Source organism: Catalinimonas locisalis, from assembly GCF_038039535.1.
Classification (GTDB): Bacteria; Bacteroidota; Bacteroidia; order Cytophagales; family Cyclobacteriaceae; genus Catalinimonas.
In genome coordinates this window covers 1-57,671 of the sequence record NZ_JBBPHP010000034.1, presented here as the reverse complement: position 1 = coordinate 57,671, position 57,671 = coordinate 1, and the positions used below count along the sequence as shown (strand labels likewise).

44 protein-coding genes (1 of these 44 running past the window's edge) are annotated in these 57,671 nt (G+C 41.3%); 4 read left to right on the top strand and 40 right to left on the bottom strand.

What is annotated here, in order from left to right; genetic code table 11:
• The 4 genes from WJR50_RS26265 to WJR50_RS26250 all read left to right on the top strand — a co-directional run.
• A protein-coding gene (locus tag WJR50_RS26265) for a SusC/RagA family TonB-linked outer membrane protein (RefSeq protein ID WP_341296287.1) crosses the window boundary here: on the top strand, positions 1–1,850 show its 3' portion. Its footprint begins 1,345 nt before the window's first position; the window shows 1,850 of its 3,195 coding nt (coding positions 1,346–3,195); its start codon lies off the left edge, out of view; the stop codon is at positions 1,848–1,850.
• Positions 1,851–1,880: 30 nt separating this feature from the next.
• A complete protein-coding gene (locus WJR50_RS26260) occupies positions 1,881–3,611 on the top strand; it encodes a RagB/SusD family nutrient uptake outer membrane protein (protein WP_341296286.1) in 1,731 nt (576 codons plus the stop codon).
• 85 nt (positions 3,612–3,696) lie between these two features.
• Positions 3,697–5,277 (top strand): glycoside hydrolase family 32 protein, encoded by a 1,581-nt coding sequence (locus tag WJR50_RS26255; RefSeq protein WP_341296285.1) that lies wholly within the window; start codon positions 3,697–3,699, stop codon positions 5,275–5,277.
• A gap of 219 nt (positions 5,278–5,496) precedes the next feature.
• A complete protein-coding gene (locus WJR50_RS26250) occupies positions 5,497–5,676 on the top strand; it encodes a recombinase family protein (protein WP_341296284.1) in 180 nt (59 codons plus the stop codon).
• A gap of 324 nt (positions 5,677–6,000) precedes the next feature.
• Here WJR50_RS26250 and tamL read toward each other — a convergent pair whose 3' ends face one another.
• From tamL to WJR50_RS26050, 40 genes are all read right to left on the bottom strand, one after another.
• Positions 6,001–8,304 (bottom strand): translocation and assembly module lipoprotein TamL, encoded by a 2,304-nt coding sequence (gene tamL, locus WJR50_RS26245; RefSeq protein ID WP_341296283.1) that lies wholly within the window; start codon positions 8,302–8,304, stop codon positions 6,001–6,003.
• Positions 8,297–13,027, bottom strand: a complete 4,731-nt coding sequence (locus tag WJR50_RS26240) for a translocation/assembly module TamB domain-containing protein (protein ID WP_341296282.1) — start codon at positions 13,025–13,027, stop codon at positions 8,297–8,299. Before WJR50_RS26240 ends, tamL begins: the two co-directional genes overlap by 8 nt.
• 410 nt (positions 13,028–13,437) lie before the next feature.
• On the bottom strand, positions 13,438–13,941 hold the full coding sequence (locus tag WJR50_RS26235) for a hypothetical protein (protein WP_341296281.1): 504 nt from the start codon (positions 13,939–13,941) through the stop codon (positions 13,438–13,440).
• 128 nt (positions 13,942–14,069) lie between these two features.
• The gene (locus WJR50_RS26230) at positions 14,070–14,492 is read right to left on the bottom strand and encodes a hypothetical protein (RefSeq protein ID WP_341296280.1); all 423 of its coding nucleotides are present in this window, start codon (positions 14,490–14,492) and stop codon (positions 14,070–14,072) included.
• A 40-nt stretch (positions 14,493–14,532) separates the two neighbouring features.
• Entirely contained in the window at positions 14,533–15,180 is a 648-nt protein-coding gene (locus WJR50_RS26225) for a hypothetical protein (RefSeq protein ID WP_341296279.1), read from the bottom strand.
• Between the two features lie 108 nt (positions 15,181–15,288).
• Positions 15,289–15,723, bottom strand: a complete 435-nt coding sequence (locus tag WJR50_RS26220) for an HdeD family acid-resistance protein (RefSeq protein WP_341296278.1) — start codon at positions 15,721–15,723, stop codon at positions 15,289–15,291.
• A gap of 48 nt (positions 15,724–15,771) precedes the next feature.
• Positions 15,772–16,755 (bottom strand): DUF481 domain-containing protein, encoded by a 984-nt coding sequence (locus WJR50_RS26215; RefSeq protein ID WP_341296277.1) that lies wholly within the window; start codon positions 16,753–16,755, stop codon positions 15,772–15,774.
• Positions 16,756–16,818: 63 nt separating this feature from the next.
• Entirely contained in the window at positions 16,819–17,724 is a 906-nt protein-coding gene (locus WJR50_RS26210; protein WP_341296276.1) for a DUF6515 family protein, read from the bottom strand.
• An 11-nt stretch (positions 17,725–17,735) separates the two neighbouring features.
• Positions 17,736–18,518, bottom strand: a complete 783-nt coding sequence (locus WJR50_RS26205) for a DUF2092 domain-containing protein (RefSeq protein WP_341296275.1) — start codon at positions 18,516–18,518, stop codon at positions 17,736–17,738.
• 21 nt (positions 18,519–18,539) lie between these two features.
• Positions 18,540–19,178 carry a DUF4377 domain-containing protein gene (locus tag WJR50_RS26200; protein WP_341296274.1) on the bottom strand — a complete coding sequence of 213 codons (639 nt, stop codon included), beginning with the start codon at positions 19,176–19,178 and terminating at the stop codon, positions 18,540–18,542.
• 231 nt (positions 19,179–19,409) lie between these two features.
• Positions 19,410–20,126: a porin family protein gene (locus tag WJR50_RS26195; RefSeq protein WP_341296273.1), complete on the bottom strand. Its 717-nt coding sequence runs from the start codon at positions 20,124–20,126 to the stop codon at positions 19,410–19,412.
• 37 nt (positions 20,127–20,163) lie between these two features.
• Entirely contained in the window at positions 20,164–20,958 is a 795-nt protein-coding gene (locus tag WJR50_RS26190) for a hypothetical protein (protein ID WP_341296272.1), read from the bottom strand.
• An 84-nt stretch (positions 20,959–21,042) separates the two neighbouring features.
• A complete protein-coding gene (locus WJR50_RS26185) occupies positions 21,043–22,467 on the bottom strand; it encodes a DUF1254 domain-containing protein (protein ID WP_341296271.1) in 1,425 nt (474 codons plus the stop codon).
• A 7-nt stretch (positions 22,468–22,474) separates the two neighbouring features.
• A complete protein-coding gene (locus WJR50_RS26180; RefSeq protein ID WP_341296270.1) occupies positions 22,475–23,515 on the bottom strand; it encodes a DUF1254 domain-containing protein in 1,041 nt (346 codons plus the stop codon).
• Positions 23,516–23,773: 258 nt separating this feature from the next.
• On the bottom strand, positions 23,774–24,334 hold the full coding sequence (locus tag WJR50_RS26175) for a DUF4136 domain-containing protein (protein WP_341296269.1): 561 nt from the start codon (positions 24,332–24,334) through the stop codon (positions 23,774–23,776).
• Positions 24,335–24,369: 35 nt separating this feature from the next.
• Positions 24,370–24,999: a hypothetical protein gene (locus WJR50_RS26170; RefSeq protein ID WP_341296268.1), complete on the bottom strand. Its 630-nt coding sequence runs from the start codon at positions 24,997–24,999 to the stop codon at positions 24,370–24,372.
• Between the two features lie 102 nt (positions 25,000–25,101).
• The gene (locus WJR50_RS26165) at positions 25,102–26,130 is read right to left on the bottom strand and encodes an HAD family hydrolase (RefSeq protein WP_341296267.1); all 1,029 of its coding nucleotides are present in this window, start codon (positions 26,128–26,130) and stop codon (positions 25,102–25,104) included.
• A gap of 139 nt (positions 26,131–26,269) precedes the next feature.
• Positions 26,270–27,760: an arylsulfatase gene (locus tag WJR50_RS26160; protein WP_341296266.1), complete on the bottom strand. Its 1,491-nt coding sequence runs from the start codon at positions 27,758–27,760 to the stop codon at positions 26,270–26,272.
• 16 nt (positions 27,761–27,776) lie between these two features.
• Complete coding sequence (locus WJR50_RS26155) at positions 27,777–28,373, bottom strand: outer membrane beta-barrel protein (protein WP_341296265.1); 597 nt, start codon at positions 28,371–28,373, stop codon at positions 27,777–27,779.
• Positions 28,374–28,382: 9 nt separating this feature from the next.
• Positions 28,383–29,015: a DUF4136 domain-containing protein gene (locus tag WJR50_RS26150; RefSeq protein ID WP_341296264.1), complete on the bottom strand. Its 633-nt coding sequence runs from the start codon at positions 29,013–29,015 to the stop codon at positions 28,383–28,385.
• An 11-nt stretch (positions 29,016–29,026) separates the two neighbouring features.
• On the bottom strand, positions 29,027–29,596 hold the full coding sequence (locus tag WJR50_RS26145) for a hypothetical protein (RefSeq protein ID WP_341296263.1): 570 nt from the start codon (positions 29,594–29,596) through the stop codon (positions 29,027–29,029).
• Between the two features lie 578 nt (positions 29,597–30,174).
• A complete protein-coding gene (locus WJR50_RS26140) occupies positions 30,175–31,335 on the bottom strand; it encodes a helix-turn-helix domain-containing protein (RefSeq protein WP_341296262.1) in 1,161 nt (386 codons plus the stop codon).
• A gap of 608 nt (positions 31,336–31,943) precedes the next feature.
• Complete coding sequence (locus tag WJR50_RS26135; protein WP_341296261.1) at positions 31,944–32,822, bottom strand: pirin family protein; 879 nt, start codon at positions 32,820–32,822, stop codon at positions 31,944–31,946.
• Positions 32,823–32,959: 137 nt separating this feature from the next.
• Positions 32,960–35,335 carry an arylsulfatase gene (locus tag WJR50_RS26130; protein ID WP_341296260.1) on the bottom strand — a complete coding sequence of 792 codons (2,376 nt, stop codon included), beginning with the start codon at positions 35,333–35,335 and terminating at the stop codon, positions 32,960–32,962.
• A gap of 136 nt (positions 35,336–35,471) precedes the next feature.
• Positions 35,472–36,005 carry a hypothetical protein gene (locus WJR50_RS26125; RefSeq protein ID WP_341296259.1) on the bottom strand — a complete coding sequence of 178 codons (534 nt, stop codon included), beginning with the start codon at positions 36,003–36,005 and terminating at the stop codon, positions 35,472–35,474.
• A 203-nt stretch (positions 36,006–36,208) separates the two neighbouring features.
• A complete protein-coding gene (locus WJR50_RS26120) occupies positions 36,209–37,408 on the bottom strand; it encodes a helix-turn-helix domain-containing protein (protein ID WP_341296258.1) in 1,200 nt (399 codons plus the stop codon).
• A gap of 690 nt (positions 37,409–38,098) precedes the next feature.
• A complete protein-coding gene (locus WJR50_RS26115) occupies positions 38,099–39,217 on the bottom strand; it encodes an amidohydrolase family protein (RefSeq protein ID WP_341296257.1) in 1,119 nt (372 codons plus the stop codon).
• Positions 39,218–39,319: 102 nt separating this feature from the next.
• Positions 39,320–40,390 carry a glutaminase A gene (glsA, locus tag WJR50_RS26110; protein WP_341296256.1) on the bottom strand — a complete coding sequence of 357 codons (1,071 nt, stop codon included), beginning with the start codon at positions 40,388–40,390 and terminating at the stop codon, positions 39,320–39,322.
• A 22-nt stretch (positions 40,391–40,412) separates the two neighbouring features.
• Positions 40,413–41,624 carry a DcaP family trimeric outer membrane transporter gene (locus WJR50_RS26105; protein WP_341296255.1) on the bottom strand — a complete coding sequence of 404 codons (1,212 nt, stop codon included), beginning with the start codon at positions 41,622–41,624 and terminating at the stop codon, positions 40,413–40,415.
• A 75-nt stretch (positions 41,625–41,699) separates the two neighbouring features.
• Positions 41,700–42,995, bottom strand: a complete 1,296-nt coding sequence (locus WJR50_RS26100; RefSeq protein WP_341296254.1) for a hypothetical protein — start codon at positions 42,993–42,995, stop codon at positions 41,700–41,702.
• 103 nt (positions 42,996–43,098) lie between these two features.
• Complete coding sequence (locus WJR50_RS26095) at positions 43,099–44,583, bottom strand: GH1 family beta-glucosidase (RefSeq protein ID WP_341296253.1); 1,485 nt, start codon at positions 44,581–44,583, stop codon at positions 43,099–43,101.
• Positions 44,584–44,928: 345 nt separating this feature from the next.
• Positions 44,929–45,588: an HdeD family acid-resistance protein gene (locus WJR50_RS26090; RefSeq protein ID WP_341296252.1), complete on the bottom strand. Its 660-nt coding sequence runs from the start codon at positions 45,586–45,588 to the stop codon at positions 44,929–44,931.
• A 49-nt stretch (positions 45,589–45,637) separates the two neighbouring features.
• On the bottom strand, positions 45,638–46,645 hold the full coding sequence (locus tag WJR50_RS26085) for an alpha/beta hydrolase (protein WP_341296251.1): 1,008 nt from the start codon (positions 46,643–46,645) through the stop codon (positions 45,638–45,640).
• Positions 46,646–47,178: 533 nt separating this feature from the next.
• Entirely contained in the window at positions 47,179–48,135 is a 957-nt protein-coding gene (locus WJR50_RS26080; protein WP_341296250.1) for a helix-turn-helix domain-containing protein, read from the bottom strand.
• Between the two features lie 682 nt (positions 48,136–48,817).
• Positions 48,818–50,155, bottom strand: a complete 1,338-nt coding sequence (locus WJR50_RS26075; protein WP_341296249.1) for a Gfo/Idh/MocA family protein — start codon at positions 50,153–50,155, stop codon at positions 48,818–48,820.
• Between the two features lie 396 nt (positions 50,156–50,551).
• Positions 50,552–50,695, bottom strand: coding sequence for a hypothetical protein (locus tag WJR50_RS26070; RefSeq protein WP_341296248.1), 144 nt, complete (start codon positions 50,693–50,695; stop codon positions 50,552–50,554).
• A 30-nt stretch (positions 50,696–50,725) separates the two neighbouring features.
• Entirely contained in the window at positions 50,726–50,857 is a 132-nt protein-coding gene (locus tag WJR50_RS26065) for a hypothetical protein (RefSeq protein WP_341296247.1), read from the bottom strand.
• A 987-nt stretch (positions 50,858–51,844) separates the two neighbouring features.
• Complete coding sequence (locus WJR50_RS26060; RefSeq protein ID WP_341296246.1) at positions 51,845–53,476, bottom strand: C45 family autoproteolytic acyltransferase/hydrolase; 1,632 nt, start codon at positions 53,474–53,476, stop codon at positions 51,845–51,847.
• A 215-nt stretch (positions 53,477–53,691) separates the two neighbouring features.
• Positions 53,692–56,160, bottom strand: a complete 2,469-nt coding sequence (locus tag WJR50_RS26055) for an alpha/beta fold hydrolase (RefSeq protein ID WP_341296245.1) — start codon at positions 56,158–56,160, stop codon at positions 53,692–53,694.
• A 29-nt stretch (positions 56,161–56,189) separates the two neighbouring features.
• On the bottom strand, positions 56,190–57,458 hold the full coding sequence (locus WJR50_RS26050) for a BamA/TamA family outer membrane protein (protein ID WP_341296244.1): 1,269 nt from the start codon (positions 57,456–57,458) through the stop codon (positions 56,190–56,192).
• Positions 57,459–57,671 lie beyond the last annotated feature (213 nt).

The following is a 57,671-nucleotide window of genomic DNA, read 5'->3' as shown; positions in this document are numbered from 1 at the left end:
ATTCTGACCGCAATAATCCTTTACTCATGCAATACATCAACCGCTGGGACAATACCCATCGCAATTCTTTTCTGGGAAATGTATTCGCGCAGATCGGTATCGCCGAAGGGCTAAACTTCAGAAGCAGCCTGGGTGTGGATTATAATGAAGTAAGTGTAAAAAATATTGAGCCAAGGGTATCCAATGGATTTATCTCCAGAACGATCAACAGTTTACAGCATCGGGACAACACTTACCTCAGCCTTACTTTCTCCAATACCATTACTTATCACCTGGAACTGGGGGAGCACAACTTCGATTTTCTGGCAGGAGTAGAAGCGGTCAGAACAGATCTGACATTCCTTACTGCCAGTGCCCAGGAGTTTGCCATAGAAACAGAAGATTTCTTTGTGCTGGATGCTGCTACTGGTTTAAGAAACAATACCGGAGATCGTACCGGAAGCCGTCTGCTTTCACAATTTGGTAAAATCAGCTACCGCTTTCAGGACAAATACTTAGCCTCAGCTACCATCAGAAGAGACGGATCTTCCAGGTTTGGAGCCAACAACCGCTATGGTATTTTTCCGGCGGCTACAGTAGGTTGGAGAATTGATCAGGAAGGTTTTATGGATGACATAGAAATACTTACACAACTTAAGCTTAGAGCAGGTTACGGTCAGGTAGGCAACCAATCCATTGGCGACTTATCCCGCTTTGGTCTGTTTGCCCCTCGCTACGGCCTTACCCAGGAGCAGGTACGCCAGACGGGCTTTTTCTTTGATCAGTTTTATAATGTAGGCACTGCCTACGACCTGGCAGGAAATAATACCGGTACGCTACCTTCCGGCTTTGTCTCCATACAGGGAGCCAACCCTGACTTGCAGTGGGAAACCACTACCGAGTTTAACGTCGGAGTGGACTTCGGATTCTTTACACAAAAGCTACAAGGTTCATTTGACTATTTTACCAGAGAAACGACCAATATCCTGATTACTCCTCCGGTGGCATCAGCGGCTGGTGAAGGAGTGCTGAGAACGCTCAATGGAGCTACGGTAGAAAACCAGGGATGGGAGCTCGCTTTAGGCTATACCGATGACCTGGAAAGTGGGCTGAGCTACACTATCTCTACTAACTTCAGCAGCTTCCGCGATGAAATCACTGTACTGCCGGAAGAGGTACGCACCGGATTTGCCGGAAATGCCGAACAGGATATACTTGGTGAGTCTCAGTTTGCCATATTTGGCTTTCGTACAGATGGCTTATTTCAGAATGAGGCAGAAGTAGATGCCCACGCTACTCAGGTAGGCGCCGCTCCCGGCAGAATCCGTTATATAGATCTGAATGAAGATGGAGTAGTAAATGCGCTGGACCAGGAGTATTTTGGTACTACGCTACCCAAACTGGAATATGGGCTGAGCATCAACATGGCTTATCGCGGTTTTGACCTTTCTCTGTTTGGCTCAGGCGTATCCGGCCGCAGAGGCTTTGACAATTATATCTTTCTCAACGAGTTTATCCGGGGTAGAGACAATGTAGGACCGGGTACGCTGAATGCCTGGACGCCTGATAACCCTAACGCTACGATTCCGGCACTAACGCTTTCTGACGGAAATAATGAGACCAGAACTTCTGACTATCTGTTTGTCAACAACTCTTATTTTAAGCTCAGAAACTTATCAATAGGCTATAGCTTATCCGATGGAACCTTAGAAAACCTGGGGCCGGTAAGCAACCTAAGATTTTATGTACAAGCTGAAAATCTGTTCTGGCTTAAGAGCAGCGAGTTTGGCGGACCTGACCCCGAACGCAGAGATATTAATGCTATCCCTGTGCCTTCTGTGTATTCTATAGGCCTCAACCTAAGTTTGTAAACCCTAGTGTTCAATCCAAATGAATTAATCATGAAACTCAATATTCTATATACATTCGCAGTAGCATCTAGCTTACTTCTGTCCTGTAATGACGACTTTCTGGAGTACGAACCCAAAGGCGTATTATCTTCTGAAAATGTAGCCGCGCCTGAGAACATAGAAGGTTTGGTTACGGCTGCCTACGCAGGCATTGCCAATGATGAGATGATCGGACCCATCACCAGCAGTTGGGTGTATGGTAGCGTCAGATCAGATGATGCCTACAAAGCAGGAGGAGGTGTATCCGATGTCATCGACATTCATTTCCTGGAGCAGTACAATCTGGTACAACCTCAAACCGGAGATGACTGGATGGGTCCGCTGACCTTTACCAATCACTACAAGGCAATTTCCAGAACCAATTTTGCGCTGCAGGCCATCAACGAAACGGAAGACTTTGACCTGAAAGCTACGCGTACCGGAGAGCTACGCTTCCTGAGGGGACACTCTTACTTCATGCTCAAGCAGCTTTTCAAGTACATTCCCTATATTGACGAGACTATGTCTGCTGAAGATATCCTGGAAACTTCTAACCGTGAATATACCAATGATGAATTGTGGAATAAGATTGCCGAAGATTTTCAGTTTGCCATAGACAATCTGCCGGAAACCCAGCCCGAAGTGGGCAGAGCCAATCAGTTAGCGGCTAAGGCTTATCTTGCAAAAGTTCGTCTATATCAGGCTTATGAGCAGGATGAAAACCATCAGGTCACGAATATCAATACCTCACGACTTGAGGAAGTAGTTCAGTTGACACAGGATGTGATTAACTCAGGTCAGTACAGCTTACAGCCTGACTTTGCCGAAAACTTTCTGGATGGTTTTGACAATGGACCTGAGTCCATCTTCGCGGCACAGTTTTCTATTGCAGATGGGACCACTACCGGACGGGTCTCTTTTGTAACCGGCCTGAACTCTCCGCATGGTGCACCTGAATATGGCTGCTGCGGTTTCCACTATGCCAGCCAGAACATGGTCAATGCCTTCAAGACCGATGAAGATGGCTTGCCACTGTTTGATACCTTCAATGAGGAGGATATGATTGATCCCGAAGATTTCCAGACCAATGGGGTAGATCCTCGTCTGGACCATACGGTAGGCGTGCCGGGTCATCCATTTAAGTATAATCCTGATTTTCTTTATCAGGAAAGCTGGGCCAGAGACCCGGGTGTATATGGCTTTTTCGGCAACATGAAAGAGCAGCAGTTGGCTGATTGTGCTTGCTTCCTTAAGCAAGGACCTTTCATAGGAACATCCAAAAATATAGACTTTATCCGTTATGCTGATGTGCTCCTGATGCAAGCCGAAGCGCTGATAGAATTAGGTCGTCAGAATGAGGCGCTGCCTTTGATCAACCAGGTGCGTGCCAGAGCGGCAGCCAGTACAGACAGGCTGCAAACTGCAGAAGGTAACAATCCTTCCAACTACCGCATAGAAGAATACGTAGATGGCGTGAACATCAACTGGACACAGGAAAATGCCCGGGAAGCGCTGCGCTGGGAACGGCGTCTGGAGTTTGCCATGGAAAGTCCACGCTTCTTTGACCTGGTACGCTGGGGTATTGCGGAGCCTGTACTCAATGCCTATCTGGCCGAAGAAAGAACCAAGCGGGATTATCTGACTAATGCAGAGTTTACTGCGGGAAGGGATGAATATCTACCGATTCCTCAGAGAGAAATAGATTTCACCAAAGGGCTGTACGTACAGAACCCAGGTTATTAAATAAACCAGATATGCCAAAATTTAAACTTTGGCATATCTCAATCTCTTGATTGACTATAGACCTCAAACATCTGAATAAAATAAAATGAGACTACTGCTCTTCCTAACACCAATCGTTCTTTTCATGGCCTGCCAGTCGGAGCCTGCCGAACAACATACGCAGGCAGCTCAGGATACGCTGACAGGCGAACAGCACCGACCTCTTTATCATTTTACCCCTCCTGAACAATGGATGAATGACCCTAATGGCATGGTCTACTACGATGGAGAATACCATCTTTTCTATCAGCACTATCCCGACAGCAATGTGTGGGGCCCCATGCATTGGGGGCATGCCGTGAGTGAAGATCTGGTCAACTGGCAGCATTTACCCATTGCTTTGTATCCCGACAGTCTGGGAACAATCTTTTCGGGAAGTGCCGTGGCCGATCTGGAGAATACTTCTGAACTGGGTACTGCTGACAGTCCTCCGCTGATCGCCATCTTCACCTACCATGATGCCGCAGGTGAAAAAGCAGGAAGAAACGACTATCAGACCCAGGGTATCGCTTTCAGTACTGACCGTGGACGGACCTGGGAAAAGTACGAAGGTAATCCGGTGGTGGAAAACCCCGGCATCAAGGATTTTCGTGATCCTAAAGTTTTCTGGTATGAGCCTGAGCAAAAGTGGGTGATGATCTTTGCTGCTGCCGATCGGGTGCGCATTTATAATTCACCTGACCTGAAAAACTGGGAGTTTAAAAGTGAGTTTGGCGAAAACAGTGGCTCGCATGGCGGAGTGTGGGAATGTCCCGATCTGTTTCCTCTGATGGTCAATGGGGAAGAAAAGTGGGTGATGCTGCTCAGTATTAATCCTGGTGGACCCAATGGAGGCTCCGCTACACAATATTTCGTGGGTGAATTTGACGGAGAAACTTTTAGCAATGACAATCCTGAAGAAACAACGCTTTGGGTGGACTATGGCAAAGACAACTATGCCGGGGTGAGCTGGTCAAACGTGCCTGAAAGTGATGGCCGACGTATCTTTTTAGGCTGGATGAGCAACTGGCAGTATGCTGATACTGTGCCCACCTACAACTGGCGCAGCGCCATGACGATAGCCCGTAAGCTGGAATTGATGGATACCCCGGAAGGCATCAGGCTTAGCTCTCAGCCGGTAGACGAATTGCAACAGTTGAGAACCGATACTTACAACTTAGAACCCAGAGGGATCTCAGCCGACTTATCGCTTACAGAATTTACCGATTGGCAAACACCTGCCAAAGAAGTTGTGCTGGAATTTGTAATTCCTGAGGGTACAGAAGGCTTAGATTTTGGGGTAGTTCTATCCAATAGTCTGGGAGAAGAAGTCCGCATAGGCTACGATCTGGCGCAGCAGGAGTATTATTTTGACAGAACGAAAGCCGGTAAAATGGATTTCTCCGATGACTTTGCCGGACGATTCCCTGCGCCAAGATTAGCTATCTCTGATACCATCAAAATGCATCTCTACATTGACGTAGCTTCCGCAGAGCTATTTGCCGATGAGGGCAAAACGGTGATGACCAACATCTTTTTTCCCAACGAAAACTTCCAGCAGCTAGGCTTGTATGCTGAAGGTGGGGAAGTACAGCTTGTATCAGGCACAATCTATTATCTTAGTGCCGCGACTGTAGCTATAAAATAATTAAAGACTTTACATTGGTGAGCAAAATAGCACATGACTTAGGGTCGTGTGCTATTGACTTACCCTAAAAAAAACCCTCCTCCCTTGTTAAAAAAGTATTTGAATACTCTTCAAAGTCAATATTTGTTTTACCCCTATAACAATGACTAAATTCATTAATCAAAGTGCCGGAAGCTGCTTGTTGGATATACCCGCCTATTGTAGGGTGCATCTCTTCTGTTGATCCTAATCTCAATCTGCGAGAAGCTGCTTTACAAGCAAGCAGGGTATGAAAGCACCTTTGAAGATATCCTCTCCGGTACAAGAGCAGTACGCCCGGAACTTATTACATTGAAGGAGCAGCCCTGTGCTGGAGATACTTTAGTAGTATGGAGACTGGATCGGTCCATCGTGGAATGATCGGGAGAGTTCTTTGGAATCTAATTGAGAGGGTTATCAGGTTGGAAAGTTAAGGTAGATATTCACAAAGGTAGGTGGATAGTAGCCGTCTCGGCATATAAAAGTCAATTGCATGGATAGCCAATCATTTGAAGGTGTTCCAAAGATGATGAAAGAAACACTGAGAGTGCTAATACATATGTTACTAGGGCTAATATCAAACGATAATCTAACTGAATTTCACTCAAACAGCCTCTACAAAATCACAATTTTCATATCCTCAAATAAATATATGATAGTAATTTTATAAAACGCTGAAAGTTAATTTGTTAAGAAGCATATATGCTAAAAAGGATAGCCAATGGCAAAGTGAAGAAAATAGGAAGGGTCAAAATTATCTGCCCCAAAAATCCAGCGATCCCCTTTTGGCCGGTAAGGCTGCTTAAGGGCATAACCAAAATCCAGTCTTAGCACGAAGAAATCTATATCCAATCGAAATCCTACACCAGTGCCTATAGCCATTTCATCCAAAAAACGATTCCACCTAAATTGCCCTCCTGGTCTGGCAGGGTCATAGTTAAGGAGCCAGATGTTACCAGCGTCCAGAAATAAAGCTCCTGCAAAAAACGAAGATAGTGGAAAACGATATTCTGCGTTAGCCTCAATTTTAATATCTCCGGTTTGTTCGTAGTAAATATTATCCTGGTTTGAGTTGTAATAGGTGCCTGGTCCTAATGATCGGGCTCTGAAAGCTCTTACACTATTGGAGCCACCCGAAAAATACTGCTTGAAATAGGGTATAACATTAGAATTACCATAGGGTAGCCCTATACCTACAAATAAACGGCTTACCAGTCGCTGTTTATTCATTAAATGAAAATAGTAACGAAAATCTGTAGAAAATTTGACAAACTGTGCATAGGGGTTATTTAGCACCTTTGCTCTGGAGAGGCCATCTTCTGGCTTTCCACCAACTAAGCCAGAGAGCAGACTAAGCAGATTTCCAGCAGTTTCAAAGCTATTCTCCCAATAAAACTGATGATTTTTTTGCCAAAGATGATTGGTAATGGAAGTAAAGGATGCACCAAAAACAAACTGTTCCTCAAAGCTTCTTCTGATCAGTGGGTTTTCTAAAAGAAGCGAATCAAATTCCGGAGTAGTCTCGATCAGGTGAGTGTAGCTAATATCCAGCGGTTTCACTTCAAAAGACTGACTTCTACTGGTTTTCCAGTGGTATTCAAATCCAGTATTCCAGGAAATCATACGGTAATATTGTAGCCGACTGAGTAGATTGACTCCCGCTTCAAATTTAGTGTATGCGAAAGGATCTTTAGGTTTAAAGTAGAAAGGCATTATCAAACCCGGTTTTTGAAAGTCCAGATTGAGTCCCAGCCCATATGAGCTAAATCCGATCTGACTGTCTGCCTGATACCCTAACAGCCATTCAATATTGAAGTCCAGCGTGAGGTTCAGCTTTTCTGCACCGCCAAATGCATTTCTATGACCCAACGAGATGCTTAGACCTGGTCCCACAAAATTATTGGACTTAGAAACCATATTCATTTCGTAAGCCAGTCTGATATTCTCCTGCGGAACCAGTTGTATCAGTACATCCACTAAGTCTTGTTTATTTTTTTTCTGATAGTCTATGCTGATGGTGCGAAAAATACCCAGGGCACTCAGATAGCTGTAACTGTCATTTTCATCCTTAGGACTATATTTTTCTTTTGTAGAAAATGCAATACCTTTTGCCAGCGTACTGAGTTTTACATATGGCTGATGATAGTAGAAAATAATGCCTTCAACACTAGTACTATCTACCAAAAAAGAATTTTCTTTTCCCTTATCCAGGTAAACTATAATCTTATCTATGCTGTAAGAATGCAGCAAACTATCGGTTGCTGTTTCGCCATAGCGCAACTCAATATTTATTTTATGTCCGCTACTATCGGCGACAAACTGTAAAAACTCTTTACGAAAGTCTACAAAACCATGATCCTTGAGTACTTCTGTTAGCCTTTCTCTTTCCTGTAGGAGCGCTTCTATTACCAGAGGATCATTTTCCTTAAGTTTTCCTTTGCCTTTTTCATCATGAAGAATACTGTCAAGATAAGAAGTAGGCTCGGGATATTGCAGATGGGCCACATAATATCTTTTGCCCGGCTTGACCATATAACTCACCTTTACTTTTTTATTATTGGCTGATGTATCAAGCTGGTAATTAGCGTGAGACTTCAGATATCCTGCATCTGACAATTTTCTTTCTATTAACCTTACCTTCATTTCAGGATTTACAGTAGATAAAAGCACCGGCTGTCTTGCCCAGTGGCGATTCATCCACCCCCCCGGACTTTTGGCATCAGGAGAGGTAAAATTGTTAATCCAAAGCCCTACTGGCAAACGAAAGGGCAGCAGGGCGGTACTTCCATTAGGAGAATCATCAACGATTTCCTCTATATCAGACAATATCAAAGCAGGAAGATCTGTTCCTTTTGGTTCAAATTCTATCTTTTTATGCCCCAGGTAAAGATAATCCTTTTCAGGTACAGACCGTGTGGTAGAGCAGGCAGACAAAAGTATAAGAGCAAAAAATAGAATGTACCCCCTCTTATGATCAGTATCCAGGCTATATTTCAAGCCCTTACTCATGTGTTTTATTTTTAAAAATCTCCCTTAGGTTATGATAATTTTTTTCAATTACTATTCCTATTCCGCCTATGTCCACATCTCCTTCAAAAAAACCTTCGTAGCTGTTTTGGCGAAATATTTTGAGGTAGTTCTTCTTTTTCTCACCGAGATAGTATTCTAAGACAATATCACCAATTAAGTTCTCGCCACGGCTATCACTCTGGGGGGTATTCACATATCCACCCAGCCTGAGAGTCAAACGATTGCTGAGCTGTTTGCTCAGTTCATAAGCCAGATCACTTTGATTTGAAGAGTTTCCTTCCAGATCAGTACCCGAGTTTTCGTAGCGGAAGTTGAGGTCCACGCCTTTAATTTTTTCGTTGGCAATACGGTTGAGTTGGTTTGCTACCAGCATTTCTGCCTCGGTACGTGCCGAAAAACCTCCTCCTCCCTCTACATAAAAACTGTTAAAAAACAGGAGATTCAGTGCCTGGATTTCTTTTTCTTCCTTGCTAAAAGTGTTGAGGGCATTCTGAACATCAGGATCGTTTACCTTAAAGTCAAAGGCAAGTTTGAGGTCTTCCATCGTATTCTGTACCAATATCTGTACGTCAAACTTCATACTTGGCGCAGCCCGGCTGTTATTAGGGAAAAATGCACTTGCTGAGGCATAGGTTTGGTACTCCAGTTCAATATTGAGTACCGGTTTATAGGGATCATTATTGAAAGTAACTGTGCTTCCCTCTTTTATCCGGAGTTTTCTGCTGGTAAACAAGGGAGTCATGATTTGTATCTCACCTTCCTTGAGTAAATATATACCATTTAAACTAAGGTCTTTTTTGGGCATTTTCTTCAAGCTAAAATTTCCTCCTCCCCACATTTTCGCATCATTACGAGCTGACTGGTTCAGGATGAAATGCGTACTGAAGCTGGGATCAACACTTACATCCAAATCTATAACCATCTCATCTAGCAAATCCGTTTTTTGATTCCCGCTACTCAACAGCTCCGTACTATCTTTTTTTTCCACTTCACTTCTGAATATCAGCACATCGTTCTGCTGCTGGTAATCCAATACTTCATCTTCCGATACAAAACGAACTTGTGTGTTTTTATCTACCTTCAAAGTACCTGAAAGCTGGGGCCTGCTGGCACTCCCGCTAAGGCTAAGCTCAGAGGTTACCCACCCTTTGCCTGAAAAAAAGCCTAATGCATCCCTGGGTATGTCAAAAAGCCTGAAGTTGCTACTACTGAACTTTAAAAAAAACGCAGGATCAGATGTCTTGCTCAAACTGATATTTCCATCTATACCAAAGGGCTGCTGCCGATCGTCCAGCACTGTAAATGTATCAAGGAATATTTCATCATGTGTAAAGACAATTTGTTCATCATTTATATAGAATACATTATCCATCAGGCGGGGCTTTAGCGCCAACCGGTTTACATTGACCACCCCCCTTAGATTAAGCTTATTTTCATGAGTATACCAATCTGCACTTCCGTCTAATACACCTCTTAACGTATCCAGTTGGTCTGAAAAAAAAGGTTGTAAACTGGCCAAATTAAGTTTATGCAATTGTGCTAAACCTTCCAGTGTAGCAGAGTCGTCTTGTTGAGCATGAACTTCAAATATTTTCACATTATCTTCATGAAGTATGGCCTCATAATTTTGTTGAAGTGAATCCTTATTTGCCGAAAATTCCAGAGCATATGCAGGGAGGTGCTGACGAAATATTTGCAGGCTGTCCAAAGAAAGCTGTCCATCTATCTTCATTCCATCATAGTGCACTTGAAGATCACCATTGACCACTGCCTTTTGTATGTTTTCATCATACGTACCTAAGTCCAGATTTTGAAGTAACAGCTCAGCAGAAGAACTGTCCCTGGTAGAGCGAAAATGGATTTTACTTTCATTACGCCCTATATCCAACTTACCTAGCAGCTTATTATCAATCAGTGAGAGATAATTATCCGTATTCACATGGAATGGACTGCCCGCATAGATGAGTTGAGAAGTATCTAGCCTGAAGCTAATGCCGTTTTCAAAGAGTTTCCATTGGGTGCCCAACGAAAAATTTACTGTATCGCTATCATCTCGCTGAAGAAGACTCAGGTTCACATTGCTGCCTTCACTCTCACTTTCTACTGAGACCTTACCAATACTCATATCATATACCCTAAGACTGTCAATTTCGGAGTTGAGCTTAAACTGATTCAGATTTCCGTTGATATTATTGCGTAAATGATAAAGATGAAAAATATCATAGTGCAGAGAATCCAGGTCAGAAGTGAGGTTCATTTTCTGCGTTGTGTGATCCCATGCTACTTTAAAGTTCCAACGCCCCACAGAAGCCAACTGCCCAATAGAAAAGGCTTTTCCTGAATGTGTGCTTGCACTAAATGAGGGCAGAGGAAGAGTAGAATGTTCATCTGGGTTTGATTTGTTTGCCTGGTAGATTGCAGTAGCTTTTTGCAAGCTATCCAAAAAAGAGTTTAAAGAAGCTTCAGCCTGAAAATCAAAGTTTATAGAATCAGCCTTCAAATGATAAGTTGTGGAGAAGGTGTCTATGTTAAGCTGGCTGTAAATCTTCTGAAAACTAATATTTGAGGTGTCCTGCGCCAAGGAAAAGTCATGCATAAGGATATCCAGTCCGGCATTATCCAAATCCTTAAATTGTCCTGCAATATTTAGGGTAGTCTGGAGTCTGAGTGGTTCCGGCCAGTTTAAAAAGGGCTGTAACTCCAGCCGGTTAATATTTCCTTCTACTGTGAATTTTTGAGAAGGTTGACTGTGTTCCATTTTGCCCGAAAGACCAATCTGTGCCCATTCGTCCAGACTATTTGCGGTAAAGGAAAGACTATCATCGGTGTAGCTTCCTTCCAGATATATGTTTTGATATTTATGCTGAGGATAAAGTAGAGAATACACCTGAGCTTCAAACCTGGAATAATTATGCTGATCTAAATCTGTACTTCCTTGCACCGAGGCGTCCAGGCTCATCTGCTCAGGTAGTTTTGCATCTTCCACCCAATGATGCGTTTTAAAGATGGGAACGGACAGGTCCACCTGAAAACCATAGAGAGATGAGGTACCATCTACTTCTGCTGATACTTTTCCTTCATTTATTCCGTCAAAAAAACAAAGCTCAGTCCGATACTTACCATTAATTCCGCTTGAATTTCCCTGCAACATCAGCCTTTCTACTTTTCCTATCTTCATTTGTGCTACCAGTGGTGACAGCATATACTGAAGTTCTTTGGTCCCAATTAATAATTCCTGCAGTTGTAGTTCAAACTCAGGTTGTGTATGACTCAAATCAATATGGCCTTTGATATCTAAGCTTGAACCTGTGTTGCTTCGCAGTTGAGCTTTATGCAGCACTGGCTGTTGTGTGGTCCCTTGTATCTCTAATGTTCCTTTCAATGAATCTATTTCTAAAGCAGGCCTAGTCTCTGAAATCAGTGCATGAAAATCAGCAGGAACCAACATAATATCGTCCAAACGCATGGAAACAGCGTGACCTGCCTGTTTCCATTGCTCATAATTACCCCAGCCTATTCCTGCTTTTAGATTGAGCTGTAGCCGACTATTTTCTATGTTGAAAAAGAAGCTGTCAATCTGACTTTGTGAAGGAGTACACGCGATTTTTCCGGCCAACTGGTGGATTTGTAAGTCAGAAAGTGAGGCACCAAAATCTGCTAACTCCATTTTTACCAGTCGGTCTGTTTCAAATGAGATGTTTTTTATATGAGTATGCAATGCTTTTACCTCTGAGGGAAAAGAAGGTTCAGCCTTGCTTGGATCAATGTAGGCCAAATCAAATTTGCTGACCTTCACTTCATTTACGTCTATGTTCCATACAGGGACTACAGTTTCTTCATCTGATCCTGCTACCGGCTTCGCAGATGTATACGTTTGTGGTAAGATAGTGTACTCCACTAAAGTTTCATCAAGCATGATTGAAGAGATCGCCAGGTGCTGCTCATTCAAGTTCATCGCCTCAAAGGCTGCTCTTGCTTCAGCATTTTTGATGCTTACTGTATAAGCTTCCAGTTTGTCTTCAAAAAACAAATTCAAGGCATGGGCTTCAAATTGTTTTATTTGAAAGTCAGGCAGATTTGTCGGTGAAGTGTCTGAAGAATCTGCTGGTAAGCTGGAAGGAAGAGAACTCATTGCTAGCGCCGTATTGGTCGTAAAAAGGGTATCCATCATAAATGATAGCCGATCGGTATCAAATTCACCAAAGGAGGCTTTTGTGTTAAGTGTACGAAAACTGAATACGGTTCCGCCTGGCAAGTCTTTGAAAAAAACATCAGCATTTTGTATGCTTATGTCACCCAGACTAAACTTCCAGGCCTCATTCTCTTCCTCAGCTTCAGACGTTGATTTACTTTGCGAAGGGTTAACTCCAGTAAGGAGCTGTTCATAATTAAAAAGCACATCCCCTTCTTCGCGGACTAATCTGACAAATAAACGCTCAGTTTGAAATGTATTGAGTTTAAGCTCTTTACTAAAAAGGAATGACAGACTCCACTCAAATTCTGCAGCACCCACAAACATCAAAGTATCAGATTTTTTATCCCTGAGTAGGAGTTGTTCAACTTTGATCGTATTGAGTTTGGAAAAAAAGAGGTCTCCTATAGTAATATCAATATGGTAATTACTGGCGGTATAACTTTCAACTTTCCTAAGTCCCTGCTTGCGAAGGAAAGATGATGAATTTAATACTAACAGTATCAGCATACATATACTGAGTAAAGCAATAACTCCACTCACCACCCAGAACATTATCCTTGGTATTTTTTTTAAAAAAACCTGTGCGCTATCTGCTCGCATTTTATTCATTCGTTTAAGAGCTTACCAGGAACCACAGTGCATTGGTATTTTAAGATAATGCCTATTACCGGATCATTTATCAGATTAGTTACTGTATAATTTAAGATCAGCTTAAGGAGCTGCCTTAACTATCTATACTATGTTTAGCCCTACAGCGATATCTACTGTATAATAAGTAAATACCTGGGCACCTAGATGAGTCAGCAACTCCTTTTGTACTTATCCAATGGGTAGAATCATCAGGCTTTCCCAAGTCAATCAAAATTTGACATTGCAAACCCCTCCTCAAAATACCCTCTATCTTCCACAGCCATTGTTCATGAATCTTTGAGTTTATCTACTTCCTTGAGAAAAGGAATATTGTTTTGCAACTCATAGCTCATGGCATTGTCAAGGTACTTTTCCAGTTGCATAAACTCTGTCGCCCTTACCGGGGCAATCACCTTAGCCAGTTTGCCGTAGTATTTTTTCTGTAGCTTCTCCAGCTTCATATTATTCTTGAAAATTCCATTCGTAATATCAGCAGCTTTCTTATCCGCCATATTGGTATAATTAGCGGCATATTCCATAATAATATCTATTTTTTCTGCTCCTATTTTTTTTCTTTTCTCTGCATACTCTTCATAGATAGGCCAGAAAGCCTGGGCTTCCAGTTCATTTAGTTCCATATATTCTTTGATGATTTCCTGCTTTTCCATGCCCCATACATCCTGAATCAGCTCCGTTTCACTTTTGTAAGATTGTGCGAATGTCTGGGCCAGCATGCCGATAGCGAAAGTAAAAATGCAGGTCATTGCGAAAGTGTTAAATACTGTTTTCATCGTTATATTATTAAAAGGTTAAAATTGTGTCAGAAATTGTTACTCAAAACCTGAGTATGAATATCGTAAAGTGGATGGAGAAGAAAGGAAGGTTGAATGTCACCCTCCCTTTCGCTCTACTACTAAGGCTAGTCGCCCAGCATTTCTAATCCTCTGGTCAGTAAGTCTTTGTTATTGGCAAAAATACCAGTAAGCATAGAAGGATTAATTCCCTTTACCAATGAACTAAGTAATTTGCCCACATCAAACAGACTACCTATGTTTGCCAGCCCATTGAGTAAGTCTTTTTTTACTCCCTTTGCCAATGCATTGCCTTTGAGACCTTTCAAAAGACCTCCTACCTGGTCAGACACCGCTGAAAGGTCGCTAGGATACAATGAGGCTGCCCTTTCCTTCCATTCATCTTTGTTTTTGTTAAATTTTCCGCTAAAAGCCTCCGGTTTAATCCCATCAGCAATCTGGGTAAGCATACTACCTAAGTCCTGGGCTTGCACTCCAGTCAGTGAAGTGAGCAGGAAAAGTGTCATAAGTAACGTAAGTGCGGTTTTCATTACTGATTTATTTAGGTTGAGAAAAATGACATTTCATGTACTAAATCAATCCTTCGCTTTTGAGCCTGGCAACGGTTATTTTAGCAAACTCTTCAGCGAACTTGTCCAGGTTAGTGGGGTTATAAGTTTTAGATTGAGCAGACCAAAGGAGTTCTTCAGTTTGCACATCATAAAGATTGGTCTCTAAAAAATAGGTTTTATCCTGGGTATAATAGCCAGGGTCATATACCACCGGATAACGGTAGTTGTAATAGCTGTAAAAGCCCCCATAAAATCCATAGCTCACCGTAGGTGCATAAGTAGAACTTCCCGGCACATACCGGGTTTCTGTCTGCTGGTCTAATAAAGTAACCGTTAATATTGCATCATTGCCATTCTCTCTGATTTTAGAAAGCAAGGCTTCTTTGCTGGCACTGATATCGTCGGTAAAATTAGGAGCGAATAATTCTCCACTTGTGGTAATATCCAGTCCTGCGTTTCTGAGTTCAGCAGTAAGTTCTCTTTCCACTGTTGTTTTAGCGGCCATATTTCGGGTAAGTGCAGCTACCTGAATATCTGATTTGTTGGCTTCAGCATCAGGATTTTTCCAGGAGGCTGTAATGTTAGTAGAAGGACTACAGGCTGCAAGTACCCAGAGAGGTATCAGAATGAGGTAGGATAATCCTGTTGGTATACAAGTATTTTTCATAGTATAATAAGAGGTTAAGGATGAAGAAAAAGTAAATGATTATCATTGAATCTGTAAGGGTATATGACTTACCCCAAGTAAGATCAGGCCAGTTCCTGTTCTTTTGCTTTAGTTACACCAGCGTTGCTCAAGGCTCTTCCTTTCCGTTAATACCCCGCCCAAGATCAACCACCCCTCCCCTTCTATCTCTTTGCGAAGCTGGATGGCCATACCTATGCGACTAATGCCACTGAAGATAAACCAGAAGGCAATGGTAAAGGAGATGATGATTAATATAACGCCGGGTGTAATGAAGAGTAATAAGCCCAAAATCAGGCTGATCAAGCCTTCAGCCAGGAATAGCCATTTATTTTCTTTCTCCTGCCAGCTACGTAGAGCCACTATAATGGTAAAAATGCCATCAGCGATGATGAGAGCGGCAAACCATATGGCCAGGCTGGCAGCGGTAAGTGTCGGATTGATGAATGCAAAAATTTCAAAGAGCAATAACAATGCTCCTTTGAGTGACAGCATCCACCAGTTTTTGCTAAGGGTCTGTAACATAAATTTGTTGTTTTGAGATTAATATCTTTTGTTGTCTTTTAGTCCCGTCTACAACGACCATCCAAAAGTTGTTTGAAACACATAATCTGTTTTGCTGGCATTCTCTACCGGCTGATTGTCATAATTCAATGTAAATCCCAGCCTGATATAGAAGTCCAGAGGCAGGTCGTACTTGGTATCAAAGGTGTAGTCAATACGCCAGCGCCCGCTTTGTGTCAGGCTGGGATACACTATCACATTGGTAAGCAGGTTTAGATCGCCGATATCATACATATTCAGCTCAGTGGCAATAAAGCCTTCACCACTTTGTCTGGTTGAGGTCTCGTTGGAGAAATCTTCATTATTGAAAGATACCCCTCCCTGCACTCCCCAGTACGTTTGGTTGGTGTGAATCAGGTATTTGCCCAGCCCTATTTTGCTTATGGTACGAAGCGTGATATTCTGCTCCGTATTGGACAGCCACGATACCTGTGCCAACAAAAAGTAATCATTGGGCAAAAAGAAACGATAGCTAACTTTGGCATCCAGGCGCTGTACATCTTCAACATCATCCTGTGATGAACGAATATTGTTGTAGCTGGCATCTGATGACCACCTTTCTGCGATATAGCCAAAGGTGCTTCTTACACTAAACTGTTGTAAGTTATTAGCCTTGGTCTTACTATAACCTATGTCTAATGATGCATATAACTTGCTCCAGAAGCCTGAATCCACTGATTTAAGAAAGACAATGCTCTCCCGGGAGGCATTCTCAAAAACATCCCTCGTGATGATATTCACATTTAAACTATCAGTACTGAAAATACTCCCGTTAAACCTTCTGCCATCCATTAAGGTGATCAGGAAATAGGTGTCAGTGTATATCTTTTCAATTTTTTCCCATTCAATCTTGAAGTCGCTGTCGCTATAATCTGTCTCAAAAGTGAGGACACCTCTGTCCATATCTTTAGCTTCTCCAACCAATATATCTCCATTCGTCAGCACAAGAGAGTCCTTTTGTGCATATCCAAAATGGGAAATTATACAGAGCATAAGTGAAATAGTAAGTAGCCTTTTCAAAACAATCGGTTTTAATGATACCTAGATTACAAGTATTTATTCTTCCTCCTCCTTTACATCCACCACTTCGTACATATCCTTTCCATCTACCTGAACAGGTTGATAATAAGCCTCACCCAACTTTACATAAGTCACTTCGCCAACTTTGACTTCTTCACCACCTTCAGGCAGATGCTCTACTACTGTACCTGCTGTTGGAGGTACAACAGTGTAGCCACCATCTGCTTTTTCATAGTAGGTTCCACCATAATAATAGTTATTGGTGGTCTCGTTGACGACCACTGTTTGTGAATTTTCCGGCAAGACCTTGATCGTAGCACCCACAGGTGCCTGTACTACAGTGTAGCCTCCATTGCTCTGTACATAATAAACTCCCTGGTCGTAATGATACTTTTGGTTCTCAACAGTGATGATAATAGCAGTAGCAGCCAGGGTTGCCACAAAAAAGCCCCAGGGATGCCATATCGGCCCCCAGTAGTAGGGACGGTAAGGATGGTAATAGTACGGGTGATAAGCATAAAAACTGAATCCTCCCCATACATAAGGAGGCCTGTAGTATGGCCTGGAATTATGTACTACTACGGTGTGCTGATGGTTATGGACATGTATATCCCGATTAATATTAACATTGACGTTTCTACTGCTATTGTCAATGTTTACCCGGTTACCATTAATGTTAGTATTTCTGTTTCGCGATATGGTACTATTGGTGTTTCTGCTGCTCCTTGTAGAAACATTACGTTGTGTAGACTTTCTACTCCCACCATTGATAGAATGATGATTCGCAGCGGTATTTCTTGATACAGCAGGTGTCGCTGCCGTCCTGTTGGTTCGCGAGGCAGTGCTACGATTCAATCGTTGCCCATTGGTATATAAAGGAGCAAGAAGTAATATGAGAAGTACAACACTCCAATAGGTTACCGGAATTGATATGAATGTCATCTTCATACGAATTAATTTGAATTAAGAAAAGCTTTGGCGTTCTTCGGAACCAAGGTGATTTCCGCGGCCCTGGGAGGAGGAGAGAATTCAAAAAGGGCAGAAGGCAAATCAGGATTAAGCTGCCAGTCAGAGAACGTCACTTCATACTGAGGACTGTCTTCCTGATGCAGATATACGATCACCATTTTCTGAGGCAGCGTAAGGGCATCATTAGAAATCCATAGTTGTACATTTTTATCCTCACCTGCCGCGATGATACGAAAGCAATCTTTTCCATTGATCATACTGCTGCCCATAAAAAGTAATTGATTACTCTGAAAAAGCAGATCATCCGTAAAGTAGGGGTTGAAAAAATCAGCTGCGGGAAAATCTATCCCATATTGATCATGAATGGTATAAATCGTCTCCAGGATGCTGCTGTCCGGTGCATCCACCCTGGCAAAATTGTTTTCAGTGTAAGAATAGAAAGTTAAGGTGTCTCCGCTGTACCAATAACCTCTATGCCCCCGGTCACCATTGCTATTCACCAGCATTTTATCTGGACCTACCAGATAGACTTCATCCACACTAAAATACTTCACCAAACCCAGTCCGTGAATGGGGATGAAGAAAGTACTATCCTGTAGATCATAAGAGGTATGGAGCGTAAAACTACAGGAATTTAAGTCGCCTATAACTTCGCTCATACGGTCAAGAATAAGGACCGCAATGGGATCATAGTAAACTTCTTCTTCCTGCGCCAATAGGCTGTAGGGCAGAAGTATGCATGTGAGATAAATGGTGTATTTTTTCATAGGTCAGGCGTTTTCTTTTACTCAGTCTGTTTTCTGAAAAGATAGAATTTCATTTCCCTGCTTATTGTACAGGTACAATTTGAGGTTTTCCACCTTATAGGAATTCACTTGATTCAATAAGGCATTGAACTGATCAGGTACATCCATCTGGTTACACAGCTTCCGGGTACCCGCAATTGGCCCGAAGACCAATTGAGCACTGTCTACCTGCTTAATGCTGCCATTAAAATTGTTGCAGCCATCAAAGCCCATGACACGCATCTCCGGTAAGTGGATCTCCAATCGGGGACGGTCATTGATTTTGCTTTCATCTATGGGTTCAGCCTCCATGCTTTCCAGCACCCAGATATCATGCAGCCTGATTTTAGAATCTCCTTCCTTGCTTATGATTCTGACCAGGCTGTACCGGATGGAAGAGGCGTCCTCCGGAACCTGTGCTGCAGGTAAGTTTTCCTCCCGGACTACCAGCTGATAGACGTAGCCGGCCTCAAAGTCAAAGCCTTCAATAGAGGCATAAAAAAGCTCCCACTTGTCTTCCTGCATGCTTTTTCCCTGCTGTACCTGTAGACAGTGCATAGGGGCTATGCCTTCGCAGGGAGCTTTCAGACTGTTGACCCAATAGATTTTTTCGTTTTCTCCTAACTGTATAGATTGACTCATATCCTTATCGTTTTCTTGAAAAGAATTGGACTTTTGTACAGCGCTGCATCTGATGATCGCTATGCTTAAGAGAATGAAAAGATAAAATCGCATATCAGTGTTTTTTTACCTTATATTATTACGATCAAAGAATTCCATAAAATTATAATTCAGATTGAGAAGAAACTGGCTACGCTTACCGAAAACGCCAAGTTCTGTTCTGAGTATTTTTTAAGCTGATACTCAGCATACTTATTCGTTTAAAGCCTCTTTGTCTTTTACTCCTCCGATAGGGATGTTGGCAAAAATGTACAGCGCATTATTCCGTATAGCTGCACCTCCCTCTTTTTGTATGTCTACCAATCCTCCATAGTATCTTAGTCCTAGGCTGATACCTTCCCCCTGCATCAATTTGTAACCTACACCAGCAGATAATCCAAAATCCAGCCTTTTGTACTGATCTATGATATCATGCTCATACAGCAGATCATCTTCTTTCTGTAAACTACCAGAAAATTCATCTTCTGCATTATGCAGTAAACCTACCTGAGCACCTCCTTCCAGAAAAATATGATTCTGAAAAGTATACCTGATCATCACAGGAACACTGATGTAACTTAGTCTGCGCTCTAAGGAAGATGCTTCCAAAAGCTGATCTAGCTGATCATTTCCAACGGCATAGGGTGCTAAGCCCTTGGCACCCATCGGGGATTTTGCCATAAGACCGGTATATATAGACCATTGGTTTCTGATGACGATATCAAAGTAAAAACCCAGAAAGAAACTCGCTCTACTCTCACTTTGAGGTATGTTGCTGATGTTGGTCAAAGTCAGTCCTCCATCCAGGCCAAATTCTAATTTGTCAGAATTCAGTTTGTCTCCCAGCAGCAAAGAAATTAAGACCTGCCCATGGCAGAAATTGATGGAGATAAACATAAGTAGAAGCAGCATTATATTTTTTTTCATCATGTGGCTATAAACTCAAGCTAGGCTAGTATTATGTGTTTTATCTTCGTGCCGGAAACATCAGCGTAAAAGCTGCCCTAAATCCCCAATCAGCAGTATTACCTTCTCCATAAGGAATCCTCGGACCAAGGGCTATCTGCGCGGGTTGCATACCCAGACTGATTACCTTAGATCCTACCAGATTGAGCGTACCTGAAGCCTGCTCGGCATTCCAGTTTTGTGAGAATTCTGTACTGAGCGCCAGCGCATAGCCACCGCTGAAGTTACGAGCAATGAAGGGTTGCAGGAAGGTGCTACTAATATCTGCCCGATCCTCATCTCCGGCAATAGACCAGATATGGTTTACCAAAGCTCCTACCGTGAAACCTGAAAATTGTGTCAGAAACACAGCGGTAGGCCCGATGCCCAGTTTTTTCCCTCCCAGCAGTTCGTTTGTTGCTGTGGGTATCAGCAAGGCAGGACCAACTCCCCATATCCATCTTCCGGCAGGTGCTTTTGGGGAAAAGAATCCACTCATGAGGGCATCGCCCAGACCAGTCTGGGTACCGCTTTCTCCATAGACATTGGTTTGTGAGATCACCGGCAGGATCACCCGCGCAATCAGGTTCCAGTCTTTACCGATGCTCCTCGGAATCACGGGCTGGATGTTGAGCGTAAGGCGGTTACCATCATTCGGTCCGATGCCGTAGTCAAAATTGCCCTGAAAAGGGACACTGATCAGGCTTGCTAATGGGTTTTGCAAGGCTTTGGCCAGTTCATCGGCATCCGTCTGAGCGTATAACAGGTGACTCATCATGAAGGCAAGACCACACAAAAGAGATTTTTTTAATTGCATATATTTAGTTTGAATATTTTTGAATGGTAGTGGTTTAAAATATTTTCCTACTGACAGTCCATGCTTTGCTCAGGAAATTCCGAGCTAATCCGCCTTTTCAATTAATGGTCTATTCCAGTTACCGTTTTGCACGCTTTCATCCGGGCCATACAGACGCATGACACAGTAAAAAGGACCATTGGGTGCAGGCAACCAGTTACTTACTTTTTCAGCATCAGGTCTGTCATTTTGAATATAAAAAGTAAGAGAACCATCAGCATTGTAACTGAAAGTTTTCAACATTGTAGAGTTGATTAAATAACGGTCTATCTGATTTTCCACCAGGAACTGTGTCCTTCCCTCATACATGGTAAATGACCAGAAAGCAGAGACAGATGGAAATGCTCCTTCTTCAAATGTGATGGTGTAATTATTTTTTGAGCCATCAAGGGGTTCCCTATCTGCGTCTATTGAGTAGAAAGGATAAAGCGCTTCGGATTTTGAATTGCCGTATAAGCCCTGTTGTGCTGCCAATGTACGTATCAGATAAGGTGTTTCTAAACCGTAGTTTTCTTTTGCACTTTGAACCAGGTAGCTTCTTGTACCAAACATTTTTGCTGAGGCCAATGGATCAGAAGTTGTTTGCTTGATCATATTCTCTACTTCTGCCCTGGCATCATCAATCCCCTCCTGCATAGCCTGGCGTTGCGCCTCGTCATACGTACTGAGATCAAACTTGCCATTGCCTATATTGAGTTGCATCAGTTTTTCGCGGATTTCCGCATCATCTTCATGTACAGGCAGCAGCGTCAACACAAAATCCAGATACTTGAATCCGGCGGGTGTGATCTGATCGCCCTCATTCCAGACTGGCCAATCAATTTGAGGTTGCTTCTGGGGAGCTTGGGTGTTTGTGAATGCTGAAAGCGGCTGGAATACGTACTGTTCCTGCAATTTCTCCACATTTTCTAAGTCATCAGGACCAAATAGCTGTGTCCGGATGATCACCAAAAAATAATCAGACTCACATCGGAATACTGAATCCACCTCAGGTGGTTTGTCTCCCTGCCACTGCGATCCAGCAATCAGGTAGTTGCTGGCTTCAATACCAGTGGACAATGAGCCAATGTAAGCAAAATTGTGGGTGTACATATCAATAAGCTGTAAGCTGTAGTAGCGATTCTTACTCACGCCTGGCACACTCACCACCACAGGTTCGCTTGACACATCAATCACTCCCATACAATAGGGCGTATCGGAGTTGGGTGTCACTACTCCTTTGTCCTCTGGTGTAAATAGTCGGGCCTCACATCCTGGTTGATTAAAAGGGCCTTTATAATCAGGAGAATTCTTATCAATACTATACAGATACATTGAACGATAATTTACAACCATCGGAAAACCGTAGAGGTATGCCTCCTTTGCCAAAGCCCTGATTTCTTTCGTACCGAGAAGAGTGGGTTCTCTTGAGCAGGCGCTGGCTACCAGGATAAGCACAACAGCTATTAAGTTTTTAATTGTAAAGACCATAGTATGGTTATTTAACTTCAGTTACTTCTGGTAATTGATAGGTTCCATTCCGCACTGATTCACCGGGCAGATAGACCCGCATCAGGAAGTTCCAGCCATCGGTGATGTCCAGGCGGTTTTCTGCTTCCGGACAGTTTTCTTCCGAGCCAAAGTATACGGTAAAGGTTCCGTCCTCATTGAAAGTGGTGTTAGAAGCATTTTGGATCATATTCTCTGATTTCATTTTACCATCTTCTCCATACACAGTGATAGACCAGAATCCTTCATTGTCAGGCACTTCATAGGTAGCCATATAGCACTTGTCACCGGAAAGATTGCCTCCGTTGTAATTAATATAGATGGCTTCCTTTTCCGGAAAAAGGCCCCAGCCTCCGGCGGCGGCCAGATGCCGGGTTTCTTCGTTTACCTCACCCCGGGCCCCGGCCCAGTCGGAAGGAAAGCGATCATATTTGGCAAATTCCGCATTATAAATGTCACGTAGTGAATCCAAGGATGCCCTATCCCAGTGGAAGCCGGGAAAAGGTTCGCTGCTGCTGGCGTTGATCCTGAACTGGTCCTGCAAATTATTGATCATCTTTATCTCTTCAGGATCATTGGGATTGAGCACCTGTATTCTGAGCAGGATGATGACATAGCGGGTATCATCGGGAATCGGGTGCGTGCCGGATTCATGGATGATGGTGGGTACATAATGATCGTTATCAACCACAAGGGTCGACATATAGCGGTCATCCGGCATTTCAGGAATTGTAATGGTAGCGCCTCCTTTGGTATCTACCAGAACCGAAGAGTAAAGCACATCCCGGTTCATGCGGATCACGTTCTGTCTGTCCAGCGGCGTAAGCGAACGATAATGCACAAATTCATTGATCGTCGTTTTATCGGCATCGGTAGAAAACATATTATCCGTCTCGGCCCGGATGAATGTTTCAGGGGTCACTTTTTGTAAGCTGTCAGCTTCTGCCACATTATTGTTGGGTGACTGCGTACATGCCTGAGCAGTGAATATTACAAGGAGCATAAACAGGTATAACTTTGTTCTTACCATGTGTGTAGTGTTTATTGTAATCATTTTTAGCTTGATAGCCTCTATTTTTTTACCAGTGCTACTTTAGCTTCCTGATTAAGGCTTTCCATTGAGTCAGTGTGACTGAGGATTAATGACATAAGGAGACTATGATGTGAGTTTTTATTCACTGACATCCCAATACCAAGAATATTTTTATCGGTTTCATTTCAGCTTTTCTGTAATGAAGTTAAGCTACTGACAAGGCCAGCAGCCTAACTAAGTCCAGGTATACAAAAATCATTTTCTACTGGCCCAGAGGTCATCAAAGACTTTGGCCATCCCTTCATCAATTCTTTTCTGTAGCTTTTCGTCATTCTCTACGATGATTCCACTAGCCACCGACTGCCCTACCATTTTGTTAGTTTCAGCGTCTATCAGGTCTATGGTTACCGTACCTTCTCTATACTCATCTACCACAACTTCTTCGCTTTCCCAGTGGTAGTTACGCTGCCCGATGTACATAGGGGCTTCGCGAATATCAGTCTCTCGTGTCTGTACTTTATCTTCTACCAGCACCCCTATATTCACCCACAAATCCGGATCTTCGGCTTTCTCCAGTCCTATGGCTTCCAGTTCTCTCTGTACCGCATCCTTCAACATATCAAAGCGTACTTCCTTCACTTCTTCAGGACGGGGTGACTTTACTTTCAAGTCATAGAAGTTGAAGGTTTGGTACTTTCCACTACCGGCCTCAGGTTCAAGTTTGTTAGAAATTATCTTTACCGGTGTACATGCATAGTTCAGAAATAGCAAGTTGAGCAGAAAGCTCAGCGTTAAATAGGAGTAGTTTTTTCTCATGACTTAGACAAGCTTATAGTAGGCAATATTTTTTATCATAATCCTAGATGAAAAACCAGGCCTCCACTAAAGGTAAACTGAAAAATAGTGCTGTAAGAACCTACATTGACGCCACTTCCTCCTGTACCTACAAAGAAGGAGGCACCAAAGTCCTGTACGGGCACATTCATGGCTGCCTGCAAACGAAGTCCGATTTGTTCACTAAGCATAAACTTAGTTCCTGCTTTGACGCCAAGTGCAAAGCGCCATACATCTTCGTACCCCTCTGTCTGTGGAATCAAACCTGCCACCCCCAGGTTGAACCCAACAAAAGGGATCAGCTGTGAGGATACAGGAAACTGCTTTAAGCCTCCCAGCATGGTGTATACTACTGCTGCCGGTATACCTCTTTCTTCCAGGTAAATGGAGCGCACATCTGCTTCCGTACTTTGCCGGCTATACATTACTTCTATACCGTAACTAGGCGTAACATTAAAGGTAAATATGCCTCCGAAGGTATGTCCACCATACACCCGCATACTACCTCCGTATACATCAAATGTAGAACGAAGGCTATAGCCAGAGAAAGGAGTGACCTCTACACTCTGTGCTTGCACCATTTGTAAAGAAGACAGATGAATGACCAGGCCGGTTATCATCCCTATGATGAATTTGATAAAGCTCATTTTTGTATGATTAGGTCGTTTGTGATTTTAAGGCGCATGCTGCTGCTAAAATACGTGTTGATTAAAGTCAGGCAGAGTGTTACCCTCATCATCCTATTTATTTTAATTTAATTCAAAAGGATATATCACTTTCCAGTCATTTGTCATATCTACAATCTTCCAGTTGTATTTTCCTGCATCTTCCAAACCTTTTGCCAAACGGCCAATATGCGAGTCACGATCGTAGGCCCATTCGCGTGTTGAATCAGTGTGGTGAATAATCATCCCAAAACGTGGATAGCCCGTTGTGGTGGAGGTCCACTGTAGCATAGCATAATCACCATCAGAATTGCCTGCCGTAAAAACAGGGCGTTTACCAATATACTGATGAATACCCACGGGCTTGCCTTCCTTATCATCAACAAAGTTAGATTCGGGTAACTTGATAAGTCGTGGCTGTCCGTCTTTAACTTCATATTTTACCTTGCCTGAACTACCCACTACCTGTTCAGGAGGAATACCATAGGCTTGTTCTGTCCAGGCTCGCATAAAGTCAACTCCACCCCCTGAAACGATGAAAGTTTTATATTCGTTTGCCCTAAGATATTGCAGTAATTCTATCATGGGCTGGTATACCATTTCATTATAATGCTTTCCTGTTGTCGGATGTACTGCTGTTTCTATCCAATCTTTTACAGTGCTATCAAATTCATCTACTGCCATGCCTGCATGGGTGGTCATTAATATTTGCACTACTGCATGTTCACCTCCGCTAAGTGCTGTCTCCATGTCACCTTCAAGAAGCGCTTTGAAAGGTTGTTTCTCTTTCCACTCAGGATGTTGTGGTGCCATTGCCCTAACGCGGTCAATTGCATAGGCAAATTGAAAATAAAAAGGTTGTTCGCTCCAGAGGGTGCCATCATTATCAAAACATGCAATGCGGTCATTGATAGGAATGAAGTCTGCACTGCCCTCTTCAGTAGTACGAGTTACAAAATCAACTATAGCCTGTTTGTTTACTCCTTCATTCCATGAAGGTAAAGGGTCGGTAACTGCAGTTTTACTACTCCCAATTGCTTCTTTTGCATCAGGTGAGGTGCAACTGATGATAAGGAAAAGTAGTATTGCCAAAAGGAGGTAATTTACTTTCATTTTATTTGCATTCTAATGGTAGAAAGAATGAGGAAAACGGCGCTTTTTTCACCAGCGCACTGGTTTCCTCATCAAAGTCACGTATTTACTGATCCATTCATTGCTACCGATATGAGGTCTCAGAGGAATATTTTCAGGGCTATTGCTTAGGGGTAAAACTACCCGGCTCTTGTCTTACAGGGAACTCCTGAAAAGTTTTCACATGCTCTGCCACCAGATTCTGTAATGGCACCATCACATACATATGCCTCACTAACCAGTCATCGTAATAAGAGGATTGCACAGGAGCTTCCTCAAAGGGATCGGCTCTTAAGTCAATGACCAATGGGGCTTTTCTTACCTCCTGGGCAAAAGTCCAGCTTCCCATTCCATGATGATTCTGGGTAGAAAAATGAAATTTATACCGGTTATAGCGCACTGCTCCCAGCGTACCATCATCCACATAGGCGAAAAATGTGTTTCTAGGACTCTCCTCAGTTTCACCCGTCAGATAAGGAAGATAATTGTATCCATCAATATGGACCTTATAGGTCATATCACCCACAGTATGGCCTTCCAACAGTTTAGATTTAATATTTGGGTCACCTGCGGCTGCCAGCAAGGTGGGCAGGCAATCTTCCAGGGATATGATTTCATTGGACACTGTGCCTGCTTTAATCTTTCCGGGCCAGCGAATCGTGAAAGGAACCCTGATTCCTCCTTCCCAGGTAGATGCTTTTTCTCCCCGGAATGGACTGGTGCCTCCATCTGGCCAGGAGAATTTCTCTGCTCCGTTATCCGTGGTGTAGATCACGATGGTATTTTCTGTGATACCTAGTTCATCCAGCTTATCTAACAGTTGACCTACCTGTGTATCATGCTGGTTCATACCATCCGCTACTATCCCCAAGCCTGTTGACCCTTCCCACTCTTCACTAAGGTGCGTAAAGATGTGCATTCTGGTGGTGTTGAACCACACAAAGAAAGGTTTATCCGCTTCATGCTGCTCTTCAATAAAGTCAATGGTTGCATCCAGAAACTCTCCGTCTATGGTTTCCATCCGCTCTTTTGTAAGAGGCCCTGTATCCTGAACAGGTCCATCTGCACTAGATTTGATCACTCCGCGGGGTCCAAATCTTTCTCTGAATGCCGGATCTTGTGGATAATCGGGGTTTTCCGGTTCTTCTTCTGCATTTAAATGATAGAGATTGCCAAAAAACTGGTCAAAGCCATGATTGGTAGGCAAAAACTCATCCAGATCACCCAGGTGATTTTTACCAAACTGACCGGTAGCATAGCCGAGTGGTTTCAATAATTCAGCAATGGTAGGGTCTTCCTTTTGCAAACCGATCGGGTCACCGGGCATACCGATTTTTAACAGACCGGTTCGCTTGGGCGATTGCCCGGTGATAAATGCTGCCCGGCCAGCAGTACAACTTTGCTGTCCATAAGCATCGGTAAAGCGCATACCTTCCTGCGCGATTCTGTCAATATTGGGCGTAGTATAACCCATGATGCCGCTATTATAGGCACTGGTATTGAACCAGCCAATGTCATCTCCCATGATGACGAGGATGTTGGGCTTATCCTGTGCCTGTGCATTTACCGATAAAAGAATCAATAAGGCGATAGTTAGTGTTGTGTTTCTCATAGACATAATCAATTATTTAGCGTATCAATAAAAATCCTACTCTGAAATTGAATGATGAGGTACTATTAATATTCAGCTCATCTGAGTCATTGGTAGCCATCAGGTAATCTGCTGCGAGTATAGCACCAAAGCCTTCGCCAAAAGGAAAGACTACCCCCAGCTCAGGCCGAAAAGCAAAACCCCACTTGTATTCTGCAATACCATATACATTAAAAAATATTTCCCTTTCACTGTACATGCCACCCATTCCAGCACTTATATAAGGCATCACATACTCACTTACCGGATAATAATAGTGGACATTGAAGAGTATGGGCAAGGTATAGGTGTATTTAGTCAAGTCGGTAGTAACCGCTCCATTCTCTATGGGGTATGTCTGCCGGGGTGTATATTCCTGATAAGCATTCCAGCCTAAAGACAGGCCCACAGACAAGTTGCTCTGAATGAAATCTCTGAACTCAAACTGCCCCCCCCTAATACTGGTCTCATCTACAAAGCTGGTACTGGAGGCGGTAGGAATGCTGATATTCCAGGAAAGGCCCAGAAAATTATTCTGAGCTTCTGCCATGACAGGCAGTAAGAGTAATCCGAAGACATATATATAGTTTTTCATAAGGCTGACTTAGTTAGGGGTATTAAGATAGGGTGATTGTTCAAATGCCTGATTAACTGCGTTGACGGCTTCCTGTACCGGATCTCGGGCGGAGTAGACTTCTCCCATATAGGCCGTCCAGATAATATCCAGTCTCTGATTTTCAACATTGGTGTTTTTAAGATCTATAAATTCTACTACCAAAGTACCAGTGGTATAGGCATATACTGTACCCCATCCATACCAGGGATACCAACCGCAGTAATACCAGTAACAAGGGTCCCAGTAACCTGGATATCCCCACCAATAGCCTGGATAAAAAGAACCGCCTACATTGAGGTTTTCCAGTACGATGACATTGACTCCTATGTCAGGTTCATCTTCTTTATTCACCTCAGTAAAGCCCGCTGCTAACATATTAGTACGCACCGCAGATAATACTGTAGCTGCTCTATCGTCATCTACAAACTCCTCATCATCTTCGTTATCAGTGATGATGCCTATTGAATCAGGAATGGCAAAGGTGGCATAATTAGAAAAATCAGCATCGGGACTGTAATTGGTTACCACAACCAGCTCGTCTTCCAGTTCACTCAAATCTGGCTCCGGATAACATGCCAGCAGAGAAAGAATAGGCAGTAAAAGAAAAAGGTTTCGGTTCATTCTGATTTAGGTTAGATTAAAAGTACAATCATCAAAGCAATTTGAATCGGTATAAAAAAACCATAAGTGAAATAACTCCATCTATTTCCCCAGGGCACAAAAGTAGCTATGAAGCCTGAGGCTATACTTACGCCAATTTCCTTAGAAAAGTAGCTTATCCATTCTATACTGCTTTCCAATTGTTGAGCAGCAATCAGCATGGCCATAGTAGTGGTGAAAAAGAAAAAAAAACTGCCCAATATGCCAAACCTTATTTTATCATAATACCTAACATGCTCCGTATTCTGCTCTATTGGAAAATGCACTCTCGTACCATTTTCTAAATAATACTTACTTCTGTCTTCTCCTAATTTTGGCAAATTTGATTCTCTTGGATTTATCTTATCATCAATTTCCAGTACAAGCTTCTTTATCTCAAGAGCAATTTTGGTATTCTTTAAGGTTTTATACACTGAATTTTGAGAACGTTTTTTGATCAATATTAATGGCATGAAAAAAATTGAAGTCATTAAGATTAGACAGGAAATTTTTAAAGCATCTCCAGGTATTTTAGAAATAATTTTTATGGCAATCTCCATCATAAATTTTTCCAGGAGGAATTTAATCAACACCATCAAGCTAGTAATTCAAAAACATGCTATGAAGATATTTTCCTCTCAAATGGATTCATTCTGCACTTTTATTCATCTTGACAGACGGTCATTTGATTCGTTGTGAAGGATGAATCAATTTTTATGTCAGTAAATTTTTATAACTCTAAGCGTCAATTTTACACTCAGATAATTGGAATCATATTGTTTATACTAAGTCACATTTTCTGATAGTGAACTGTGGTACCGGCAGTCGCCACTGCGAGCCTTGTTGGCACGGGGTGCCCCGCACAAGTACATGGCGTCTAAGCCCCGGTTTGTAGAGACACTAACCGGAAATGTACAGTAGTATGCATATTGTTATAATTTTGCTGACTGCAAATAAGAGTTTAGCAGCTTTTATGTCTGGAAACCAGTAAAATCATTATATGGACTTTAGTGATAAGTCACCTGAATAAATTAAAATAGAGAAGCTGCTCAGTAAGTAGAGATTGACAATGAAAAATAAACTGAAGAAGTGAGGGAATTGACATGATCATAAGGGTGCAGCAATATCTAAACTAAACTGATCAATTTTCATATTGCTTTGCTTCAATTCTTTTTACCAATTCAGTGGGAGTCAGGCCGGTAAATTTTTTTACTGAGTGCAAAAAAGTAGTACGGGAGTTAAAACCCACATTGTTTGCCATGCCTTCAATCGTCAGGTTTTTGTTATTGACTTCGTCGTAATATTGTACCAGGTATTCAATTCTGCTTCTGTTCATTAGGTCATTGTATTTCATACCTAAGCCTTTATTGATCACAAAAGATAGTTGATTCTTTGTGAGATGTAATTCTTTGGCAAGATTATCCATAGTATACCCCGGCGTTAAATAAGGCCTTTCCGTGTTCAAAAATTGCAGAAGTTCATCACAATATATTTTCATTTGATCCCCAGGAAGAGGCAAACAATTATGTTTAGGAGCTTCATCCTGAGGAGGCATATCTATGCTGTACAAAATTTCTGGTCTGTGAAAAAGCAAAAAAATGAAACATGTAAAAATAAGGCTGTATCCTGTAGCATATATACTATACGCATCAGGAAGTTGAGGTTTGACCGCCACCGCCCATAGAAAAGATAATGCTATCAATATCAGACATACTGCAAGGGAAATTATCCACTTCAATTCTTTGTCTGAAATGGTTCTTATTAAATGTGGGCGAGTATACTCCAGTTCAAAGCTAAAGTTCACAGAGAGCATAAGGATATAAAACAGGGTGTAGAAACCTACTGCCCAGAATAGCAAATGCAAAGGAAGCACTCCCTCGTGTCCAGATAAAATTGAATTAGGCTCGGCAATGTAATGCTGAATGATTTCTATCTTTTCTGTACCGCTCATCAATAAAAAAGGAAGTAGATCAGCAAATACGATCATCGCCGGCAGAAAATGTAAAAAATCATAGCGACTCATTTTTTTCTCTTTATGTATAAAAGTACAAATGTATAAGTAGAAGGCGGGTGCCAAACTATACATAAAGGGTAGCTCTGTTCTAAAAAGATGAGGAAAACCATTAATCCATCCACTCACATTTAATAAGCTTATCATCAATACCCAGGATAAGCTAAAAATCAGTATTGCAAGCATGAGGTATGCACTGCTGGGTTGTCTGATTAGTTTAATTACCAAAAGATAGGTGACAAGAAACCCAAAAGCAGAGCCTAAGATTCCGAAGAGTAAGGCTAAATCCATAACTAAAATGTCTAGTTGACAAAATGGGCTATTTTGAAAGTCAAAATTTAATTAATAATGTTTAATACACAAGAGGTTATAATAAACATACAATAAGAACCTTAAATATTATAAAAACACTTAAGTAGTAACACTTTTATTTATTCGTATCTATTTTTATGAAAAAATATTAACAAAAAATTAACATGATTTTCTTTAATATTTGGGCTTATTTGAGTATTATACCTTAAGTATGTACCTACCTTTAATGTCGTAAAGCATTTTTGCAGTAGAAATTTTTTGTGGGACAGCATTTGATGTTATCGTAGTTTACCTGTTCATCTCTTTTTAATAAAGATTTCACAATTTCATCTTACATTTACAGATAGGTTTCCTCTGCCTGAGAGCGTTAACACTGCTTTAACAGTCTTATTACCAATCAGGTATCTCTTGAAAAATGTCTATACATCCTTAAATCTTAATTCATCCTATTGAATGAATTAAGATAGGACGATGCAAGTATTAGGAGCAATGCTTCAAAACCTGAACCGTCCGGCACATTCATTTCCCAAACCATCATAATGTTGATAGATGCTCACCATTAAAAACTACTGGTCTTGTTTTCATAATCAATTCTCCAGATAACCAAATTTGCCATTGTTGTAATCACTGAAGGCTTGCTTCAGTTCTTCTTTGGTATTCATTACAAATGGTCCATGTGCCGCAATGGGTTCATCAATGGGTTCACCACTTAAAACCAATACGATGGCATCATCGTACCCCTGGATTTCAAAGGTTTCTCCATCATTACCCATTAGTGCCAGATGGTCTGTTGGCGTTTTTTCGTCTCCATTGATGATGATATTTCCTTCCAATACCAGCAGTGCAGTATTGTAATTGGCTGGAAATTGGAATTCCGCTTTTCCCTGTTTTTTTAGTTTTACATTCAGCATATGTATAGGCGTAAAAGTGGAAGCTACGCCTTTTGCACCTTTGTATTCTCCCGCTATCACTTCGATTTGCCCTGCCTTATTTTCTAATTCAAATCGGTTGATTTCCTCGCGTTTGATAGCCTGATATTTTGGGGCACTCATTTTGTCCTTTTTTGGCAGGTTAACCCAAAGTTGTACCATTTGAAAATCGCCCCCTTTTTTGCTCCATTCCTCTTCGTGGTATTCTTTGTGAAGAACTCCACTGGCTGCAGTCATCCATTGTATATCCCCTTCACCTATCACACCTCCCCCACCACTGCTGTCATGATGGGCAACCTTGCCTTTGTAGGCGATGGTAACGGTTTCAAAACCCCGATGCGGATGAACTCCCACACCTTTTGGCTTATCAGATGGTGGAAATGTGTAGGTTGAATTGTAATCCAACAAAATAAAGGGGTTCATCCGTTGCATATCCAGCCTAAAGCCGCTGGGAATGAAATTATGAACTCTAAATCCATCCCCAACAAAATGAGGCTCTTTCGGGCTTGCTATTAATTCTACTGTTTTTGTTTTCATAGCTCTAAAATGAATACCGTATGTTAATGTCCGGTATATCTACGCATTGCTAAAGGTTAAGTATGTTCTTTTTTTAAAGTCTTGATGGTTTTTGTTTTTATGCTATACTTTGAATATACTCTTTGATAAGCAATGGCTTAAGGTAAGTACTTGATATTCATATTATTGATTTTGCCATTGAATGCGTAGGGGGCATTATCATAGTAAGCTTCAGAAACCGGAGAACCCAAATCCATACCCAGGTCAAAACATTCATTGGCTGAGAAACCCGCGGTTACCAGCGTGGGTATGGTACCTTTGATCTCTTCCTTGCCATTGACCGCAATAGAGACATCAGCAGCACTCAGATGAGAGATAGAAGCATGAGGTTTGCGTTTGAAGTTAATTTCTATGGTAGCTTTGCCAGCTGGAAGTTTAGAAGTTCCTGTTAGCTTTGTCCTTTCAATTTCAAATAGATTGTATTCATAGTTAAGCACACCATCCTTTACATAAAAAGATAATCCTCCTGCATATCCGGCCAACGCAAATAATACCCCTTCAGCATTGGCAGGCATATCTACCTCTATAGTAGCTTTATGATTCAGAAGGCCTACTCGGGGAGCGTTGGATTCAGGAACTCTGATGGTGGACCCAGGATAATTGAACTCGCTTCTGGGGCTCACTTTTAGTTCTTCAGGGTGAAGAAGAACATACAAACCTCCTCCTATAGGCAGATTTTTATTTTTGGCTGACTCTTCTAAAAAAAGTTTTTTCAGGGCTTCAAGTTTTTCCGGATATTGACCAGCCAGATCATTGGCCTGACTGAAATCCTCTTCCAGATTATGTAGCTCCCAGACATCATTTTTAGGGTTCCAGTCAGCTAAACCTGGGGTTACTGTCATCCACGGGATACGGGGGCCAAAAGTAGAGGCCATCCATCCATCATGGTAAATCGCACGGCTACCCATGACATCAAAAAACTGTGTTTTCTTTTGACCTTCAGCCTCGCCGTTATCAAAAGTATATACCATACTGATGCCATCTATGGGGTCCTGTTCAAACCCATTGACTACTTCAGGATGCTGTATGTCCAGAAGGTCATAAATGGTAGGCGTAATATCATTAACATGGTGAAATTGGGAGCGCACCGTTTTGTCAGCCTGTATTTTATTGGGCCAGGAAACCACCATAGGCTGACGTGTTCCTCCAAAGTGGGCGGCTACTAATTTAGTGGATCTGAAGGGAGTAGCTCCTGCCCAGGCCCAGCCTGCGTGGTACATATTATCTGTTTTAGGGCTTCCGAGCGCGTCCAGACCGCCTAACTCCTCATTGAGCACCCTTATGTGATCAGAAATTTTTGTGGGTATCTGGTTTTGTGCCAGGAGTTCGCTTATGGTTCCGTTTTGCCCTTCCGCACTACTTCCATTATCTCCCCAGATGTAGAAGATCAAAGTATTGTCAGCAATTCCCATCTCCTCTACAGCGTTTACGATACGACCGACATTATAATCAGCATGTTCGGTAAATCCGGCAAAAACTTCCATGAGTCTGCGTTGAAAAGGTTTTTCGTTTTCAGGAATATCATTCCAGGCCGCCATGGTTTCGGGGCGTTCTGTCAGAATTGTATTTTCAGGAATCCAACCCATTTCTTTTTGACGTTTGAAAACGCGCTTACGATACTCATCCCAACCGTCATCAAACTTACCTTTGTATTTATCGGCCCATTCTTTGGCCACCTGATGCGGGCCATGTACAGCACCGGGAGCCCAATACATAAAAAACGGTTTATCAGGTTGAAGGGCTTTGTGATCCTTTATCCACTGAATCGCATTATCTGCCAGGTCATCCGTAAGATGATAGCCTTCTTCCGGAGTTTTGGGCGGATGGGTGATATACGTGGTATTTTTGATGAGGGTAGGTTCATACTGTGAGGTTTCACCACCAAAAAAGCCATAGAAATACTCAAATCCGTAACCAGTAGGCCATTCGTCAAACGGGCCTGCTTTAGAAACGGATGCAGGATTGGTATTATGCCATTTGCCAAAGGCAGAGGTACTGTACCCATAATTTTTAAGTACTTCAGCAACAGTGGCAGAGGTTTTAGGAATAACGCCACTGAATCCATCCCAGTCGTTGGCCCATTCTGTAATCTGCCCGTTGCCCACCCTGGTATGGTTACGTCCGGTAAGCAGAGCCGCACGCGTGGGAGAACACATGGCCGTAGAATGAAATCTGTTATAGGAGATGCCCTGGTTATATAATTTTGTGAGCGTTGGTGTACTGACTTCGCCACCAAAAGTATTGGGCAATGCCGCGCCTGAATCATCAATTAAAATTACGATAATATTGGGAGCATCCTCCGGGAGATGAGATTCGGTCTGTCTGTGTTTATGAATGGATTCCTCCATAGTTTCACCTGCCTTACTGGCTGAAGGAGTAGGATGAAAAGGAAGCACCTCCTGTGCATGAAGGGAATCAGGACAAATAAATACTAAGAGGGCTAAAAGCCACATCAGGTGTTGATAGTTTTTCATAGGAATAAAGGTTATGTTGAAGGTTTTTGAAAAACCCACTATAGTTTAAAATTGAGTGTTAGTCTTTTCATTGCCATCATAAGTATGAGAGGAGGCAGAATTAGAATATTGTCTTTCTTCATTTCAATCATAAAGGTTAGGTAATAATAACAATGATTAAGGCTATGACTAAAGGCATATTAAACCCATAAATAAAATGCGATACTGTACTTCCCCAAGGCACAAAAGTTGCAGCGAAGCCTGAGGCTACACAAACTGCCAGATCTCTGGAAAAAACCGCGATATAATCATTATATGTTTGTAAACCATGGCCTGTAGTAATCACCACCAAGCTTGTGATGATAAAAAAGAAGAGGCTTCCGGAAATACTATATTTCAAAATCTGAAAGTATACAACTTCTTCTGGATAGTATTCCAGTTTGCTATCCTTCATGAAATTAATATCATCGGCAGCTTTTTGTAAGTCAGTACTTAAATCCTGCTCAGCATGTTTCCCTTGTTTTTCATCCAGTTCAAGTGTCAGTTTCTTGATTTGCAGCAGTAATTTAGCACCTCGTAGGGTTTCATTGATGGCGTTGGGTTTCCAGTTTTTTATAAAGGGTATAAAGAAAATACCCACTAAGATCATCAAGCAGAATCCTCTGAGTAGATCACCTTGGATCTTAGACAAAAGATGAATAACTGCCTCCATAAAATACGAATTACATCAAAAAAATATTTACTCAATAAACTTAGTGATATGACTTGAGTAACTTCAAAATAGTAACCTGAATGTAGATTCATTTTATAAACCTGATCAAATTGCCAATATGGCTCACGAATTATTTCTCAATATGAAACAAACAAATGCAAATTTGAACCCATAGCCGGTTATCATAATTTTAGCTCTAAATCACTACTATTGGAACGAAACTCTATTCGCTGGTTATCCTCCAGCTTTTTTAAAAATTTAGTAGGGGTTAAGCCTGTCAGCTTTTTTACGGAATGCAGAAAGGTGGTACGGGACTTAAACCCTACCTCTGAGGCAAGGCCCTCAATAGTAAGGTTCTTGTAGTTCATATGTTGATAATTTTGGATCAGGTAGCTAATTCTGTAGCTATTGATCATTTCGGTATACCTCATACCAAAACCCTGATTGATTACTATAGATAATAGATGACGCTCTACATTAATGTCATTGGAAAGATCACCTAATAAATAACCATTTTGTAGAAATGGTTTATGCTGCTTCATGTAACTTTTTACTTTAGTTACATAGCTGGTAAGTTCATCATCGTCAAATGGATTGTACTTTTTAACACTTTCATTGGATAAAGCTTCAGGAGTCACTCTAATACCATATAGTATGTAAGGCGTCTGATAAAGCGTAAAGTTTAAAGCTAAAAATGTAGTAGCAATAATTAATGAGAAGGAATTAAAAGCTAAGGGGTCCTCAAGTCGTGTAGCTAATGACCATAAAAAAGCCAAGGTGATGATGATATCACAGATAATGATAGAAATTAACCATTTGAATTCTGGAAGAGTTAAAATTGACTTTTTTTGTTCAATAGCTAGAGAATACCTGTATACTTCTTTGATACAAAATAATATATATATAACACCATAAATGCAAACAATCCAGGGTAACAGAGACATAAAAAATGTTCCTTCCTGCCATTTGAGCAGCGCGTTATTATTGAGAATATATTCCTGAATTAACACTTTTTTTTCATCTGCACTTTGCAGTAGAAAGGGAAGTGTATCGGCAAAAGCAATAAGGGTGGGTACAAAATGTAAAATGTCGATAGCGGCTAACTTTTTTTCTTTTCTTATATACGCTCTAATGTAGAGATAGGAAATAGGGCCTAAGCAAAAGCATAATGGTAATGCCGTTCTGAACAGATGGGGAACATATACAATGTACCCGCTCGCATTCAAAGTATTGACCAATAAAATCCAGGAAATACTTAATATAAATACGAAGGGAAGAATATTTAAAACATTGGGATTTTTAATTATTCTGTTGAATAACAGGTAGGCAGCAAACAACCCAAAAGCTACACCGATAATGCCTATTATAAATACTGAACTCATTGAGAATGAGGTTTAATTGAAAAAGACTTTTATGAATTTGTAATAAGCGATACCAGAATATAAGTTTATGGTTAACTAAGAGAAATTAAGATTTTATAAAAATTCGCTATCGTGGCTTGAGCTTCAAACAAGCTACGGCTCACCCTAATCTAAATTCAATAAAATTGATCACATAATTCTTATCTTTTAATTATCACTATGTTATCATTTATTGTGATCGTTATTTTGATAGCTGAATACTTTGGATATCAACACTTTACATTTTCACATTTGTTTGGTGTAATACTCAACATGTAATACCTAAAAATATTGAAATAAATCTAATATAAAAACATTTGACCTCTCTCCTTTTGTAGTGAGTTTAGTGGATAATTCGGTGATACAGCTTTTGCTTTAACCTTAAAGGAGATTATGCTGTTGTTACAATCTTTGCCGGGCGAAATACACTAGTACGGCCCATCAGGCTGTGATGGATGTCCTGGTGTTTTAAAAACAGCTTAATAGATAAAAGCATTATTCCTTCAACCATTACTTTCCGCAAAAGCAGGGTTTTGAGATAATCTTAAACATGAAAAGACAAGTTCCTATTTATGTGCAATTAATTTATTACCTTCAAATCACTCTTTCTATAGACTTATTTTAGCGCTATTCAGCGCGTGATTACCACTCCTATCAGGAGCAGAAGTGCTTCTAGCGATTCAAATGTTTATCCTCCCAGGCACGTACTTTTTTATTGGCATCATCAAAGAGACGTTCGTAGTTACCTAGGGTCACCAATTCACGAGCCTTTGGAGTGAGTGCCTCCCATAAAGGTTGGTAAATCCTGTAGACTCTCATATATACTTCTTCATTAGCAGGCGCTACTACATCTGTACCGAAAAGAAAACGTTCGGGATGGGCGTTAATCAGTGCCGCAGACTTACTGATCGATTCCGGCGAAGCAACAATGTATTTAGCAACCTCATCCCAGCTGATATCAAAATAAAGATTATCAAATTCGGGATAGCTAACTGCTTTTTCCAAAAGTTCAAGATGATTCGGATTAATAGGTGAATTAGCAGACGTACCGCTTTGTACGGGATGCACTACCCTACCCAGTCCGGTATGTGCCCAGATAAGGGTAGTATTAGGGTGTCTGCTGATAAGATCTCTCATCTGAGTTAGATATATGGGTTCATTTCCGGCTGCCTGAAAGGGCTGATCAATGTCGCAATGGAGAAGTACCAGCAAACCAGCCTGACCTGCAAAGTGTAATATACTATCCAATGCAGGATTTGTAAGGCTTGCCACACCTCCAGCTACTTTGGAAGAAACAAACTCTTTGTGAATAGTAAATTCTCCAATGCCTGAGAAAACACCCGGAAAAGTTCGTAGTACCCGTCGTATATGATCTACACCATACATATCGGCCGGATTAAATCCGGTAATCATAGGATCAAACCGTTTCTGTTGTTCAGAGGAAAGTGACTTGTAAGCCATCGCGATGAAGGCGTCGGTAAAGGAGTAATAATATAAGGGGGCATCACTTTGCAAATAGTATGTGGGCCTGAATGAACCGGAATTATCATAAGAATGCATTTGCTGTAAGGGTATGCCAAACAATGCGACTCTCCCTACCTTATCTCCCATAATCTCCAAAAATTTACTGATCTCAGTTCCTTCCTGTATATAATTGGTCAGATGAAAGTGACTATCGTTGAACAAATAAGAACTACTCTGGGTAGTTTGTTGCGCCATTAGAAGACTATGGTTGATTAACAGAAAACTACCTATCGCCATGGGCAAAAAGAATTTTTTCCAAGTACTCATATAATTCATTGGGTTAGGGTTTCTAAAAACCTGTTAACCTCTGTGAGTAACAATGCAGACAAAGGCCAACAGGTAGATAGCTACTTGATAAAGTTGATTTTTTTATTCATTTCTTACTTCTTCCTCTGAGTTATTTGTATCCTTCACTAGATAGGGATGTACTCCAAGTTCACGTACAATTTCAAAAATGCTCTTCTGGGCTTTAACACTGTTCCCTACCTCATTAAGTGGGGGAGAAATTACCGCAATGCCAAATTTACCCGGACACACAGCAATGATACCTCCCCCCACCCCACTTTTGCCAGGTAGACCAACTGCATAAAGCCACTGGCCGGAGTCGTCATACAAACCCGCAGTAGCCATCACTGACATGGTAAGCGCAGCAGTTTCGGAAGACACCACTTTCTTGTTAGTTACTGGATTGGTACCTCCACTGGCCAGAGTAGCTGCCATCACAGCGAGATCCCTGGCATTTACATTGATGGCGCATTGTTTGGTATACACATCAGTGGCCTGTGCAGGGTCAAAATACATACGGCCGTAGGCATCTAATAAGTGCGCTATAGCTTGGTTGCGAAGATTGTCGCCAGCTTCGCTGATGTAGACAGGCTGATTCACTTCTAATTGTCTTCCGGCAAAATCACTGTGAGTCTGAAGAATATTCTGCCATTTTGCCGCCGAATCTGCACCACTGACCAAACTTGTGGCTGCAATCGCTCCAGGATTAACGAGGGGGTTGATCTCCTTGCCTTTCTGCAGTTCAATCGCAATAATTGAATTAAAGCGAAGTCCAGTAGCGTCAACGCCTATTTTATCCATTACTGCTTTAGGCCCTTGTTCTTCAATTACTCTGGCCAGTGTAAACACTTTGGATATGGATTGGATAGAAACATGAGAATCAAGGTCGCCTTTGGTAAATACCTCACCTTCGGTGGTAACAAGGGCTATACCATAGATATTGGGATCTACGGTAGCCAGTTCTTTGATATAATCGGCGTTTTTGCCTTCTTGTAGATCTTTATATTTTTCATAGGCATGGTCAATGGCCGCCTGATATGGCATATCCTCCTGGGTAAGGTTTTTTCCCTTTTTTGTCTGTGCCCATGAGACAGTTGAAGCGGACAACATGATAAACATCATCACTACGCCGGATAAATAAGTTAGCCTTTTCATAAATGTAGTCGTTTAATAAAATTTAATTTTTGAAGAAGGTATGAGTGAAATTGTACTTGAAAGAGAATTGAATTTTAGTCATTGAGGTACTCCATCCATCATTAAAATTCTCTCGGTGTGCCCATTGATACTCAACACCAGCCATTACTCTTTCCACCGGGTAAAACAACAAGTTTGCTAGTACATAGCTACCACTGGAGAAAGCATTATCGGACTGTGCATTCGAATTGTTGATGTCAAATAATGAATATCCGACAGATGAGGTAAAACGTTCATTCCAGCGGTGATCCAGAAAAGCTACAATCCCCAACATAGGGAGCGCTACTCCTTCTACCGGAGCGGCAGCATCATCAGTATTCTCAATACCAATATCCGCTGTAGCATCATTCATATAGTTTTCTACCCCTTCACCATACACCACCTGACCTTTAAAGACACTGCTTTGCCCAATATTGACATTTGTACTTAAATTTATTCCCCAGCCTACGGCACTACCACTTAGATCAATACCATCGTTATTCTGATCTTCCCATCTTATACTTCGCAACATGCCCGCTACTTCCATATACCCCCAATCTGTGGCCTGGCGGTACTCTGCGGAAAGATCGGGTAAGGGAAACCTGAATGATACCCCTTCCAGCTCAATTCTATCAGTATATATCCCCTGGTCGGCACTGGCGCCTGGTCTTTCCAACGCAATTGTCAACCGGGTATCCCCTTGAATGGGCATGTAACGAAATTGTACATTACGGAAAAGTACCATACCATTGGGTCCCCAGTATTCAAGTGTATTTGGAAACACATCAATATCCATAAAAGGACTCCAGTATTGCCCTACCCCTATTTGTCCGAGTTCAGCATATGCATGCCGCAAACGGAAGGTAGTTTGCCCGGCATCAGCCCCTGTGCCAAACATTTCAAATTCAAAAAAAGTAAACAGTTCTCCCAATGGTGTTTCTGAATAGGTTTTGAAACCAAGTCGGGTTTGACGCACAGAGAAGTAGACATTACCATCCGTACCATACTGGTTTTCAAAGGCTGGCAGACGAGTTGGGCGAACTATATCAAACCAATCCGGATCAACCTGATCAAAATTATAGCCTGCATCCAACATGATATGGCCGTAGATTTCCATACTGTGTTTTGGCGCATCTTCCTGGGCGTGTAGTGCACAAAAAAAAGTCAGCATCATCACTATTGCGCAGAGAAGGGTTCGTATACGTAAAATTCTCATGAGTATATGCGAATTTAAAGTGTGTATCAGTTTGGAAAATATCATAATTGACAAGTTGGATACCGTTTACTTCATTTAATAGAACAGTTCTAGATTAAGCATGAAGATGACACCCTGAGCACCCACCACCATAGGATAACTGAAATAGCCAACAGGAGAATTATCAACATGTATGAGCTCAGTATTTATCCTGAAAGATTTATCCTTAAACGCATACCAGTTGACTCCAAGTCCTAACTCATAGGGATCTCCATATTCACCAAAGATTTTAGACCCAAAGGCATATCCCATGAGCGTTTTTTTTACCAGCATATAGGAGCTTTTCAGATAAAAACCACTGTCAAATAAATGATCCACAGGTGCATTATTATTCGTCCTGAAGTTGCTTACCCACCTTAAGTAATATTCAGCCGATGCGGAAAATCCCTGGTATTTCACACTTCCATTGATAGAATTCATCTGGTATGTGGCTTTGGTTACCTGCACATCGGGGCCGAATACTCCTCTGTTAAAAATGGTTCTTCCATCTGACAGACGAATCTGGCTGTTTTCCGGGTCTTCTGTGCCTGGCTGGCTTTGCGGTGTTTCATTGCTACGGGTGTAGGCAGCACCCAGCATAGTAGCTAATGATTCATGGTGCTCGTAATCTCCATAGGGAGCGTAGCGACCGAAGTTTCCTGTTGTCCACCACAACGCTGCTGAAAAACTATCAAAATCATTGTCCAATTGTCCGGCATCTACCCCCAACTGGCTGAGGTTATTGCCCAGCATAGTTTTATAGAAAATATTGTCAGTAATTGCTCCCTGTGCCCATATTCCGGTAGTAAACGATGCCCTAAAAAATTCTTCGGCCATAGGACGGGCATCTTGCCTTAACCAGCCAGGCCATTGCCCATACATAGCACGCGAGCTGGGTAATCCTCCAATGCCCACACCCACATCAAGGTAAGGTTTGATCTCGTACTGGAAATTACCTCCCACTACCACCTGGGCACCCAATCCAAGGTTAGTGTTAGAAGTCCATGCATAAAAAAGGTAACGAAATTTAGGATTATACAACCAACCTTTAAAGTAAAGCATTACCTTCTGAAACTGAACGTCATTCCGTTTATCCAGTGAAATAATATTTCCATCAGCAAATGTATAAGAATCCTCTAGCCCTCTTTGGTTCAGATACCTAGTAGTACCGAACAAGCTTACGCTTAAAGAAGCATTTTTTGTTTCCTTAATGAGTAAACCGCTACCATAAAAGTGTACATCACTCTCTTCATCTGGAGGTAAAGAAGGAATCTGGGCATAGACGCTTATGGAAACACAAACCAGTATACTGATGACAGAAAAGCGAGGGTATAAGTTTATCTTTAAATACATGTAGGTAACGGGCTGTAAAAAAAATTTTAATGGCTTATAGCAGAAGCAGATTAGGAAGTAAATCCTTAACCTATCTCTTGAAGAATTTTTTTACTACTCTGGATCAAACCACTTTATTAGCAGTAACTACTTCCTTAAAAAAGGAAGCACTTAACTTTGGTATGCGTTTGAGATTTGAATAGTCTACATAATACAGCCCGAAACGGGTTTCATATCCTCCTACCCATTCAAAGTTATCCATAAGACTCCAGTGGAAGTAACCTTTTACAGGTACTCCTTCCTGAATCGCCCTCTGTAGCTGGGTAAGATAGTTACGCAAAAACATGATGCGATCGGTATCATACACTTTTCCATCATCTCTCAGTTCATCTCCGGCTCCACAACCATTTTCGGTGATGTAAATGGATTTTGCCCCCCATAACTTTTGTACATGCTTTGGCGACCAATACAAAGCTTCAGGCCCGATAAGGTGCCAGGGTGATGCCATTTTGGGATGGATTTTTGAAAAAGGCAATAATTCATATTGCTGTGCATTGCTACTCGCCATCACATAATGGCTGGGCATGTATACATTAATACCAACAAAGTCGGTAGGCGTGCCTATGATTTTTAATTCTTCATCAGTAAATTGAGGAGCATTAGCTCCAGCTGACTCCAGAAAGGCGTCAGTGTATTTTCCTTCCAGCATCACAGTGAGGTATCCGGCATTCAATTCCCGGGTGGCTATCTCCGCTGCTTTTATATTTTCTGGTGTTTCAAAAGCAGGCACCGCATTGGTAATATTTTCAGCCGGTCCTGCTTGGGTACCCTGCCTACTTTTGGTCTTGATGGCCTGCATCGCAAGGCCATGTGCCAATACTACATGATGTCTAACCTGGTTTAATTTTCCGGGTGGTAACTTCAGCCCGGGAGCTAATAATCCCGTTCCGTGCCCCCATTCAACGAAGGTAAACATCTCATTTATTGTAAAAAAATGGCGCACCCTGTCGCTCAGTTTTTCGGCTACATAGCCTGCATAGTTGGCAAAAGCTTCGGAAGTTTTCTTGGACTGCCATCCACCATAAGTAGTTTGCAAATAATCAGGTAAATCCCAATGATAAAGCGTAGCAAAGGGCGTGATGTCATGAGTAAGCAGTTCGTCTATTAGGCGGTTGTAAAAGTCTAAACCTTTTGGATTAGGAGTACCTACTCCCTCAGGAAATACTCGGGGCCAAGAAATGGAAAATCGGTAAGTCTGTGCCCCCAGAGCCTTCATCAGTTGTACATCTTCTTTATAACGGTGATACATATCAACTGCCACGTCTGCATTGGCTCCGTTTTTGATTTTTCCGGGTGTATGGGCAAAAGTATCCCATATAGAAACACCACGCCCATCTTCCTTCACTGCTCCTTCTACCTGATAGGCAGCAGTGGCAGTGCCCCATAAAAAGTCGTTAGGAAAAAATTTTTCGTCAGAGGGCTTGGATGAATAGCCAAATTGCTCAGCAGAAGCAGTATGATGTGCGGTGGCAGTCAGCACACCTAAGCCGGTAGCACCGGCTCTTTTGATAAAATTCCTCCTGTTTTTTCCGAGTGTATCTTTATTCATTTTGATGATAAGTTAGGTTAGAACAATGATGAGTATTGCTACAGAGTTGTAAATCTATCCGCGTATCATATACACCGTCTATCGTATTACTCCTACATCGGGATGGCGTTCTCCCTACAGTTTGAGAGATAGAAAAGCATTTTATTGATGCTCAAATTGTTCCAGTTGCTTTTTCAGGGAGCTGGTTTTGCTTTGGTATTTTTCAATTCTGCTTTATATCCTTGAGAATTTCAATGGCCTGAGCTTTCCGTTCAATAATTGCGATGATAAGGCTTGTCATTGCAAATAACGTATAGAATTAGCGCCTACTCTGTGTGTTTTCGGCTTCCCCTTTGTCAATCTTTGCTAATGAGGTTGTTTAGCCGTAGTTTGGCTCATCATTTCCTGGTATTCTCTGGTTACACTTTTGATACGGCTTTTCAGCTCATCGGAAAGCTTATTGGGTAGATCCTTTATTTTTTTCAGTTTTAAAGAAACCATTATGGCACCGCTCCCGGCAAATACAAATGCTATGCCTGTCCAAAAAACCAGGGAAAGGCCCGCAAACAAAGGGTTCCAAAGTAGAATAAAAGAAAAAATAATCCCTAAAACACTTACTGTTGCTATGTTACCCCAGTTAATAATACCCATATTTTTTAAGTCATAGGCCCAGCCAAGAGCGTTGACTGAATGGAATAGCACAAAAAAACCTACCACAAAAGGTAAGGTTGCCAATGATATTTCAGGCCGTGCTAGCAATAAGATGCCCACTAAAGTGTAGAGAACTCCTCCAGCTAAGTACCACCCCCAACTGTCTATCTCTTGCCTGTTAGCAACTGAAAAGATGACTTGCAGAATACCTGATACTAGAAAAGACAAGCTAAAAACTACTGACAAAGCCAGATATGAGGCTGTTGGTGTGGTAAACACATAAATTCCAACCAATATCAATAAGATGCCGACAACAAGAGGAATGTACCAGTGTTTTACTGAGTTCACTGCCGTTTTTAATGATAAGGTGTTCATGATGGAAAAAATTAAAAGGTTAGGATTTTTCTAAGTAGTTATATTTTGGTCATTTAGGTTTCAAATCAAGACCCGACAAGAACGTCAGCACCCGATCAAGTGCTAACTGACCTGCATCAGTATCTAGGTTAAATTGATATTCATGAGGCAGCGCGGGAGTATAATCAGATGGAAAAAAAAGTGTTTCTACCTGTACACCATGGCTGTTAAGTGCTTCGGCCATATCCTTAGAATATAATAGCAAAGGGTCAGCATTACCTGCAGAAATAAATACTGGAGGATAAGAGTCGGTAACATATTCAATGATCTTAATGGTAGCAAAATCCGGGTCGTTCATAAAGTTTTTACTGCCACTGTATGCCCAAAGCATGGCTTCCAGGAATTTACCATACTCTCCCCTAAGTGCATCTTCGTGAATATCGTAAGGACCACAAAATAGTATAAGACCTGTTAACTGAGAGCCTGAAATAGAAGGTGCAATATTCATTAGGGCAGCATATGAAGGCAGATGGTGAATGTTGGCAAGCTGTGCTACAATGTTCGCACCCGCAGAGTCCCCGGCCAGGATGAAGTGAGCAGCATCAATATGAAGCCGTTGAGCATGTTGCGCCAAATAGGCAAGAGCAGCATTAGTTTGCCGTACAGGGGTCGGGTATGTTTCTTCAGGTGCAATGGAATAATTCACTGAAACAACTGTATACCCCTTACTGGCGAGTATTTTGCAATAATTAGCCACTTCTTCTTTACTGCCTGAAACAAATCCCCCTCCGTGCACCCAAACGATAGCAGGAAGTAAGTCTTGCGTTTGTTCAATAGCAGTAGGAAAATATACATCCAGAAATGCATCGGAATCATTTTTATCATATTGCTCATTGAGGACAGCTGTTATACCCTCAGGCACGTGCTTTTCCAGTGCTGAACTGGTCTTTTCTGCTCCTTCAGTAAATGCTTTACGAATCAAAAGTGCATAAGGCCACGGGCTTACTTCAAAGGCAACAAAACCAACCAGGGCTAATACAACAACACCCAATAGAATAGAGATAAACACTCTTTTCATAATTTTATCTTTTTCTGGCTAAATCTTAATATTCATCACTGGCTTTGATTTTTCTTTTGGACACAATAATTCAAGTATTTTTAAATTGTTGTAGTTTAATTGACTCACAACAATCAACTTCATTTTTCTTTACCTAATTAAAATAACTGAGAGGAAACTTGGGCAGAACTATAGTTTACATTAATGTTAATTCAGCACTTCGGCAATACGTATACCATTAAGCGTTATCTACTTTAGGTTACTCTTCTAGAGGAAACATCTTTAAGACTATAACAATAAAAAAACAACTTCAAGTAAGTTAATTTACTTGATGTCGGTATATACATGGGTCAAATTGACAAAATGTATACTATGACTTTTTATTTCTGAAAAAGCCTAATCTATAAATATAGAACCAAGGTACAATTAATATTCTAAGCCTACTATGCAAAATGTGCCAAGTAAAAAAATCAATCACAGTTTTGTAAGTATCAAAAGTATAGTTGTTTGAACCATATCTAAAGTTTACGTAAAATATTCAATACGATATGAGGTTAAAAGTAGCCGTATAGAGTCTCAGATGGTTTTTCATTGAATATGCGTCTATATTCTACAGCAAAACGGCCTAGCTCCCAGAATCCGTAACTCATAGCAACATCAGTAACGGTAGTTATGGCAGGGTCCAAGTTTTTTAGCTCAGCTCTTACTGCTGACATACGCTTGAGTTTAAGATAATGGGCAGGCCCCATACCAAGCGTATTTTTGAATGCCCTCTGCAAAGTTCTTCTGGATATATCTAAAGCATTGCATAAGTCTGCTATATGTATAGATTGCGCTATCCTCCCTTCCATCCAATCTTCCGCCTGCCGTACAATTTGAGCATGAGAAAGAGTATGCTTTTTAACACAACGTTTTTCATCATACACAATTCCACAAAGAAATGATTCTACTAAATCATATTGAAAAGATGCTAGTTGCTTGTCAGACAAAGCAAAATCCGGGTACCTAAGTTGTGATTCTACGTGCATCAGTGTCTTACGCAGGACAGTATATAATTCAGGTGATGTCCTAAACAGATATGGATGTTCCCATAAGCCTTTATCTCCATATAGCATATCTCTTGCTCCATATTTGATAAGTGAATCAATACTGATGGTTAAAGTTGCAAAATATATTTCTCCTATGGAAACAGCATCTTGTTCAACTCCGGGAGGAAAAATGAAAACATCACCGGGCATAGATAAATGGCCCCATTGTAAGATTTTTGCTTCTGAACATAAATTGATGCCCAGAGTAACTTTATCCGTGTGCATGATACCCTTGGAACGGAACTCAGCATTTAACTGGCCGAACCCAACTTGTATCTCTGGTGCCGATACTTGTAACATTTCTCCTTTTGGCGTTCCATCAGCATTAAGTTGAACAGAATCAAGGTTTATACCTGAAATAAGCTGATTCATGTTCTCAATACTATTGAAAGATATTTTTTCAATTTGTACACTGTTTGCCATAGAAACTAATTATTTATGGTTTGAGTAAATATGCCATCTCTTCACTCCCAATAATATTTTCATTACAAAGGCAAATTTCATTACTTAGTCATACTCACTTATTGACTCAGAATAAATATTGATTCTTTAAAACTATTTATGTCACCTAATTATGTAGAATTGGACAAATTTGTTGTAGAAATAAATAAAATTGATCAATAACATTTTTCCTTTTATATCATGCTCAATCACATACCAGATTCAAGTCATGTATAATACATGTTTAATTTACGAATATATAAGTTAAACATGAAATGTTATGCTAGACAATATCAAAATACTCAATTACTAGAATTCTAACGCTCTATAAAAAGATTTGATGTATCGCTAGTCGCTACGAAGTTACTGGAGCCACTTTGTCTAATGGGGCAAGGTTCACTGGATTAAGAAGAATGAATTCAAGAAAGCTAGCCAGTGTGCAAAAACAGTGAAAATTAGTGGTAAAATAATCTGAAGTTAATAGAAAATTCTTTTAAATATCAACAACAGCATACTAAGTAAATTATGCATTAAGCATGATTCTCAATATCATACACTGGTGATTTCTTTCTTACAGGAATATTATTGTTTCTACCATAAATCTAATAGAAAAGTTTAAATAGCCAGAAGTCTTTCTCTATAACTTCTGGCTTCCGACTTACAATTACACTTCATTAGGAATTACAAAACCTTCCCGATAATCTCTGGTCAACATTTTATCTGCTTCAGGATCATTTACAAAAGTTTCAGCTTTGGGATCAAATGTCAGCACACGGTCCAGGCGATAAGCAATGTTACCAAGATGTGCTAATCCAGAGGCAAGATGTGCAGTTTCTACCGGGCCATTTAGAATGGATTTGTCACGTTTGCGCACTGCTTCAATAAAATTGGCAAAATGACCATCTGTACCTCCGGCCCCCCGATCCATGCCAGTACCTGAAGCCATACCATCATCTCCTGATTTGCCCGGCTCTCTTTCCTTTCCTAAATAAGTTTGATACTTATCATAGCCATCTACGACCAGTATTCCTTTATCTCCATAAAAAATATTTCCTACCGTTACACCTTCTTCGGTATTAGTACACCATGGACGTACTTCAAATTGAATAATTTTCCCTTCATCAGGGTATTTATATACAGAGGAAAGTACCTCCGGTGTCTCTTTGCTGTCATCCCAAAGAAACTTGCCCCCCATAGAGGTAATTTTAGTAGGAAATCCCACATCCAGTCCCCACATACAAAGATCAGTTTCGTGAATTCCCTGGTTGCCGACATCACCATTGCCATAATCCCAATGCCAGTGCCAATTGTAGTGCACAAGATCCTTAGTAAATGGCTCTTTGTGCGCTGGACCTGTCCACAGGTCATAGTCTAAACCTTCTGGAACAGGTGAAGTACCATGATTTCCAATATCACCCCTCCAACGGAAAACCAGGCCCCGTGCCATATATACATTACCAATGTACCCATCTCTCAAAAGTCCGATAGCTTCATTGATGGCAGGAGAGCTTCTCAGTTGTACACCGTGCTGAACGATTCTATCATACTTGTTGGCAGCTTCAACCATTTTACGACCTTCCCATATATTATGAGAGCCAGGTTTTTCAACATATACGTCTTTTCCGGCCTGACAAGCCCATATCGTGGCCAAAGCATGCCAGTGATTAGGGGTGGCCAGACTCACCACATCAATATCTTTGTTATCAAAAACGCGGCGCAAGTCCTGCTCAAGCTCCACATCCTTGCTATATTTTTCTTTAAATTCTTTTTGACGCTCCTTAAGAACATTCATATCGGGGTCGCAAAGAATCTTGAGATCTACATTCTCCTGTGCCATGAAGCTACTTACATGGTTTTTGCCTCTGCCATTGAGACCCAATACTGCTGCATTGATACGGTCGTTTGCTCCAAAAGCGCTGGATGGGATGATGGTTGGTGCTACAATTGCTGCTGACCCTGCCATGGCCGTATTCTTTAAAAAAGTTCTTCTGGTTGTTTCCATAGTATAATTTTTCAAGTTTATGCTTTTGACCTCCCTATCCAGGAAAAGAGCGGACAAAAAGTTTGACATATGATAAAAATATAAACCTGCTGACCTTTAAAATTGTCGGCAGGCTCTAAGTTACTTTTAAATTTATAAAACATACGATGTTTATTCCTACTTCTCTCCAATTGTTACCATGGGTACAGTGGCCGTACTGGTTATGTATTCATATCAGTTATCCAGTTGAATACTTCATCACCTCTTTTAAAGGTGTTGATAAGCATTGCTCCGCTCACTAGCCTACTCTGGAACGGACATTTATCCACGGCTTGTGCATCTTACCTTTCTTGGTAGTAAAAATGACCACACCATTGGTAGCCTGTAAACCCTGGATAGCTGCTGAGCTTGCGTCTTTTATACATCCACACCACTTTCAATAACGCCAGGGTTGATTTCTGCAAGATCTCCTCTGAAAATTATACCGTCAAGAACAATAAGTGGCCAGAGAGGAATCTTAACGAACTTGAAAATCAGCTCACCCTCTGGCGTACGTAGCATAACCTACCTGCATACTGGGCACAGCGCTTCTTAAAATATCCGAACCACTGCTGGCTTATATTTGGCTATTTCGTCAGCTTGTACATTAAGAATTCCTCTGGTGAGATCTTTCTTCATTTGTATGCCATAACTAATCACAACGATTTCTTCCAGAGATGACATAAGTTGCGGATATTTTTTTCTAATAGTAGCCGGTCAATCATTTTACTTTCCTCTTGGTCAATGAACCAATCTTGACCATGCTCCACGAAATATGCCTTACACTTCTTGCAGATAAATTTCTGTTTTCCGGTATGAGGGCAATGACCATTTCTGATAATTTTCGTTGTATTACATCCATCGTGGAGTGATGAGGGCAATGTGTATTAGAGTTCATGCGCCCGGCGCCCGGTTTTTTCTAAAATAACATGTTGTCCTCTTTTTCATTCCTTCCAATTAATTTGATCCACTACCAATTTCGGAATAACCTCTAGTTTTAATGAATTTGAATTGATTTATTATTTTCTATTGAAAAATGGGTACACTTCATATGTTGAAAGGCGTCAAAAAACATCAAAATAAATCAAGATACATCAATATAAATTACTGTATATCAATAAGTTATAGTGTTTTTTTTTGGTAACCTCTTTGCGAATGTAAAAAAGGTCACCGAATAGTTCACCCGCGGCGTCCGCTAAGTATTGAGAAAAATTGAATGTTGTGGAGGGCATTAAAACCAAAAAACCCTCTAAACATACAATTTAGAGGGTTTTGATAAGATTTGGTTTGTACCAAGTCAGGGTGACTGGACGATAACCTTATTTATAAATCCCTCTATTTCAACATCTTATATAATCTATTTTTGTCAGTTCACCGATCAGCTCACCTAAGTTCTTTGTATAAATGAAACTAATTCGTATTAGCGAAAAGGACAGGGCTAAAAATACCAAATAGCCCATTATAGTACAAAATATACTCTCTAAATTAACCAAGCTTTATACCTGTTCTTATCTTCTCTCCTCGGTCAAATTCGATCTATTCATCCATCCATAATTCATTTTGTGTTCCTCTCTTTGTTGAAATTAGATGGGAATGCGTAAAAAATGTACAATAAAGAAATTCATATATCATAACACTATTATTTCACCGATCGTCTTATTTTAGCTCGATTCACTTATGGTCAAGTTCATCTAATTTTGCTAAAATATTTCTATCATAATAAATGACAGCTTCGTAATTTTCTAGAATAACCTGAATTTCTGCGTCGTATTGGTTTGACCTCTGTGGATCAAGAGCAGTCCACGCTCTTGAAAGAGCTGTCAATCGGTAAAGTTCCTGTTCAGGAGACAATTTGGTTTTATTCATGGAGAGGGTTGGAATAGAAGTTGAAAAAGGAAAATTTAAATAATTAATACCCTCTAAATATTCTATGGCTTTCTCAAAATTTCTCTCATGATAGGCTGCTAAACCTGCATACAACCTGAATTCGGGTACGGATGGTGCAAGGTTGTAGGCTCGTTCAGCATAAAAGGTAAATGACTCCCAGCGGCTTTGTTGAAAACTCTCATAGGATACCAGGAAGTAACTATTAGCATCTTCAGGATATGTTTGAGCCAAGTTCATATAAGCTTGAAGTCTGTCTGCTCTACTCATCAGACTTGTATTGATTTTAGCAGCTTCTTCAATGATTTTACTGATAGGGATTGCCTCCATGAAAAGGGCGGGTCGCTCAGAAAAGTCTTCACCGAAATGGTAAACTGCTCTAAGTGCAGCAAAACGCTTCCCTAAAGCCATATAAAAACCGTTCCCATCAGGAGAGAATATGACCATCTGCTGCCCCCAGGCATTGGCTATCGCACTGCGGGTACCTAGCCAGGTATAATCACTTCCATCCTGGGCGTAGCGAGACCTCAGAAAGGCAACCGCATCAAGCATAGTATATTCATTTTTTTGGGGAAAAGCATTTGCCAACTGTTCTCTATCCTTATTAAAACCCGCCAGATTGCTTCGTGGATGTTGTTGCTCAGCAAGCTCTGAATCCACAATATTGTTAAAATCCCAAAGGATGGTACCACCAAGTTCCTGATAAGCTCTCGCAGTAGGTAGAAGTTCGATACGCGCTCCTCTCCCTGTATCTCTATCACTCCATATCGTTCCTCCGGAGGCAGCTACAGAAAATTTGCTGGTAAGCTGCCAAACTTCTTCAAGTGTAGCAGACTCTTCCAGTGCTATTCTAGCTAAATAAACAATAGGGAAGCCGTCAGGATTTGGCTTACGGATACTATATGTTTCCTCTGTATAAGTCAAACCTTTATTATTATAGCCAGTCTCTACTCCTAAAAAGAGGGGCGGGTCAATATGGGTTACAACATTATATCCAACCGGATTATACCGAACCACAACAGTGTAAGTTCCAAGAAGCCCCTCGTATCCAAAACCATAAGGTTCCTGGTTGTGCCCATGAATAATCTTGCCATCCGAAGTACGCATAAGCAGACCGGTACAGCCGTTACTCATATAAATATCATACAACAAGCTGACCATCATGATTGCATCTTCAGGGATACCCGAACCGTGGGATACTCCCTTAATTTCCTCGTGAAAGCGTTGAGGCAATAGATTGGCCATCTTTTTAGACCGGAATTTTAAGATAGCAGTCAAAATTGGCAGGGGAATACCCATATCCTTCGCTGTCCAGGTTAAGACTTTTTTGTAAGCTTTAAGAGCCTCCAGAATCTCTGGTCGCAAAAGGACACCGTATTGTAAACCCATCTCATAGTAGCTACCTTTCAGCTCTAGCAATGGTGCCGTGCCAGCATGTCGATAGGCTACTCCTTCAAGGAAGGTCGAGCGTTCGTTATCTACTGTTGGCTCATAATCAGGGTGTAACGATTCTGCCAGGAAATGTGGTAAAATTACCTACGAAATAGGCAGAAATCGCAACTATAACTACTATGATCACCAGGGTGGGCTTATGCACTATTTTCATTACTATAGGTTGTTGTGAACAAGCATGATTAATTACTTGAGTAGTACTCCTGCTTCTTGTATGGAAACAACACTAGAAGCAATAGCAGCATAGCAAAAAGAAAAATAGAAAATCCAAACCAACCGGAAGCAATCGGAAAGACCGAAGTAAGAAATAAATAATCCTGGTTTACAGCCCAAATAAGGACTGAACTCAAAATCAAAGATAAAGTGAATTGAACTAACCTCAATAGTCGGAATTTGATTGCAAGTGGAGCAAACCTACGTTTACCGGTAACTATGCCAAGAACCAATTGCCATAGTTGCCACACTACAGCCAAAAATATTAGTCCGCTTAATACCCATACTGCTTTAGTCGCTATGATGATGTTTCCCATTCCTACAGAAGATATTCCGCGCCCCTCTGCCCAGTCTTGAAATACATGAGCAAAAAATGGCCAGCTCCTTTGGCTATTGGTAAAAATCACTATTCCCTCCCCAATTTCAGGAACTGAATAAAAATGCGTCATCCAACCAGAACCCTGACCTCCGTGAGAAACGGCCTTTTTACCATTGGGAAGGGTCTCTATAAAGTGTCCAAATCCGTAAGAGTTAAAAGCAAGACCATAGAACCCTGGCACTTTCACAACAGGAGTATAGAGTTCATTGATTCTCCGAGTATTCAACACTTTAATGCCAGTACTTGAAAAGTCTGTCATACCAGCGGTAACAAAAGTAGCAACATCCTTTATGGTAGCAAAAAGCCCACCGGCGGCCTTATCAGGGTAGATATAAACTGGTATAGAATTTCCATAAAGATCATAGCCAAAAGGAACCGGAGGATCAAAATCTTCACTCCAGTTGAAACTGGAATGGCGCATTCCTAAGGGGTGTAAAACCTCGCTCTCCATGTATTCGGCAAAATCACGTCCTGTAACCTCTTCTATCAGTAACTCAAGTAAATTATATCCTGTATTTGAATAGAAAAAAGAGAGGCCAGGCTCGCGAATAAGAACAGCATCCTTAGTTAAGCTTTCTTTCAAAGTAGGTACAGTATCTTTTGGTGAATAACGGACCCCTATAGTTCCTAAAGGCATGCCAGCACTATGGCTGAGCAACTGTCTTACTGTTATTTTTTTTTCAGGAAATTCAGATTCAGGAAATTTCCAGCTCTTCAGATATTGCTGCACGGGACGATCCATCTCTATTTTTCCTTGCTCCACCAACTTCATCACTCCCCAGGCTGTGACTGATTTAGAAATAGATTCTACCCTGCAATAATCAGTGGGGCTCATTTTCCGACCTTCTTCCAGGTCTGCATACCCATAGGCATTTGACCAAGTGATCTCACCCTTTTGAATAAGAGCAATGATGGTCCCTGGAATATCATAACGATCCATTAATACTGGTATCCGATCCTCAAAATGATCGATAAGTTGGTCTGATGATGTTTGATTTCCGACCTTAAATCCTAGTTTAGCTTTTATTTGTATGATTTCACTGCTAAATTTCTCCGGCTCACCCAGAAAGGGAGTATGCGCTGAATTCTCAAATACGATCAGCTCAGACATGGGAGCCTCTAAAATTTCATAATATTCTTTTACCAGTTGGTAGGGTGTATTGTAGTCATTTTTCCCGGAAAGGAAAAAAACCGGAATATCCAAAGATGGAATTTGATTGATAAAATTGGTGTTATAGGTATAAATTTCATCCCACATCTTACCGCTACCCCGGTTAGCACCATTGAGCCAGCGCATATAATCCAACAGACCGTATTCTGGTGCACGAAAGGCACGACGAGCCAACCGGGGCATAGCAACATCAAAATTGCCCCCATATTTATCGATAAGCATTGCGTATGCCACAAAATCCTGGTGTTGGGTATAAGGGGGTTCACCAAAACCTGCTAACTTTTTCAGGTCAGCCCGATCGTTTTTTTGCTCAATTTTTTCTTTTAACCATGTATAGCTGATTGTATTTGCCCGGTAGTTATCAACCACCTGGCTGACACCAATATAGGCATGGAAATCTTCCGGATATTTAGCTGCAAGCTCTATCCCCAGTTGAGAACCCCAGGAATGGCCAAGCAGAAACACTTTATCCTGACCAAATTTCTTTTTCAGGTAAAGGGTCAGTTCGTGGGCATCCTCCAGGAATTGATCAACAATCATCGTTTCTTCATCAAAGCCTTTATGGTTGGACTTGCCAGCCCCCCTTTGATCCCAATGTACTACAACAAACTCCTTTTCCAGTTCCTTATCAAGGAAGCGAGCCAGTGGCATTTGAGCTGCTCCTGGTCCTCCATGTAGCCAGAGAAGAACTGGTTTGGTTTTATCTTCTCCACGCATCAGTATGTATTGATCCATCCCACCGAGTGATATCATTTTCAATTCAGCGATACTTTCGGATCCTTCCAAAGGGTCGGTATATGAAAAAAAAGCACCACGAATTCCTACAATAATGACAAGAAGGATTGTCAATAAGACAACTAGAGAAATTAATGAAATTTTCCTGAGCATGACTCTATAATAATTAACGCATATTTATTTTAAAATGCTTCCCCTATGGTGATATACAGTCCACGATCATGCTTTCCTATACCATAGTCAATGCGGATATTGCTCCTGTCTTCCGGATTTAAATTAAATCTTAACCCCATGCCACCTGCATATTTAGGATTGTCCAGATTAAAGTGTTCAAATTTGTTCCAGACTTCACCAGCCCCAATAAACACAGCTAACCCGAATCGCTTGTAAAGATGCTGCCTGAATTCAGCCTGAACCTGAGCAGCATTTGCATCCCTAAACCTGCCTTCGAAGTAACCCCTCAGAATCTCTCTTCCTCCGAGAAGTGAATATTCCTGAAAAGGAAGTTCACCTGTAGTCATACGCAGACGAAAATGAAAGGCAAGAACAGAGTTTTTATCATTCTTGAGATCCATATATTTACGACCATCGAGCTGCCAACTTAAGTGAGGATGGGTTGTTCCTAATATTTCTGGATAAAAAAGTGTGGAAAGGTCCAGATAGTGATTTTCAGTGGGATAGGTAATACTGTTTCTTTTATCCCAGCGGATTGTAAAACCAATACCAGACAACGAACTACCATTTCCTCCTTTAATCATATCAGTCGGAATCTGGTCATCATTTTGATCCGTGAACTCAACAGCTGAAAGTCTACTCCACCGAAGTATGGGTCCGGCGTAGAATTTTGAAGCTATTTTTCTAAGGACGGTCTGCTGGAAATTAATTCTACGATACTCTACATTAACTTTATCATCATCAAGGGTATATGCGCCGATGCCCCAATAGTTATTTGGAAAAAAAGCATACTGATAAGTGCCATCTAAAAGCCATTGCTCTTGCGGTAGAATAACGTTAGGCAGAAATTCAAATATAAGTTGGTGGTTTAGCGTATAAATCCCGGAAGACAGGATTTGCGAAGCTCGTGTCTCAATTCCGGCTGCTCTTGGTTTAAACTGATACATCAATAACCCACCGAACATAAGCCTTGTCTCAGGTGTATAGCTGGCGAATGGAAGAACTACTGTTTTACTATGGTACTTCTCAACCCCTGCTTCCTGAGCAAAAAGCGGTGTGATACCAATTAGGGTCAAAATTATTACTGTCTTCCATGGATTCTTTGTGATTTGATTGAGTATTACTGGTTTTATAATTGAAATCAGATACGAAAGAATCTTCATGCAGATTTTTGCCCCCATTTTATTGCTTACTCTTTTTATGGCTTTAGTGTAAATCACAATCCATATCAAAGAATTTGCTTTACTAAATACAGCGGTAAAATTTAAATGTGACATGACTTTACACCCTTTGCTATTTATCAAATGTAAAGACAACTTAATTTATGTGACATGACATATATCATAAAGCTGTATGATTTCGATGATCAAATTTTCCATACATTTGCTGACTTGTCCTGTGCAGAAAAGGTACGGCTCTTCCTAAATTTTGGTGAAGCAGGATTGGATTGAAAGGATGAGCTAAAATGTTATGAGGGAAAAGAGGAGCAG

Excerpts from the sequence above, each read along its gene's own strand:
- WJR50_RS26165 (WP_341296267.1), bottom strand. The coding sequence starts at position 26,130 with ATGAAAGTAAATTACCTCCTTTTGGCAATACTACTTTTCCTTATCATC.
- WJR50_RS26210 (WP_341296276.1), bottom strand. The coding sequence starts at position 17,724 with ATGACATTCATATCAATTCCGGTAACCTATTGGAGTGTTGTACTTCTC.
- WJR50_RS26190 (WP_341296272.1), bottom strand. The coding sequence starts at position 20,958 with ATGCAATTAAAAAAATCTCTTTTGTGTGGTCTTGCCTTCATGATGAGT.
- WJR50_RS26180 (WP_341296270.1), bottom strand. The coding sequence starts at position 23,515 with ATGGTAAGAACAAAGTTATACCTGTTTATGCTCCTTGTAATATTCACT.
- WJR50_RS26055 (WP_341296245.1), bottom strand. The coding sequence starts at position 56,160 with ATGCTCAGGAAAATTTCATTAATTTCTCTAGTTGTCTTATTGACAATC.
- WJR50_RS26160 (WP_341296266.1), bottom strand. The coding sequence starts at position 27,760 with ATGAGAAACACAACACTAACTATCGCCTTATTGATTCTTTTATCGGTA.
- WJR50_RS26095 (WP_341296253.1), bottom strand. The coding sequence starts at position 44,583 with ATGAATAAAGATACACTCGGAAAAAACAGGAGGAATTTTATCAAAAGA.
- WJR50_RS26220 (WP_341296278.1), bottom strand. The coding sequence starts at position 15,723 with ATGTTACAGACCCTTAGCAAAAACTGGTGGATGCTGTCACTCAAAGGA.
- WJR50_RS26080 (WP_341296250.1), bottom strand. The coding sequence starts at position 48,135 with ATGGCAAACAGTGTACAAATTGAAAAAATATCTTTCAATAGTATTGAG.
- WJR50_RS26155 (WP_341296265.1), bottom strand. The coding sequence starts at position 28,373 with ATGAAAAACTATATATATGTCTTCGGATTACTCTTACTGCCTGTCATG.
- WJR50_RS26230 (WP_341296280.1), bottom strand. The coding sequence starts at position 14,492 with ATGAAAACCGCACTTACGTTACTTATGACACTTTTCCTGCTCACTTCA.
- WJR50_RS26255 (WP_341296285.1), top strand. The coding sequence starts at position 3,697 with ATGAGACTACTGCTCTTCCTAACACCAATCGTTCTTTTCATGGCCTGC.
- WJR50_RS26145 (WP_341296263.1), bottom strand. The coding sequence starts at position 29,596 with ATGATGGAGATTGCCATAAAAATTATTTCTAAAATACCTGGAGATGCT.
- WJR50_RS26235 (WP_341296281.1), bottom strand. The coding sequence starts at position 13,941 with ATGAAAACAGTATTTAACACTTTCGCAATGACCTGCATTTTTACTTTC.
- WJR50_RS26090 (WP_341296252.1), bottom strand. The coding sequence starts at position 45,588 with ATGAACACCTTATCATTAAAAACGGCAGTGAACTCAGTAAAACACTGG.
- WJR50_RS26085 (WP_341296251.1), bottom strand. The coding sequence starts at position 46,645 with ATGAAAAGAGTGTTTATCTCTATTCTATTGGGTGTTGTTGTATTAGCC.
- WJR50_RS26115 (WP_341296257.1), bottom strand. The coding sequence starts at position 39,217 with ATGAGTACTTGGAAAAAATTCTTTTTGCCCATGGCGATAGGTAGTTTT.
- WJR50_RS26240 (WP_341296282.1), bottom strand. The coding sequence starts at position 13,027 with ATGCTGATACTGTTAGTATTAAATTCATCATCTTTCCTTCGCAAGCAG.
- WJR50_RS26050 (WP_341296244.1), bottom strand. The coding sequence starts at position 57,458 with ATGTCACATTTAAATTTTACCGCTGTATTTAGTAAAGCAAATTCTTTG.
- WJR50_RS26205 (WP_341296275.1), bottom strand. The coding sequence starts at position 18,518 with ATGAAAAAATACACCATTTATCTCACATGCATACTTCTGCCCTACAGC.
- WJR50_RS26130 (WP_341296260.1), bottom strand. The coding sequence starts at position 35,335 with ATGAAAAACTATCAACACCTGATGTGGCTTTTAGCCCTCTTAGTATTT.
- WJR50_RS26215 (WP_341296277.1), bottom strand. The coding sequence starts at position 16,755 with ATGCTCTGTATAATTTCCCATTTTGGATATGCACAAAAGGACTCTCTT.
- WJR50_RS26105 (WP_341296255.1), bottom strand. The coding sequence starts at position 41,624 with ATGAGAATTTTACGTATACGAACCCTTCTCTGCGCAATAGTGATGATG.
- tamL (WP_341296283.1), bottom strand. The coding sequence starts at position 8,304 with ATGAGTAAGGGCTTGAAATATAGCCTGGATACTGATCATAAGAGGGGG.
- WJR50_RS26135 (WP_341296261.1), bottom strand. The coding sequence starts at position 32,822 with ATGAAAACAAAAACAGTAGAATTAATAGCAAGCCCGAAAGAGCCTCAT.
- WJR50_RS26200 (WP_341296274.1), bottom strand. The coding sequence starts at position 19,178 with ATGAGTCAATCTATACAGTTAGGAGAAAACGAAAAAATCTATTGGGTC.
- WJR50_RS26075 (WP_341296249.1), bottom strand. The coding sequence starts at position 50,155 with ATGGAAACAACCAGAAGAACTTTTTTAAAGAATACGGCCATGGCAGGG.
- WJR50_RS26185 (WP_341296271.1), bottom strand. The coding sequence starts at position 22,467 with ATGGTCTTTACAATTAAAAACTTAATAGCTGTTGTGCTTATCCTGGTA.
- WJR50_RS26170 (WP_341296268.1), bottom strand. The coding sequence starts at position 24,999 with ATGAGCTTTATCAAATTCATCATAGGGATGATAACCGGCCTGGTCATT.
- WJR50_RS26140 (WP_341296262.1), bottom strand. The coding sequence starts at position 31,335 with ATGGATTTAGCCTTACTCTTCGGAATCTTAGGCTCTGCTTTTGGGTTT.
- WJR50_RS26175 (WP_341296269.1), bottom strand. The coding sequence starts at position 24,334 with ATGAGAAAAAACTACTCCTATTTAACGCTGAGCTTTCTGCTCAACTTG.
- WJR50_RS26120 (WP_341296258.1), bottom strand. The coding sequence starts at position 37,408 with ATGAGTTCAGTATTTATAATAGGCATTATCGGTGTAGCTTTTGGGTTG.
- WJR50_RS26225 (WP_341296279.1), bottom strand. The coding sequence starts at position 15,180 with ATGAAAAATACTTGTATACCAACAGGATTATCCTACCTCATTCTGATA.
- WJR50_RS26065 (WP_341296247.1), bottom strand. The coding sequence starts at position 50,857 with ATGTCATCTCTGGAAGAAATCGTTGTGATTAGTTATGGCATACAAATG.
- WJR50_RS26070 (WP_341296248.1), bottom strand. The coding sequence starts at position 50,695 with ATGCTACGTACGCCAGAGGGTGAGCTGATTTTCAAGTTCGTTAAGATT.
- WJR50_RS26260 (WP_341296286.1), top strand. The coding sequence starts at position 1,881 with ATGAAACTCAATATTCTATATACATTCGCAGTAGCATCTAGCTTACTT.
- WJR50_RS26195 (WP_341296273.1), bottom strand. The coding sequence starts at position 20,126 with ATGATGAAAAAAAATATAATGCTGCTTCTACTTATGTTTATCTCCATC.
- glsA (WP_341296256.1), bottom strand. The coding sequence starts at position 40,390 with ATGAAAAGGCTAACTTATTTATCCGGCGTAGTGATGATGTTTATCATG.
- WJR50_RS26100 (WP_341296254.1), bottom strand. The coding sequence starts at position 42,995 with ATGTATTTAAAGATAAACTTATACCCTCGCTTTTCTGTCATCAGTATA.
- WJR50_RS26150 (WP_341296264.1), bottom strand. The coding sequence starts at position 29,015 with ATGAACCGAAACCTTTTTCTTTTACTGCCTATTCTTTCTCTGCTGGCA.